A 57,671-nucleotide genomic window follows, 5' to 3' on the forward strand; every position below is an offset into this window, starting at 1 on the left:
AACGGCCCAAAAGTAGGACCGTTCGAATTTCAAAAACTCGGTACACCATTAAGTCAAAACATGCTTAACTGAATGGTGTTAACATTTAGCTAGGTTGTTAGGAAACTGAGAGATTGATATTCTCTCAGTTTTTTATATATATTTTATTTTTGTCATCTGCTGTATTATCAGATTCAAACTAGGTACAAAACCAATTTTATAAGTTTAGATGCTTTTAACTACAACTATTGTCCCAAAACTTAGTGTGCTTAATTTCTACTTGGTCAAAAAGGTTTATTTGATTATCGTTATCATCAAAAGATCTAATAAATGCAGAAAACCCATCTGTTTCAGCAGATTTTGTTTCAGGAGTTATCCAAGCTCTATATTTGATTGAACCACTGCCATCTTTAAGTTCACTCAATGGTAAACCCCTTAAGCCTTTCCCACCTTCTGAGCTAATCCAAAAAGAATAATCAATAGTACCATCTTCTTTTTTTGCATAACCACTATTCACATCTTTATGACTAATCCCAAGTTCGCTTACTTCTTTGGGGCTATTTTTTACATTTTCATAAAAAACGTCATAAATAATCTCATTACAAGATTCATCATAAATAGCAATTTTACTGATATATGCTGTTTCTTTCGCTTTATCTGCTGTTTTTTCCCAAATTGTTACTGACTTTTCGCCAGAATCAAAATATTGAAAACTAAAAATAGATATACCAATTATTAACAAGACAATAATTGTTACTAGATTTTTATTATTTTTATTATTTATTTTTGACTTCATAATATTATCTATCACATTTGTTATATTTAAAATTTAACGAAAAAGCTTTTGAAACAAATATAGTGCGTTTTACGAGATAATCATACTTTATATAGATAAAATAACGTGTTGAAAAAATAGATTGAAATTATCCTTTGATATTATACTAGTTTAAAATTTCGCTGGTTTTTTATTCTATACTTTAACATTCAATTGGATGTAACAAGTGGTGCTGATGAATCGCGCTGTATTAAAGTGGGTTCAAAAAACCGATTTATAACGAGGTTTTTATTTTGATATACGTCTTTAAGCACTAATTTAGCTGCCATTTCGCCCATTTTCCCGACAGGATTATCTATGGTGGTGAGTGTAGGGTACAGGTAGTTTGCAAAAATAACGTTATCAAATCCAACAATCGATAAATCGTTTGGTAAATTATAACCGTGCTCTCTTGCATACTTCATAGCACCGGAGGCCATTTCGTCATTGGCGCATACCAGTGCGGTAAAGCTAAGTTTTTCATCAATAAAATGTTTTAAGCCTTTACTACCACCGGTTTCGTTAAAGTCGCCAATATAATAAAGCGCAGGGTCAAATTTAATACCAGCTTCTGCAAGTGCTTGTTTATGGCCTTCAAGTCTATTAAATGCATCGGCTTTAAACTGCGGACCTGCAATGTACGCTATTTGTGTATGCCCTTGATTTAATATCGATTTAGTGGCCAGGTAGCCACCTAGTTGGTTATCTAGGCTGATACAGTTGTCTTTTAATTGCTCTACGTAACGGCTCATTAAATAAACGGGTGTAGAGCCTTGGCTTAGTTTTATTAGGTAGTCATCTGATACGGCTTCTACGTGCAAAATAATGGCATCGCAGCGCCTGCTAATTAAAAATTCAATGCCTTCTTGTTCTTTGTCTTCTTCACTGTGTCCGGTGGTAATAATTACGTGTTTACCTGCTGTACGCAGTTCTGACTCAATACCTGCCATCATTTGGGCAAAGAAAGGACCATGTAACTCAGACACTAAAATACCGACACTGTTAGTGCAGTTAGAGGCTAAAGATTGCGCTATTGAATTAGGCTTGTAGCCAAGCTGCTCCATGGCATCAAGCACTTTTTGTTTAGTTTTATCGCTTACGCGGGTATTTTTGTTCATCACGCGAGAAACGGTGGCTAACGATACGCCCGCAAGCTCTGAGACTTGATAAATTGTTGCCATGTTATTTGTTCACTCGCTTATCCTTAACTATTTCGGCTAAATAATACCTTAGAGTGGATATCTTAACTAGCTGTTAGTTTAGATTGAATATTTTCAACAACTTGATTAGTTAGTGTATATTTTTTCATTATGTAGGCAACAAATAATGAGCCAAAAGCAGGTAGTACAGTAAATGAAAGTAAAATACCGTGTTGGGTGTCGAGGGTTTGTACTGCATCGGCCTGATAGCTGTAAAAAGATAATAACCAGCCTGCAATTGCACCGCCTACAGCCACACCCATTTTAATAAAAAATATGACGCCAGAATAAACCAAACCCGTAATGCGTACACCTGTTTTTTCATGCCCGTAATCTATGGTGTCGGCCATTTTTGCCCACAACAACGGGGTTGCCATATCTAAAAAGAATTTCCATAAAATAAAGGCAGTAAATGCCAATACTAAAGAGTCTTTACTAATAAAGTAACTAAAACCACAAATAGCGGCGGCAATAACTTGTAAGCTTATATAGGCCTTTATCTTACAAAAGCGCTTTGCAAGTGGTTGAGCTAAAGCACAACCTACCATGCTGGCTGCAACGCCTAGGGTCATAAATAAGGTGATTAAATCGTCGCGGCCTAAATAATATTTTACGTAGTAAACAGCAAGCGTAAGCCTTAATACTTGCCCGGTAAGTAAAAAAAATGCAGCTAAGCAAAGTGTTCGCCACTGATCGTTTTTAATTAAGGCTTTAACACTTTTGGCTGTTGTATACGCTCTTTTGTGCCTAAAAAACAAAGTAAAAACAGTACAAAACCTAAAATGCTCATTGCAGTCATTGTGTATTGATAGCCTTTGGCAGCATCGCCTTGGCCAAAATACTCAACCATTGGCATAGTACAACCCGCTACTATTACGCCGCCTAGCATACCAAATACAAACCGGTAAGACTGAATAGTAACGCGTTCTTTTACGTCTGCAGTAAGTACGCCGCCCAATGCACAATAAGGGATATTAATAGCGGTGTAGACAACCATAAGAAGTGTGTAAGTAGTAAAGGCATAAATTATTTTATCGGTGCCTTCTAAATCGGGCGTAGTGAACGCTAAAATACTTATAATAGCAAAAGGAAGTGCAAGCCAAAGTAAGTAGGGGCGAAAGTGCCCCCAGCGCGTATGTGTTTTGTCAGCAAGGTTACCCATTAATGGGTCGGTTACGGCATCAAAAACACGCACTGCTAAAAACATAGTACCTACAACAGCAGGCGATAAACCCACTACGTCTGTGTAGTACAGCATTAAAAACATCATAACTGTTTGAAAAATAATATTACTAGCGGTGTCGCCTAAGCCATACGCTATTTTTTCTTTTACACTGACCATGATTGTTTATCCCGCTTTATACTTGTTTTTAGTTATGGGTATACTTTTATCTTTTAGAGATGAGTTCTTTATAAGCTAAGCCACTATTTTTAATAGTGCGCTGCTGCGTTTTATAGTCAACATACACAATACCAAAACGTTTTAAGTAGCCTTCTGCCCATTCAAAATTATCCATTAAGCTCCAAGCAAAATAGCCATGAATAATAACACCTTGTTCAACTGCATCATGAACCGCGTTTAAGTGAGTATTATAATAACTTAAACGGTCTAAGTCGTTAACTTCACCATTATTATATGTATCGGGCATGGCTGCGCCATTTTCGGTTATATAAATAGGCGGTAGGGTGTATGTTTTATTAAGCGATACGAGCAAATCGGTGAACGATTGCGGATAAATTTCCCATCCCATATCAGTCAACGGACCTGTAGGTGCAATGGGTTCATAAATGTCAGTAGGGTGCGCCTTATAAATTTGGCGGGTATAAAAGTTAATGCCTAAGTAATCAATTGGCTGAGAAATTAATTCCATATCACCTGGATGTATGTCTGGTAAATGATCGCTTGGTAGTTGGTTAATTATATCCGGGTATTTACCATCCATTATTGGTTTCATGTACCACTGATTTAAGTAGTCATCAGCGTATTTGGCACTGTCTATGTCTTGTTGATTATCGGTAAGTGGATATGCGGGTGTAAAGTTAAGCACAATGCCGTTTTGAGTATTAGGCGATGTTTTATTTAGCACGTTCATGGCCAGACCATGAGCGAGTAATAAGTGATGAGCTGCTTTTTTACCATACTGCTTGCCGACTAAGCCCGGGGCATGTATGCCAATTTCGTAACCCAAAAACGCGCTGCAAAAGGGTTCGTTTAATGTAGCGTAAGAATACACTCGTGTTCCAAATGTGTTAGTAATTAGTTCTACGTATTTCTCAAATGCGTAAGCAGTTTTTCTGTTGAGCCAGCCGCCTTCATCTTCAAGGTGTTGCGGTAAATCCCAGTGGTACAAAGTAACAAAGGCTTTTATATTTTTTCGTTTTAGTTCATCTAAAATATCAGTATAAAACTTAACGCCTACGGGATTTAACTTTCCGTCTTGAGTCATCACGCGAGGCCATGAAATAGAAAGCCTGTAAGCATCAACACCTAGAGACTCTATTAAATCTATGTCTTGTTGCCAATTGTTGTAATGATCGCAGGCAATATGACCATGTGAATTGTCAGCAATTTTACCTGCAGTACTACAAAAGGTATCCCAAATACACGGTAAGCGATGCTCATATCCGCCCTCTATCTGAAATGATGCTGTAGCTACACCATAAACAAAGTCTTTTGTTAATAGAGGTGAATTAAATGGTAATGATATTTTTGTCATTGGTTACAAACCTTTTTGAGAACTTAATTGCACGCTTAGCGCTTATTTTTACTGACTTTCAGCGGGTACAAAACATTATTAAAAATAAAAGTTGTTGAAATATGTAACATGTTCGTATTTAATTAGCCGTGAAAGCGCTTACATTTTTAGATTAATGTTAATTAATCTTCAGGTCAACTCTTAAATACTGCGCCTTAGCGGGGTTTGTATTAATTACTTACTGAAGATCAATTTATAATAATAAATTGCGGAGAGCACATGGCTAGTTCAGCACCACTGACATCACACACAGTCGCAAAACCACCAAGATAAAAACTATGGTTTTGCACTTACATCTTTAACTTCACTATTTTTTATGTGGGGTTTTATTACCTGCTTAAATGATATTTTGATTCCGCATTTAAAAGCGGTTTTCGATTTAACGTATGTACAAGCAATGCTTGTGCAGTTTTGCTTTTTTGGCGCTTACTTTTTAATGTCACTCCCTAGTGGACACATTGTTAAAAAGCTTGGTTATAAAAAAGGAATCGTGGTTGGGCTTTTAATTGCGGCAGTAGGGTGTGTCTTATTTTACCCAGCAGCGTCTTTACATAGTTATCCTGTATTTTTATTCGCTTTATTTGTACTCGCCAGTGGCATAACGTTATTACAAGTATCTGCAAATCCTTATGTAAGTTTGTTGGGTTCAGCAAAAACAGCGTCGTCTCGTTTAACGCTTACTCAAGCTTTTAACGCGTTAGGTACTACGGTTGCGCCATCATTTGGTGCTCTGTTAATTCTGGACTCAGCGTCAGAAGCCTTTTTAACACCTGCACAAAATGCAGAGTCAGTTCAACTTCCTTACCTCCTTTTAGCTGCAATGCTTATTTTACTAGCCGGTATTTTTGCATGGCTTAAATTACCAGACATTATGAGCGAGCAAAAAGCAGAAGCCGAAAAATCAGAGGCAATTGAAGGCAGTGCTTGGCAGTATCGCCATCTTGTATTAGGTGCTGTGGGTATATTTATGTACGTTGGCGCAGAAGTGGCAATTGGTAGCTTTTTAGTAAGCTTTTTAGCACAAGAAAATATAGCAGGGCTAAAAGAGCATGCTGCAGCTCATTACATCACTTATTATTTTGGTGGTGCTATGGTTGGGCGTTTTATTGGTGCTGCTGTAATGCAAAAATTACCTGCTGGTAAAGTACTTGGCTTTAACGCAACCATGGCTATTATTTTAGTCGTTATTGCCATGAGCACGTCGGGTCAATTAGCAATGTGGTCAATACTATTGGTTGGTTTATTTAATTCTATTATGTTCCCCACTATTTTTAGTTTAGCGTTAAATGGGCTTGGTAAGCATACAGCTCAAGGCTCTGGTATTTTGTGTTTGGCGATTGTGGGTGGTGCAATAGTGCCACTTTTACAAGGTACACTTGCTGATAGTGTGGGTGTTCAACTTTCGTATGTTTTACCTATTTTATGTTACATATTTATCGTGTTCTATGGTTTAAGCGGTAGCAAACCAGTTCAAGCGCAGGAGACTCTATAATGAAAACCCCTTTTACACTTAATAAAATAGCCTTAGCAACATTAATTGCATCAGTAGGTACTTTATCGGCTTGTTCAAACGACGCAGTGGCATCGGTTGAAACTAATGAAACGTTATCTAAAACAGCGCAAATTTGGCCAAAACTTAATATTGCCGTTAAAAAAGATGCCGATATTGAAGCTAAAATAGTTAACTATTTAAAAGCCATGACACTTGAGCAAAAGGTTGCTCAAATGATTCAGCCAGAAATTCGTGATATTACCGTTGAAGACATGCGTAAATATGGCTTCGGTTCATACCTTAATGGCGGTGGAGCATTCCCTAATGGCGACAAACATGCAACACCAATGGACTGGGTAGCCTTAGCTGAGAGCTTTTATCAAGCTTCTGTCGATGACTCACTTGATGGTAGTAGTATCCCAACTATGTGGGGCACCGATGCAGTACATGGTCATAATAACGTAATTGGCGCGACGCTTTTTCCACATAATATTGGTTTAGGCGCGGCTAATAACCCAGATTTAATAGAGAAAATAGCGTCTATTACCGCAGTAGAAGTAATGGCTACGGGGATAGATTGGGTATTTGCACCCACTGTAGCAGTAGTACGAGACGACCGATGGGGCAGAACGTACGAAGGCTACTCAGAAGATCCAAAGATTGTTCACGATTACTCAGCAGCCATAGTAAATGGCTTACAAGGTAAAGCCGATGGCGACTTTTTAAGTGACAAGCGTGTAATTAGTACCGTTAAACACTTTATTGGCGACGGTGGCACGGTTGATGGGGATGATCAGGGAAATAATATAGATAGCGAACAGTCGCTATTTGATATTCATGCCCAAGGTTATGTAGGTGGCTTGTCTGCAGGTAGCCAATCGGTTATGGCATCTTTTAATAGCTGGAATGGCGTTAAAAATCACGGCAATAAATATTTACTTACTGATGTATTAAAAACACGAATGGGTTTTGATGGATTCGTAGTAGGCGATTGGAACGGTCATGGGCAAATTAAAGGCTGTACTAACGAAAGCTGCCCAGAAGCTGTAAACGCTGGTCTTGATATTTTTATGGTGCCAACAGGCGCGTGGAAGCCATTATATGAAAATACAATTGCACAAGTAAATGCAGGTAAAATAAGTATGAGCCGCATTGATGATGCGGTTGCACGTATTTTACGCGTAAAGTTACGCGCTGGGTTATTTGATAAACCAAGTCCGGCTAAGCGTCTTTACTCTGGAAAAACAGAGCTAATTGGTGCCCAAGAGCACCGCGAAGTCGCACGCCAAGCTGTGCGCGAATCGCTTGTATTACTTAAAAATAAAAATAACCTATTACCTATCGCAGCTAATCAACGCGTACTTGTTGCAGGTGATGGTGCTGATAATATAGGTAAACAGTCGGGTGGTTGGAGTATTACGTGGCAGGGGACTAATAATAAAAATGCTGATTTCCCTGGTGCTACTTCTATATATAAAGGGCTTGAAGAACAAATATCTGCAGCAGGTGGAAGTGTTACTTTAAGTGCTGATGGTACGTTTGATCAACGTCCTGATGTTGCCATTGTTGTATTTGGTGAAGAACCTTACGCAGAAGGGCACGGCGATAAAGATAACCTTGAGTTTGAGCGCGGAAATAAAAAGTCATTAGCACTTTTAAGCTCGCTAAAAGAGCAAGGTATCCCTGTTGTATCGGTGTTTATATCAGGTCGACCTATGTGGGTTAACAGCGAACTTAACGCATCTGACGCGTTTGTAGCTGCATGGTTGCCAGGTACAGAAGGCGCAGGTATTGCTGATGTTTTATTAAAAGCGGCAGACGGCACCATTCAAAATAACTTTAAAGGTAAATTATCGTTTTCTTGGCCTAAATCAGCGGTACAAACTGCAGTTAATAAAGGCGATGAAAATTACGACCCATTACTCCCTTATGGTTTTGGTTTAACGTACGGCGATAAAAACGTATTAGCTGACGACCTTGATGAAGACTCTAAACTTGATAACTCAGGGCTTACGAGTATGGATATACTTGTTGGTGCACCTGTAGCACCATGGCGCTTATTGTTAAAATCGGGCAATGAGCTTTTAGATGTATCGAGTAGTACTCATGAATTTGGTGCAATTAAATACCGAACTGAGGACAAAATAGTACAAGAAGACGCTCGCCAATTTAGCTTTAGCGGTGCAGAAAAAGCCAGTGCTGAAATAGTAACAAGCTTTGCAGAAGATACCATTGCCTACGTTGAAGCCGATAGTGTGATTAGCTTTGATATTAAATTAAACGAAGCACTAACGAGCGATATAGCACTTGCTATGACTTGCTCGGGTGAATGTGGTGCAAGCATTGATTTAGCAAACGTAGTGGATAAAACCATTGAGAATAAATGGCAGTCAGTATCAATCGATTTAGGTTGTTTTGCTGATAAGGGTGTTAATTTTGCAAACCTAACAAGCCCATTTAGCTTACGCAGCAATGGTAAAGCATCAATTTCTGTGGCTAATATTCAGTTTGTGCCAAATAAAGCAGGCGAAGCTACACTGTCTTGTAAGTAGTTTATTAACTCTATTGTGTGTATACCAAAGCCCTTCGAATGAAGGGCTTTTTTTATGTAGAGGATTAATACTAACCTGCATAAATACTTGAGCTAATTGATATAACTAAATAGGAGCAAGTCGCTATAAATACAAAGAGTTACCACGTTTTTATAGGAGGAACCTTTTTTATAATAGCTTGTAAAATAATTAGCACTGCATTAAGAGGTTTTTTTCGTCAAAGCTAACTACTTTATCTCTGCCGGTTTCTTTAGCAAGATAAAGGCGTTTATCAGCCAACGACAGTAAGTCTTTTACACTCATTTTACCATTTACAGAGTGACTCACTCCCGCGCTCACAGATAGTTTTATATGCGCGTTTTGATAATAAAACGGATGCTTAGAAATATTTTCACGTAAGTGCTCTGCATATTCTTTAGCTGCTCGTAGGGAATAGTCTGGTAGTAATATTGCAAATTCTTCACCGCCTATTCTGGCGCAAATACCCTCATCAATAAATTGCTCTTTTATGTGCTGCGCAATCCATTTAATTGCTTGATCGCCCGTGTCGTGGCCGTACTTATCGTTTACATGCTTAAAAAAGTCAATATCTAGAATAATTATAGATACATTTATATCATTGTTATTAGGTTGTTTAAGGACTGCTTTGGCGTTATTAAAGAAACCTCTGCGATTAAATAACTGTGTAAGAGAGTCGGTATTGGCAAGGTTCGATAGCGTATATTCACTATTAGAAAATAACAAAAATGGCAGTATAAGAGCACTCAGTGTGGCTAATAGTAAATGACTAATAAGCACAATTTGCAAAGGGGTTGCTACATCTTGAATACTCGAACTAAGTACCGGTATTGATAGAAATATAGCATTTAAAAACATAACTCCACTGTGCACTAAAAAGCAGGTAATTAACGCCTTTTTCTGGGCTTTAGCAACAAAGCTCATGCTTTTGATTAAATACGCTGTGTAAATAAATAATCCGGAAATTACTAAACTCGTTAGCATTTTTGCTGCACCGAAAGGATAAATTGCCAATAACAATAAGCTAGAAAAACCAAATATGCAGTAAAGAGGCATTAAGCTAATATTTTGTACGTTTTTGTATTTATATAGTCCAACAATAATTAAAAGTGGGCTAGTAATCATTGAAACACTAGCTAAATAGTGGGTTATTAAAGGAAAGTCTATGAATAAGCGCAAACATGCCAGTATTTCGGCTAATGCAAATGTGGCACAGGCTAAACCAAATAATAAAAAAGATGTTTGTTTTTTATATTTATAAATTGAGAGAAAAAATAAGCTTATGAACAAGTTAAGGATAAAAGAGAAGAAGATCACAGTAGGCAAATGAAACATGATTTATTCTCTTTATTATAAAATGATGAAATATATATTTAACTAACTGTTGTAATTATTATGTATTAATAAGAAAAGGTCAATTCAGTTAAAAGGATTGCTTTTTCAATTTTTATATTTTACCTCAAGAATTATTAACGCCCGCTAAACCAAACTCTCTAAAGCTGATTTAATATCAGGATGATGAAAACGATAATTATGAACGAGTGCCTTTTTAGGGACTACAAATTGTCCCGTTGTTAGTAAGTCTGACATTTCACCCATTAATAGTTTAAGTACTGCAGTGGGCATAGTGATAAATGCAGGTCGCGATAACGCCTCGCCTAAGCTTTTACCAAATTGAGCATTGCTTACAGGATTTGGCGCAGTTGCGTTAACAGGGCCAGATATTTCTGGATGCTTAATAATGAAGAGTATTAGCTGAATCATATCGTCGATGTGTATCCACGACATTCCTTGCTCGCCATTACCAATTGGGCCGCCTAAACACAATTTAAAGGCAGGGAGCATTTTACTTAATGCTCCACCTTTTTTAGCTAAAACAATACCCGTGCGCAAAAGGCACACTCTGGTGTGTTCTGATTGCGCGAGTAGCGCTGCATTTTCCCAGTCTTTACAAAGCTGGTGGCTAAATTCGTCGTGTGGGTTTTCAAAAGTTTCATCAATAGGGTTACTATTTTGTCGACCATAAAACCCAACGGCGCTTCCAGATATATAGGTATGCGGGGCAGTGCTACAAGCTTTAATAGCTTCACTAATTTGTTGTGTAACACCAATACGGCTGTCGCGTATTATTTGCTTTTGTTTGTCGCTCCAGCGTTTATTTACAATAGGTTCGCCAGCTAAATTAATAACAATATTAACAGTGTTAAAATCTACTGCATTGACATTGCTTACGGCTTTAACTTTATGGCCCAATAATACGTTTGCTTTAGTCGGATTTCGGCTAAGCACAGTAACAGTATTATGATGAAGTAAAAAAGGGCATAAGTGCTTACCAATTAATCCCGTCGCGCCAGTAACAAATACATGCATTATTAATCCTTACAATAAAATAGTAGCAAGTGATTAAAAAACATACTCGCTAGCAAACAGCTTTGCAAATTTATACGTAAAACAGGCTTTTATGATCACTTCGTAATTATTTCATTTAATTACCTTTTGCCTTACACTAAAGCCATATCATTAATAAAAGGATTAATAAATTGGCAAGTTTAACTGGAGTAAATAAAAGCTTAATAGTTTTTGCTTCCTTAGTGGTCGTACTCGCGGGGATAAAAGCGGCAAGTGTAATTATTATTCCGTTTATTTTGGCGGCGTTTATTGCCATTATTTGTAATCCGCTTATCAAGTTTTTTGCGCGCTACCGAATTCCTAAAGGCATTGCTGTTATGTTGGTAGTGCTTATTATAGTTGGCTTAGGTGTAAGCCTTGGCGGGCTTGTAGGGCAATCAATAAACGATTTTTCGCAGCAACTTCCTGAGTATAAAACACAACTCAAAGAAGAATTTGTATGGCTTGTAGATTTAGCATCTCAATACAACATACTGATTAATAAAGAACAGTTAATCAATATGTTCGACCCAGGTAAAATGGTTGATGTAGCCACTAATATGCTCACCGGTTTAGGTGGCGTAATGGCAAACATGTTTTTAATTATTTTAACCGTTGTTTTTATGTTGTTTGAAGGGCCAATGCTAAGCAAAAAAATACACATGGCACTTGAAGATCCCGATAGCAAAATGAAGCAAATTGACCGCTTTTTAGAGTCTATTAATTCATATCTGGCAATTAAAACACTAGTAAGTTTAGGTACGGGTATTATTGCTGCGTTTTACTTATGGATTTTAGACGTTGACTACTTTGTGCTGTGGGGGGTATTGGCATTTATGTTCAATTACATTCCTAATATTGGGTCAATTATTGCGGCTGTACCGGCTGTATTACTTGCGCTTATTACTCAAGGTCCGTTAATTGCGGGATTGGTTGCTGCAGGTTATTTAACAATAAATACGGTAATGGGCAATATTGTAGAGCCTAAGTTTTTGGGCAAAGGGCTGGGTCTTTCAACGCTAGTGGTATTTTTATCATTAATATTTTGGGGCTGGTTATTAGGTACTGTGGGTATGCTTTTATCTGTGCCATTAACGATGATTGTAAAAATAGGTTTAGAAGCCAGTGCTGAAGGTAAGTGGGTTGCCACTCTACTAGGCAGTGGCGAAGACGTTGCTAAAAATAACTAACATTTATAACCATCAAGGGCTGTAAAATTAAAGCCCTTGATGGTTAAGTTATCAGTAAATACAGGGCTATTAATTAACAAAAAATTTAATAGCGTCATCCACCGCGTTTATTGCGCCTTCTAAATATCCTGCTTCTTGTTTTGCAAACTCACTCGCTACAAAATGAATGTTCAAGTTATTTAATTGCTCATCTAAGCTTGAAAAATCAAATTCTGGGTGCTGCGAAGGTTGAGTTTGATCGTCTCTATTAGCTACAAACTTATCGTCTGCCCAGTCTTTAATAAAGTATCCCGTTGCATTTTCAGCATCCTTACCATAAAAATAGCTAAGCTGCTGGGCACAGGCTTGAATTAATTGCTCTTTAGTTACTTGGTTTCTTGATAAGTAGGGCACACCTATAAAGCCAAATAATGCGGCGTAATTGCCATCTTCAGCACTGGCATCGTGAATTTCGACCATTGGGCCTACGCGACTAAAGCATTGTCCTGATAAGTTTTTATCACGCCAAAATGCATGTTCAAAAGTAGCTATAAATTTGGCTTGTCCTGCCATCCATGTAGGTACACTACTAAGGCAGTTTATGAGCGTTGGAGTAGCCCATAGTTCAGGTGTTAAGTGTGTTGTAACCATACGAGCAGGAATAGCTGAAATTAGTTTTTCAGTAGTAAGGTGCTTTATATTACCTAAGTGATTAACCGTAATTTGCCAGTTATTATCACCTTTTTTAAGCTCAGTGACATTGTGTTCCAATAACACTGAATCAGGATTAAGTTGCTCGTATAAGGCAGTTATTAAGGTATTCATGCCGTGTTTGAGTCTAAATAGTTGCATATCTCCAGCACCTGCAATTTGTTGAGGCTGCTTGGCGTTAGGTGCTTGATATAACACATCACCTTTGTTGTATTGCTCAAATATACTTAAGTGGAGTGACTTTACTAAAGCTTGGATTTTTGGTTGGTGAGGAAATATCCACGTAGGACCCAAATCAAAACTAACATCGTTATTTATTGGTGATTGCGCAGCAAAAATTCGGCCGCCTAATTGCGATTTAGCTTCCAGTAATAAGTACTCAATATTAAGCAGTTGTAATTTATACGCACTGTATAAGCCGGCCAGTCCGCCACCTATAATTATTACTGGTTTAGTCATTTGTTTACCTATTAGCTATTTAGCAATCTACTAGTAGGTAGTTTGTTTTGATATGAATAAATTGTCAAGTAGGCTAAAGGGAGTGAGTAAAGAAACGTAACTAGTTTAGTGTGCTTAAGTTACGTTAAAATGGGTGTTTTAGTGATTCTGTAAATTGATTTATAAGCTCTATTTCACAGAGTTTATAGCTAATGGCTGCTGTTGTCGCATTAGGAAGTTTTATTAAGTAACGCCATTGGCAGGCACTCTCAAGGTACTTTTCGTTATTTTTAATGCTGCGCATAAACAACGGCAATACTTGCGTATTGCCTGTGCTTTCTTGTGATTTAGTTAGCTCATATTTGCGCTTTTGTATCCAACTGCCTTGTGCTTGCTTTGCTTTATCAATCTGGCTATCTAGGCATTGAATATACCGCTTAGCTTCATCGGTTGTTGCTTTAGCGGCTAAAGTACATGCTTCATCTGCAAAGCTGTACTGGCTTGTAGTTAATAGCACAATGGCAGTTAGTTTTAATAAATAGTTACTTTTTGTCATTGTAATTAAACTCTAAGATAAATTGAGCGCCGGCTAAGTTATCAGCATCGGTAATGGTAAGCGTCCCGTTATACGACTTAACTAAATCAGATACAATCGCCATGCCTACGCCGTGTCCGCTTTCGTATGTATCGAGGCGAGTACCACGTGTAAGTAAAGATTCACGTTTATCCTCTGGCACACCAGGGCCATCATCGCTAATTCCAATACACAGAGTTTTACTTTGGATTACTTGTATTTCTACTTGCGAGCGACACGCTTTACAGGCGTTATCAATCAAGTTACCGAGTAATTCCATTAAATCTGTTTGGTCACCTAAAAAGTAATCTTTTTCGGTTACGGTGCAGGTAAAAATAATATCTTTATCACGGTATACTTTTGCCATAGCACTGAGTATTGAATCGAGTACTGGTTTAATAGGCGTTTGTTTTTTCCACGTGTCTGATGCACCTGTTGCAGCACGTTTTAATTGGTGCTCGATCATCACATTAATGCGGTCGAGTTGTTCTTGTGCATCGGCATCGTTTGCCAATGGACTTGATTTTAATACCGCAAGCGGTGTTTTAAGTGCATGAGCAAGGTCGCTTAATGAGGCTCTGTAGCGTTCCTTTTGGCGCTGTTGCGACTCTAACAATAAGTTTAGATCTGCTTTTATTGTTTGCAGCTCTACAGGGTAGAGGCCTTTAATTTCTTGAATATCACCCGATTCAATCGCTTTTATTTCTTTATCGAGTCGTTGGAGTGGGCGAGCGCTCCAAATGAAACCAATCGCCATCAGGCCTGCAATTGCAATCCCCATGATAAACATCCAATCTACAAGGGTTTGCTTAAAGCCATCCATTAAACGAAGTAGCGCGTCGTTACGTTTAACTAATATGAAGCGGGCTTGTTCTGATTGATCTATGTTGTTTAAAATTACAGTCAGGCTAAGTTGCCAGTACGCGGTATTATTATACTCTACGCGCCTGAAGTCGGCGGCACCTGCCTTGGCTTCTATTTGCTGTGGTACATAGTTTAAATTTACAGCCGACTCTGAATTCCAAATAGGATCGTCGTCACGATAAATCATTGCGTAGGTATCTGAATTTAATCTGTTTAACTCAGGCGCTAAGATAGTGCTGGGCATAATAATACCATGCTCAGTAAAGTCGACTTCAGATATTAGCGAGTAAAGCTGTGCTTCGAGGGTTTTTTCTGTCGCATCAACAAGTGAAGCGTAATACGCTTTGCCAATTGAATAAAATAAGATAGGGAGTGCGACTAATAAAACAAAGACAAGGATAAATCCTTGCCTTATTTTTAACGATATTTGCGGTATTACCACTGGCTTTTAAGCCTGTAACCACGCCCACGTAGTGTTTCTACTGGGTTTAGTACGCCTTCAGGGTCAAGCTTTTTACGCAAGCGCAGTACAAATACTTCAATTACGTTTGAATCAAGGTCGAAATCTTGGTCGTAAATATGCTCAGTAAGTTCTGATTTAGAAATTACTTTTTGAGGATTTACCATTAAGTATTCAAGTACTTTATATTCGTAAGCTGTAAGGCTAAGTTCTTTATCATCAACCCATACTTGCTGTGAACGTGTATGAATTTTAATTGGACCCGCAGTCATTTCAGGATTTGCTTTACCCGCACTGCGACGAATTAATGCATTACAACGTGCAATGAGTTCTTCAACATGAAATGGTTTTGTAAGGTAGTCATCTGCACCTGCATCTAAACCTTCTACTTTATCCTGCCAGCGATCGCGCGCTGTTAAGATTAAAATAGGGATAGTAATGCCTTGTGCACGTGCTTTATTAATTAGCTCAATACCGTCTATTTTAGGTAAACCTAAATCAACTACGGCCATATCAAGCGGGTATTCTGTAATGTGGAAAAGACCTGCTTCACCGTCGTGGCATAAGTCCACGCTGTAACGTTCTTTTTCTAAAGCATTACGTAGGTTGTCTGCTAAATGTAAATCGTCTTCAATAACTAAAATTCGCATTTTTAATCCTTTTTCACTTCGCCGGTTTTTTTATTTATATGTAAATCAACGACGTGGCCGTCAGATTTAAGTATTCGTACGGTATAAAAATCTGTTTTTTCGGTGATTTTTAAGGTCTTACCACCAATTGTTTTCTTTGCGAGTATTACGGCTTTCTTTTTGTCCACCTGAGCATGAGATGCTTGGGTGGCGGTTGCTGCTTGAGCAAAGTTAGCTAAGCTAACACAAGCAATAAAACCGAGGCTTAATAATACGCGCATAATGGAAAACTCCTAGACCAGACTCACTTAGTTTAATTAACTAAGTTACTAAAATTCAAGTAAAAACGCTAAATTCGCTTTTATCTCAGTAATTTTAATTAAAATCTTGTGAACAAACCCTGAATTACAGTGCAACACACGCTCTTAGGGTTTAATACACTTTTAAGCAGGGAACACCTTTTTAAAAGGTTTAACAACTGTATTTTCATATACGCCAGCGGCAACATATGGATCTGCTGCTGCCCATTCTCGAGCTGCTTCAATTGATTCAAACTCAGCAACAACTAATGAACCGGTAAAACCTGCTTCCTGAGGGTCTTCACTATCAACTGCCGGAAACGGACCTGCGGTAAGTAAACGGTTTTGTGAATCAAGCTCACTAAGGCGTGCTAAATGTGCCGGGCGTGCTGCTTTTCTAAACTCTAAGCTGTTTTCAACGTCTGTTGAGTGAATCATGTACAACATAAGGAATCTCATAAAAATTGTTAAATTTGATTAACGCAATACTATCACAGCGTTGAAAATTGGTGAATTAAAAGCGTATTTACACAGGTTTACACTTCGATTTTATTTTTAAGCTGTAATTGCTTGAAAATCTCTGTGTAACACTGGTAGAGTCGCTGAAATATACAAAATAATAAAAAGGTTTTACGCATGAGCGATAATAGAGAACGATTTAGTTCCCGTCTCGGATTCATAATGGCAGCGGCAGGTTCGGCTGTTGGCATTGGTAATTTAGTTGGTTTTCCGGTTTCTGCTACCAAAAATGGTGGTGGCGCATTTTTATTAATTTACGCTTTATTTGTCGTGTTCATTTGTTTGCCAGTCATGATGGCTGAAATGGCAATGGGTCGTAACGCTCAAAAAGATCCACTTGGTTCGTACAAACTATTATCTCATAACGATAAAAAATGGAAGCTAGCAGGTTTTTTAGCGGTGCTTACACCATTTATGATTGCTGTGTTTTATATGGTAATTACGGTTTGGATTTTTGGTTACTTAACGCAAACAGGCCTCGGTAATTTAGATTTACTTGCAGATCCTGGCCACTTTGGTGTTTTTATTAATAGTTACACTGTGTTTGGCTATATGGCCGTTGTGGTTATTATTGTTAACTTAATTTTGTTAGGTGGTGTTAAACAAGGCATAGAAAAAGCCGCTAAATTTTTAATGCCAGCCTTACTTTTCATGCTACTTGCCTTAGTTACTTATGTATTAACGCTTGATAACGCAATGGCCGGTGTTAAATACTACATTATTCCTGATTTTTCTAAGATGAGTGCAAGTGTACTTAATGGCGCATTAAGCCAAGCGTTTTTCTCGCTATCGCTGGGTATGGGTATATTAATGACTTACGCGTCATACATTTCTAAAAAAGATGACATTGTAAGTAGCGCTAAAATGGTCGCTATTACAGACTCACTCGTTGCGTTTGTAGCGGGCCTAATGGTGTTGCCCGCTATATTTAGCTTTGATCCAAACACAGACCCATCAGCACTTTCTGACTCGTCTGTATCAATGATTTTTGTATACCTACCTAAAATATTATTAGCACTGCAAAATGATATTGGTTATGTAGGTGCGTCTATTGTTGCGTTCTCATTCTTTTTATTAGTATTTTTTGCAGCGATTACTTCACTTGTTTCAATAGTAGAAGTCCCGACAGCAACACTAAGTGACCGTAAAGGTATTAGCCGTAAAAAAGCATTGGGCATCCTTACACTTTCAACCGGTGTGCTTACTATTTTATGTACGATGTCGTTTGGTATGATCGACAGCCTTACATCTTTCACCAGTTATGGTGGCGCGAATAAGAGCTTTTTTGATATTATTGTTGATGTATTTTACGACACAATTTTACCGCTTAATGGCTTAATGGTGTGTTTGTTTGTAATGTACCGCTGGAAAAAAGCACGCTTAACGCAGGAGCTAAGCTTAGGTTCGCCTAATTATGCGGGAAGCTTGATGGAAAAGTACGTTAACTTTTCACTTTCAACGTTTATTCCTGTCATTCTAGCTGTGATATTTATAAATACAGTGGCGACTAAGTTTTTTGATTTAAAAATATTTGGTTTTTAAATAGACCTCTTTAAAAGCTTATTGAATAATATAATGCCGCTCAGCTAAGCTTAGCGGCATTTTTTATAGGCGTTTTTTACAGGTATCTTGTCTAACTATTATACCAACCTGCATAAATCTTTGATCAATTTAACGAATTAAATTTCACTATAACGTCGTTAAAAATTTTTTATTTAGAACAACTAGATACAAAAATTTTTGCCTAGTTCTAGCGTAATTTTCTTAACGTTAAATAGACCTCATATATAAGCAGATTGGTATTAAAGAGATTTAAAATGAATAAAATTATTATTGGGTTTGCTTTTGCTATTTCATCATTTGGCGCATTTGCACAAAGCGCTGATGGTTGGCCAGAAGGCGGTGCAATGCACACTGGGAATATTTATAATTTAGAGGGTAATAGATACAAAACTAAAATCAGTAAAATGATGGATGAAATTTACGCGCAACTAACTGATGATTACCAAGTTGATGCAGTTAAAGCGCAAATATCAGCATGGGAGCAGTATATAGATGCTACATGTAATGTTGTTGGAGTAGCAACAGGTGCTGGTGGCTCTTGGCCCTCAACGTATAGTGTTAAATGCGAAAGAAGCCTAAGTTATGATAGATACTTTGCGACTAAAAATGCGCTAAAGTGTGTTAATAAATTGAGCAAAGAAGAGTTTGTAGGGCGTAGCGAAAAGTTAAATTGTTTAATTCAAACATTAAATATAAAAATATTTTAAGGTTTGCAGCAGTGCTACAGCTAAATTATACAGTTAGCTGTAGCATTTTAGGCTTATAGCAACTCAATACTTACTGTTGCGCCTTTTTCGATATTGCCGCTTTGTGCTGGCACTACAATTAAACAATTAGCTTTACTAAGCGACGAAAGTACACCCGAGCCCTGTTTATTAAACGGGGCAACCATCAAGTCACCTTGCTCGTTAATTGTTGCAGTACCTCGCTGAAAGTCGGCTCTGCCAGGGCGCTTTTTAATAACGGATGTAGTAACCGCGTTAAATCGCATTTTAGGGTTTACTTCACCAAGCCCCGACAACTTTTGCAGTGCAGGCTCTACTAACTGATTAAACGTAACAGCAGCCGACACAGGGTTACCTGGCAAGCCAAAAAAGTAACTGTTACTTAGTTTACCAAAGGCAAAAGGTTTGCCTGGTTTCATGGCTATTTTCCAAAAGTGAATTTCGCCAATTTCGTTGAGCACTTCTTTAGTAAAGTCGGCTTCACCAACCGATACACCGCCTGAGCTTATTACAGCATCGGCAAGTTCATTCGCTTTTAAAAATGCATTAGTGATGAGTTCTTTGTCATCAGGGATAATTCCTAAATCAAGCACGTCTATATTTTTTTGTTGCAGCGCACTAATAATAACAGCGCGGTTACTTTCAAAAATAGCGCCTTGCTTAAGAGGCTGACCAGGTTCTATTAGCTCATCGCCTGTAGAAAGCACGGCTATTTTTAGGGTTCTTACCACGTCTATATTGGCAATTCCTAAAGATGCAAGTAGCCCCACATCAACGGCTTTTAATTTATCGCCTGCTTTTAAAATAACATCGTCAATTGCAATATCTTCACCAGCAAAACGCACGTTTTCATTTAGTTCAGGTTGCGCAGTAAATGTAATTTTGTCGCCATCAACCGAGGCGTTTTCTTGCATTACAACGCCATTAGCGCCAGGTGCAATGGCGGCGCCGGTCATTATTCTTACGCATTGCCCTGGGGTAAGCGTTTCTTCAAAAACTTGCCCTGCAAACACGCTACCTACTTGTGTATAGGTTAAGCTTTTATCTGAAATACATAGCGCATAGCCATCCATTGCGGAGTTGTTATGAGCTGGTACGTTTATAGTTGATTTAACATCGCTTGCTAAAACGCGATCAACGCTTTGCATTATAGTGATGGTTTCAACGTCTTTAACAGGCGTTATTGAGCCAAGTATATTTTGTATTGCAGTTTCAATTGGCAATAAACCGGGTGCATTGCAAACATCGTTCATATATATTGCTTACTTAAATCATTTTATTTTGAAACAATACTTATAATGTCAAAGCTTTACAATACATGGTTGGGTTATTTTTTGCTTATAGCATGCATGCTTTCGTGCGGCGTAAACGCAAAAGAAACGCTGCAAGTAGCCGTAGCGAGTAATTTTAAAACTGTATTGCAAACCCTACTAAAAAAATCCCCATTACCTAATGTTGACGTGAAAATATCAGCCGCTTCTAGCGGTGTTTTATATTCGCAAATAGTGCATGGTGCGCCATTTGATGTGTTTTTATCGGCTGACGATTTTCGACCGCAATCACTTATTAAAGAAGGCTATGCCGAGCAAAGTAGCTTAATCACTTACGCGTTAGGCGAACTTGCTTTGTGGCAACCCAAAGCTGAAAAAGTAAATGATAAAGTAGCCATTGCTAATCCGCGTTTTTCACCATACGGGCGTGCCTCAGAGCACTACGCGAATAACCATTTTAAAAAGCCAGTAAATTATGTGTACGGTAATAATATTACGCATGCATTTCAGTTTGTGCAAAGTGGTAATGTAGGAATAGGGCTGGTGGCTGTTTCATCACTAAAGGCAGCTTACAGTAACACGCAAGATCAAAAATATTTAGATTACACCGTGCTGCCTACCAATCAATATCCCGATATAATTCAACAAGGTGTTATTATTAAGTCGACTAAAAAACTCGCTAGCGCTAAACAACTCATGCAATTTTTAATGACGCAGGCTACGCAGCAACAGTTAATTGAATTAGGTTACAGAATAAAGGACAACAATGCTTCAAAGTGATTTAACCGCGCTGTGGTTAACTATAAAACTTGCCTTTATAACCGCAGTGCTCCTTCTTGTTTTTTGTATTCCACTGGCTTACAAGCTCGCTGGTTATAACGGTAAATTTAAACCATTTTTAGAGGCATTAATTGCAATGCCTTTAGTGCTGCCGCCTACGTTATTAGGGTTTTACTTACTTGTTTTATTTTCGCCTGATCACGCTGTTGGGCAGTTTTGGTTTTGGCTAACGGGTACACAGCTTGCGTTTAGTTTTCAGGGTGTGGTTATTGGGTCGCTTTTTTATTCGCTGCCTTTTGTTATGCAGCCTCTTGTGGCTGGGTTTAAGCATATTAATCAAACCTATAACGAAGCTGCCATTGCGCTTGGATTAAGCACGTTTAAACGCTTTGTACATTTAATTATTCCGCTTTTAAAACCCAGTATTGGTAGCGCATTTGCTTTAGGCTTTGCGCACACATTGGGTGAGTTTGGTTTGGTATTAATGATTGGCGGTAATATTCAGGGGCAAACACAGGTGGTGTCTATTGCGCTTTATGACCATGTTGAATCGTTAAATTATACGGCGGCGCATCAGCTTTCACTTATTTTACTAGCTATTTCGTTTGCCTGTTTAGTGCTGTTATTTAAGTTTAATAAAAGCATTGTAGGGGTTAAGCAATAACATGATTAAGTTAAGCCTTTTTAAAGCACTCAATAATTTTGATTTAGATATAAACCTTGAGCTTGAGTCGTTTAATGTATTGGGTGTTTACGGACCTTCCGGTTCGGGTAAGTCAACATTACTGCGTTGTATTAGCGGTTTAGAGCCTGCAAAAAGTGTTTATGTAAACAATCAGCCAGTGCATGAGTTGCCAAGCGATAAACGCGGTATTACGCTTCAGTTGCAATCTTGCCCGTTGTTTCCTCATTTAGATGTGGCAGGTAATTTAGCGTTTACACAAAAACACTGCGGTAATAAACAAACCAGCTTAACGCTACAATACGTTGTTAAAACACTTGAATTACAAGACTTACTAAATCGTGACGTACAAAGCTTATCGGGCGGCGAGCGCCAACGTGTAGTATTTGCGCGCACGTTGCTTGCCGGTCAAAAATTTATAATGCTTGATGAGCCTTTTAGTGCGCTTGATTGGTCATTGCGTTTTAAAACACTCACTAAACTCAATGATATTGCCGTTAAGTTTAATATTAAATTTATAATTGTAAGTCACTCATTAAAAGAGCTGCTATTTTGCTGCGATACCCTTATTCAGCTTGATAAAGGGAAAGTGATAAACCAAGGTGCAAGTGCACACGTTGCAAAAGCTATTTATGCAAATGATAGGCAAACACCGCTGAGCTTAATTAATTACGACGTGGTTAAATTTGATGAAGACTACGGGCTATATCAACTACAATTACAGCAAAGTGAGCAGCCGCTTTTTGTGCTTCCTGCACTTGTAGATAGCAGTAGTAAGCTAATTATAGAAAGTGAGCAAATGTCGTTTAGTGCGTTAAAGCCTGAGCAAACAACGCATAGCAATGTTTTAAAGTCGGTATTAATTCAGGCTGAGCTTATTAATAATAAGTGGCAGTTAACGCTAAATGTAGATGGGCAAATATTGTATTGCTTGGTTTCAAGACGAGTGTGGGACAAAAACGACTTTAAAGTGGGCGATGTGCTTTATACAACAATCAGTAATCTAGAATAACTAAATGCTGCACACCGCACATTGACTGTTTTTAGCTATTTTAAAACGATTAAACTCCATGCTTAAACCATCCACCAGCAATAAGTGTTTGTCTAAGCCACTTGGCAAACCAGCAAGTATTTTTAGCGCTTCAGTAGCCTGAATACTGCCTATTAGCCCCACAATAGGGGAGAGCACGCCAGATTCAGAGCAGCTTTGTGTTTGTTCACTAAAAAATTGCGACAAACAACCATAACAATGGCTGTTTTCATCCATAGTAAAACAGGCGACTTGTCCTTCCATACGTATTGCAGAGCCTGACACTAGCGGAACTTTAGCTTTAAAACAGGCGCTATTAAGTGCATTGCGCGTTGCTAGGTTATCTGAGCAATCAATTACTATATCAATGTTATTAAATAGAGGATTGATAGACGTATTTTCACCAAAAAATGCCTCAATGGTGTTTATGTCTATTTCACTATTAAGCGCGTTAAGCTGTTTTTTAGCAGCACAGCATTTTGAGCTACCGATATCGCTTTCTTTATACAGTATTTGCCTTTGCAGGTTGGTAACGTCTATTTCATCGTTATCAGCTAAGGTAAGCGTGCCAACGCCAGATGCTGCTAAGTATTGACCTACCGCGCACCCAAGCCCTCCGACACCAATAATTAAAGCATGCGATTGCCATATTTTCTCTTGTCCGTTTATATCAAGCTGCGGGAGCATAATGTGCCGAGAGTAGCGCAGTTGCTGCTGGTAAGTTAACGGTGATTTTTGCATTTTTTAGCTTCTCATACTTTTTATAAACAATACCAATTTGTTAAATCCAAGAGCAAGTGGTAACGCTTTTTATTTGCACTCTAACAACCCAGAGCCTTTCACTCATATAGTGCAACTATAACGTATCAAAACAGTAAATACCTATAACCAACTGAAAATAATCGCTTTTAATTAGTGGCTCAGTAATTGCTAAGTTGAGTTAACTAAAATTTAACAAGTATTGGGCCGCTACTCATATAAAAGGGTGGGGCATTAGTAAAACAATAATACGTTTACGAGGAAAATAAACATGCAACCGAGTTCTGGGTTTAACCTAATATCCTTTAAAGGAAAAATGAAAGTATTACATCTAAGTTGGATGGTCTTTTTTGTGTCATTTTTTGTATGGTTTAACCATGCTCCTTTGTTAGGTGCTATAGCGGGTTCGCTTGGGATCACCATGGCGCAAGTTAAAACATTACTCATTTTAAATGTCGCGTTAACTATTCCAGCGCGTGTTGTGGTGGGTATGCTAACCGATAAATTTGGTCCCCGTATTGTTTATGCGGCACTACTTATTAGCTGTAGTATTCCATGTTTTATGTTTGCTATGGCAACTACATTTGAGCAAGCCGCAATAGCGCGTTTTGCGCTAGGCTTTATTGGTGCTGGCTTTGTTGTAGGCATTCGTATGGTGAGCGAATGGTTTCCTGCTAATGAGCTGGGTATAGCTGAAGGCATTTATGGCGGTTGGGGTAATTTTGGCTCTGCAGCAGCGGCTATGCTATTGCCAATTATTGCACTTATGTTTGGTGGCGAAGATGGCTGGCGTTATGCAGTAGGTTTAACGGGTGTGTTAAGCGTTATATTTGGTGTTATTTGGTACATAAATGTAACCGACACACCAAAGGGCGGCACATACTTTAAACCTAAAAAAGTAGGCGCAATGGAAGTTACCAGTAAAGGCGACTTTGTATTACTGCTTATTATGAAAATCCCTATGTACGGCGCATTAGCATTACTTACTTGGAAGCTTTCGCCAACGGGTGCTAACTTAATTTCGGCTAATTTTGTACTTGCTGTGTATGCTTTTTTAGTTCTACTTTATATTTACGAAGTGTATAAAACCTTTGATGTAAATGGTCATATTTTTAAAGAACCGGTACCTGAATCGCATCGTTATGAGTTTAAGCAAGTAGCTGTTTTAAATATTTTATATTTTACAACATTTGGTTCTGAGCTTGCGGTTGTCTCTATGTTGCCGCTGTTTTTTATGGATGTGTTTGGTCTTGATATGGTGTACGCAGGTATTTTAGCCTCTGCTTATGCATTTATGAACTTAGCATCTCGCCCTGGTGGCGGTTGGATTTCAGATAAATTAGGTCGTCGTATAACACTTATTGTACTTACGATGGGGCTTGCAGTTGGTTACTTTGTAATGGGCTTGGTAGACGCATCGTGGCCTTTATGGCTTGCCGTTGTAGCAGCTATGGCGTGTTCGTTCTTTGTGCAAGCAGGTGAAGGCGCAGTATTTGCTGCAGTGCCGCTAATTAAACGCCGTTTAACAGGGCAAATTGCAGGTATGACTGGCGCTTACGGTAATGTTGGTGCAGTGGTTTACTTAACGGCATTGTCGCTTGTTGACTATAAAACCTTCTTTTTCATTATAGCAGGCAGTGCATTACTTGGCTTAGGCGCGCTGTTTTTTATGAAAGAACCAGACGGACATATTACCGAAGTAAATGAAGACGGCACCGTTGAACTTATTTCAGTAACTTAAGGCATTATTGATTATGTTTGATGAAACACTCCAAGCAAAAGCACTTAAAAATGAACTCAATGTTTCATTTGGCGGGCACAGCGCTAAAGGGTTAAAAGCAGAAAACCAAGATGCGTTTGCTGCTCTTAACACCAAAGCGCAAGAAAAAGAGTCTAAAGGCGTTATTGCCTGCTTAGCAGATGGGTGTTCATCAGCAAAAAATGCTAAACAAGCGTCTCAACTTTCGGTTACTCATTTTATAAATGAGTATTTAAATACTCCCGAAAGTTGGGCGGTTAAAAAGTCAGTGTCGAAGGTGTTAGCAAGTTTAAATCAGTGGCTTTATTCGCAATCGGTTAATTACAATCATCTTGGTCAGCGCCAAGCTGATTGGATGACCACTTTTACAGCGCTTATTTTAAAGTCGGCAACGGGTTATATTTTTCACTTAGGTGATACGCGTATTACCCGCCTACGCGGGACTAAAATAGAGGCGATAACACGGGATCACAAAGTAAATGATACGTTAACCCGTGCACTTGGCGCACAACTTCATCAAGAAATAGATGTATACGAAGTTGACCTAAAAACCGACGATATTTATATATTAACCTGCGACGGTGTACACGATGTACTGCCAAGCAGCGACATAGCTAAATTAATTAATGAGCACGCTAATTTAGAGCCCACTAATTTAGAAAATGCAGCTAAAGCAATTACCGAACTTGCATTAGCGCGAGGCAGTGACGACAACGTAAGTTGTTTACTGGTAAAAGTAGAAAACATTGCCGAGCAAAAGCTAGATGAGCTTTATCATTCGCTAACACGACGTAAAATTCCACCTGCGCTTAATGTGGGGCAAAAAATTGATGACTACACGGTTATTCGTAAATTGCATGCCAGTAGTCGCTCGCATATTTACTTAGTGCAACAAGCCCCCGATATACCGCCAGTGGTTTTAAAAGCACCTTCGGTTAATTTTGAAGACGATGTGCACTACCTTCAAGGCTTTATAAGAGAGGGCTGGGTAGGGCAACGCATAAACCACCTTAACGTGATGAAAGTACTAAGCACGCAATCGCAAAGTCGTTTTTTGTATCATATTTGTGAGTACATGGACGGGCAAACACTCAGTGATTGGAAACACGACGTGCCGCACCCAGAAATAACCCAAGTACGCAGTATTATTGAACAAATAGTACATGCACTAAGGGCGTTTCAGCGACTCGATATGGTACATCGCGATTTAAAACTCGATAATGTAATGATAGATGCGCACGGTAAAGTAACGCTCATTGATTACGGCACAGTAAGTGTTGCGGCTATGGACGAGTCGGTTAAGCAAATTGCGGATGATTGCCCGCAAGGTACTGCCGATTATACTGCACCCGAAACACTCATTACTATGCACGCCGATTTTAAAAGTGATTTGTTTTCACTTGGCGTTATAGCTTACGAGTTATTGTGCTCAAAATTGCCTTACAAACCACTGCCACTTAACCACGTAGCGCCAAAAGATTACAGCCATTGGCACTACACAAGTATTCGTAAATACAGAGCCGATATTCCGTTTTGGTTAGATCAAGCCCTTATGAAGGCGCTTGCACCTAAACCCGAGCTCAGATACCAAGCCTTTTCTGAGTTTATAAACGATATCAATAAACCTAACCCTTATTTAGAAAGTACCGCCAATAAAAGCTCAATACTAAAACGCGATCCAGTGATGGTCTGGAAATGTATTTCGCTGTGTTTATTTATTGCTTTGGTGTGTGTATTAATAATTAAAACTTAGAGAACCAAAATGCTTAACTATAAGAACAACTTACCTATTATTTTTATACTGGGTTGCTTCACTGCGCCTTCAATAAGCCAAGCTTCGCAAACCGATCTTGATTTTAGACTGCGTTTTGAAAGCGTCGATCAAGAAAATTTCTTAAAAGATGCAAGCGGCTTAACACTTAGAACCCGCTTAACGCATCAAACAGATGAGGTGAATGGTTTTTCAGCCCTTATTGAAGTAGAAGACACTCGCAGCCTATTTGGCGTAGATGATTACAACAACACAGTGGGTAAAAATGCCGATTACTCAGTTATTGCAGACCCCGAAACCACTGAAATTGACCAAGGCTTTGTTAAATATGCCCGCGATGGCTTATCGCTAAAAGTAGGGCGCCAAGTAATAGCCCTTGATCGGCAACGCTTTGTTGGGCACGTAGGTTGGCGTCAAGACAGGCAAACATTTGATGCAGCAACCATTAACTACGCATTTAATAACATAGATTTACAATACAGTTATTTAAATAAGCGTAACCGCATATTTGCTGACGATAAAGACATTAAATCGTCCGATCATCTAATTAATGCAAGCTTTAAAACAGACTACGGTAAAGTGGTTTTATACAGTTATTTATTAAGTGACGATGCTATACAAGACGACAGTTTAGACACTTATGGCGTTTCTTTTAACGGTAATAAAACTCTAAACGACATAAAATTTTATTACAAAGCGGAGTATGCAACGCAGTCTGCTTCAACAAGTGTGAGTGATTTTGATGCCGATTTTAATGCAGACTATTATGCACTTGAAGGCGCTGTCGATTTAAATGGGTTGGGCATTAAAACAGTAACATTAAAAGTCGGCATAGAGTCACTTGGCTCTGACAATGGCGATTACGGCTTTGCAACACCACTTGCCACGTTGCATAAATTTAATGGCTGGGCAGATACATTTTTGAGCACACCCACACAAGGCTTGGACGACACCTACATTAGCTTAAATGGTAAAGCGTTTGACGGAAAATGGTTGGTGGCTTATCACAGTTTTGATGCTAATGAGCAATCAAATGGGGTTGACGATTTAGGCAGTGAGCTAAACGTACAATACGTTAAACCGATTAATAAAACCTACACAGTGGGTGCTAAATACGCTGATTATTCAGCGGGCGATACTGCTGCAAATAAAGTCGATACTCAAAAATTATGGGTATGGATGAGCGCTAAGTTCTAATACCTTGTTGTATTTAATTTCCCTTCTTATTTTCTTCATTAATTTATAGCGATACAAGATGGTGCAACTGCACCATCTTGTGGGGATTTACACTTTCAACCTCTGCACCAATGTGGTCAACCTGATGATTTTAAACACTTATATATTTGGCTTACATATTGCTATAACAATCCTATAACAAATTATACGTTTGAAGCATTAATCAACGCAATGATAGCTTCAAACAAAATAGGTGATTTTAATGCTAAGCAAGCAGCGTGTTGTAGTGGTAGGAAACGGAATGGTGGGGCATCATTTTGTGCAGCAGCTGGTTTCTCAAAATCAAGCTGATGAGCAATTTGAGATTACGGTACTGAGCGGTGAAGACCGCCTAGCGTATGACCGAGTACAACTATCGTCTTTTTTTAAAGGTAAAACCGCAGACGACCTCGCACTTACATGCAATAAAACCTATGACGATTGGCAAGTACGCTTTCATACTCACTCTAAAGTGGTTGATATAAATCGTGATGCGCAAACAGTAACAACCGCTAAAGGAGAATTGTTTGAATATGACAAGCTGGTGCTTGCTACCGGTTCATTTCCATTTGTACCTCCTATACTGGGTAAAGATCGTGAACATTGCCTTGTTTATCGCACCATTAACGATTTACACGCAATAAAAAACTCAGCCCACGGCAGCAAAGTAGGCGTGGTAATTGGTGGCGGTTTATTGGGGCTTGAGGCTGCAAACGCATTAAAGCAACTGGGTTTACAAACTCACGTAATAGAATTTGCACCGCAACTTATGGGCGTACAAGTTGATGCGGGGGGCGGTCGGCTACTAAAAAACAAAATTACCGATTTGGGCGTTACTGTACATACATCAGTAGCAACCGAGGAAATTGTAGAAGGTGAGAGCTGCCGTTACAAAATGCGTTTTAAAGGCGGCAAAACCCTTGAAACCGACATGATTGTATTTTCTGCAGGTATTCGCCCTTATGATAATTTAGCCCGCGAGTTTAATTTAGAGTTAGGCGAGCGCGGCGGTATTGTAATTAATAACCACTGCCAAACGAGCGATAAAAACATATACGCTATTGGTGAATGCGCACTGTGGAATAACTTTATTTTTGGCTTAGTGGCACCCGGTTATGCCATGGCTAAAATTGCAGTTGGGCATATTTTACAAGATGTCCAAAAAAGTACGCAGCAAGCCATTTCTTCAAATAACAAAGCCGATGAATTTAGCGGTGCCGATATGAGCACTAAGCTTAAATTAATGGGTGTTGAAGTAGGCTCTATTGGCGATGCACATGCACGCAGCGAAGGCGCAATAAGCTATTATTTTGAAGACCAAGCCAATGGTATTTATAAAAAAGTAGTCACTAATTCACAAAGCAATAAGCTGATTGGCGCAGTACTTGTTGGCGATACCAGCGATTACGACAATTTGCTGCAATATCACTTAAACGACATTGAACTTACCACTGCGCCGGAAGCACTCATTATGCCTCTTGCAGGCGACATAGCAGAGCTAAGCGCCGACGACTTACCTGATGACGCCATTATTTGCGCTTGTCATAAAGTAACTAAACACACCATTGAACAATCAGTCGCTAAAGGTTGCATAGATCTGGCAAGTGTGCAGCAAAACACCAAAGCCAGTACAGGCTGTGGTGGTTGTGAAAAACTCGTTCAAAACGTAATAAGCAGCGCACTCGCTAAAGCAAGTAACACTATTAACGTAGTTACGCTTAATGAGCCTATAAAACAGCCCGCATAAATTAAAGCACACTAATTAAAGCACATTAAAAGAGAGCAGTATGGCAACCGCAAATACGTCACCAACTATAAATAAAACGAGTTTAAAACAAACAACATGTGCTTACTGTGGTGTAGGGTGTGGTGTTGATATTTCACTTTTTAATAATGTGCCAACCAAACTTGAAGGCATGCGAGAGCACCCCGCAAACTTTGGTCGTTTATGTGTAAAAGGCACGCATTTGCTCGACACAACAGGCAGTGATAATCGCTTAACGTCGCCCCTTATTAATAACCAAGCAGCCACGTGGGATGAAGCAACCGACCATGTTGCCAATAAATTTAACGACATAATACAAAAGCACGGACCCGATGCGGTGGCTTTTTATGTGTCTGGGCAGTTACTTACCGAAGATTACTACATCGCTAATAAATTAATGAAAGGCTACATAGGCTCAGGCAATATTGATACAAATTCGCGCCTGTGTATGTCATCTGCTGTGGCAGGTTACAAACGCGCTTTTGGTGAAGACGTAGTGCCGTGTACCTACGAGGATTTAGAGCAAACTGAGCTGCTTATTTTAATTGGCTCTAATGCAGCATGGACGCATCCGGTTTTGTACCAACGAATGGAGCGTGCAAAGCAGCTTAATCCAAATATGAAAGTAGTGGTTATTGATCCGCGTAAAACCGACACCGCTGAGCTTGCCGACACATTTTTAAATATAAAACCAGGCAGTGACGCCGCGCTTTATAACGGTTTGCTTAATTATTTAAATGAGCATAACTACCTCGATACGCAATTTATTGCTCAGCACACAAACGGCTTTGAAAGCGCACTGCAAGAGGCAATAAAATGGAGCTGTGAGGCGGTTAGCGACTTTTGCGATATAGCAATTGAGCAAGTAATTGAGTTTTACGCGCTATTTGCTAACAGCCCAAGTGCGATTAGCTTTTATTCAATGGGGATAAACCAATCAAGCTCAGGTGTAGATAAATGCAACGCCATTATTAATGCACATTTAGCCTCTGGTAAATTACTTAAACCAGGTAGCGGTCCGTTTTCGATTACGGGGCAGCCCAATGCGATGGGCGGGCGCGAAGTAGGTGGCTTGGCTAATCAGTTAGCAGCGCATTTAGATATTGAAAACGAAGCGCATCAATCACTTGTGCAACGCTTTTGGTTATCGCCAACTATCGCTAAAAAAGCAGGCAGTAATGCCATCGATATGTTTGATGAAATAGCTGCAGGTAAAATAAAAGCCGTATGGATAATGGCAACAAACCCAATGGTGAGCTTGCCTAATAACGCGGCTATTAAAAAAGCATTAGAGACTTGCGAACTGGTGGTTGTATCTGACTGTATTGCAAAAAGTGATACGTTAAAATTTGCCGATGTAGCTTTTCCATCAACCGGATGGGGCGAAAAAAACGGCACAGTAACTAACTCAGAGCGCAGAATATCAAGGCAGCGCCCGTTAGTAGTGCCTTATTCAGGAGCTAAAAACGATTGGCAAATTATGTGCAGTGTTGCTAAAAAAATGGGCTTTGAAGGTTTTGATTTTACAGACCCAAGTGGCATTTTTGAAGAATGGGCACAATTAACCGACTTTGAAAATAACGGCAGCCGATTATTAAATCTTTCTGGTTTAGTTGGGCTCACACAAAATCAGTATGATAATTTAAAACCCATTATGTGGCCTGTTGTTAAAAATCAGCCTTATAAAAATGGTCAGGTTTTTACAAATAACCAATTTAGCACCGCTGATAAAAAAGCACGCTTTATAGCCATAACGCCGCAATTACCGGTGCAAAAAACATCAAGTGATTACCCGTTTGTAATGAACTCGGGTCGTATACGCGACCAATGGCATACCATGAGCCGCACGGGAAAAAGCACTGCGCTTTCATCGCATATTACACGCCCGTACATAGAAATTAATCCGCTTGATGCCAGTAAATTAGCAATTAAACAAAACGATTTAATAAGTGCAATTGCCCAAACTGGGCAGGTTACCGCGCATGCAAAAGTAACCGATGCCGTGCGAAAAGGTGAATGCTTTATGCCTATTCATTGGAATAAGCAATTTGCGTCATCAGCAACAGTAAGTGGGTTGTATCAATCGGTAGTTGATCCGATATCTGGTCAGGCTGAGTGTAAACACGGCGCTGTTAATATAGTTAAAGCACCCTTTGTGCAATATATGCAGCTGTTTGCTAAAAACGAACTTGTTATAAACAGTGATTTTTGGCTCAAAGTTAATGCAAGCAATTGCTTTAATTACCAATTGGCGCTTAATGAGCCACAAAGTGATTTACTGTATTACTGCCAAACCTTAACTGGTTTACAAGGGCAGTGGTCGGCTATGAATACGGCAAAAGCCATGCACGTGCAATGTATTCAAAACGATCAACTAGCGTTTGTTGGTGTTATTTCTAACGAGCAAAAAGAAATATCACTTGAGTGGATAAATCATCTATTTGCAGAGCCGTTACTGACTTTTACCCAATTACAGTCACTACTTTATGCAACTCCCGATGAAGAATTTACCCAAGGTGCACAAGTGTGTAGCTGCTTTAAAGTAAGAGAGCAGCCAATTATAAACGCCATTAAAAACGGTGCAAACACAGTCGAGCAATTGGGGTCTGAACTTAAATGTGGAACGAATTGTGGTTCGTGTAAAACACAATTAAGCCAATTAATAAAACAACATTACAAAGCAGGTTCTAGCAGCATTGACGTTGCGGTTGTAATGTAAAGAAAAAAGGAAGCATATGCTTAATGATCAATTTGGTCGGCAGTTTAACTATTTGCGCCTCTCAATAACCGATGTATGTAATTTTAGTTGTAGTTATTGTTTACCAAACGGGTATCAGTGCGATACGCCGCGTAATTTTTTAAATAAAAACGAAATTAGCACGCTGGTAAATGCGTTTGCAGAGCTAGGTACTAAAAAAGTGCGCATTACAGGTGGCGAACCATGCTTACGAAAAGACGTAACCGATATTATAAAGCTCTGTAAAAATACGCCAGGCATAGAAAAAGTAGCTATTACTACCAACGGGTTTAATTTATTAAATAAAATTGATGAATTTGCAGAAGCAGGGCTTGATGCGCTTAATGTCAGCATTGATAGTTTAAATCCGAGTATGTTTAAACTCATAACAGGGCACGACAAACTTACCCTTATTTTAAAAGGGATTGAGCGCGCGGTAGAGCTGGGCATAAAAGACATAAAAATAAATGCAGTGCTTGCCAAGCAGTTTAATAAAAACCAATTGAAGGATTTTTTAGCGTGGGTAAAACACCACAAAATTACGGTTCGCTTTATAGAATTAATGGAAACAGGTGACGGCGCAACCTTTTTTGAAGAAAACCACTTAAGTGGGCAAACGGTTAAAGCCCAATTACTCGACCAAGGCTGGTTACAAGTCGTTAGGGGGAAACTAAACGGACCCGCTGAGGAATTTTGTCATCCTGATTACGATGGTCGTATTGGTTTAATAATGCCGTACAGTAAAGATTTTTGTAAAAGCTGTAATCGCTTAAGAGTGTCGGCGCTGGGTAAATTACACTTATGCTTGTTTGCCGAACAAGGTATAGATTTACGCGAACTACTAAACGAGGACGATACTGCAGCGACCGTAAAAGCAATTCAAGCTGCTATGGGCAATAAAGAAATAAGCCATGAGCTAGATAAACGCTTAACAGGTGCGACAACTCACTTAGCTATGTTAGGTGGCTAATGTGGAAGCAAAAGTTGCGCGAGATTTTACAGGTGTTGTGCTGGCTGGTGGTAAGTCATCAAGAATGGGCACAGACAAAGCCGATTTAGTTTTAAAAAATAAAACGCTATTGCAAAATGCGTGTGATTTATTAAAAGACGCAGGTGCTAAAAATATACTAATAAGCCGTAATGTTACAAATTCAGCCAAGTCATCTAGCCATTATTCACCGAGCGATTATCCCTCAGAAAAGTACGTTAAAGATATATACCCAAATAGCGGCCCCCTTGGCGGAATTTACTCCACATTAATAGCCACCGAGCACGACTTACTTATTACTGCGGTAGATATGCCACTACTTACTAGCAGTTTACTAAGCACAATAGTGCTGGCTTCTCAGACAAATAACGTACAAAGTGTGAGCAATCAATTAAATCAGTCACAAATACATGCTTGGCACTTTGAAAATGAACCACTACCGCTGTATATTCGTAATACAAGCAGTGTAAAAAATCATTTAAAACACATACTCACAAACGCAAACAGTCATAAATCAATAAAACAGTTTACCCAAAGCATTGGTGTGCAAACGCTTTTATGTAATAAAGCGCATGCATTAATAAACACCAATACACCGGCGCAATTTAAAGCTGTAAATGAGCATTTTGACCAAAGCATTAACCAATTGAGAAGAACATTATGAGCCACACAAGCGATACACAAATACCTTTAAACATTGCGGTACTTACCGTAAGCGACACGCGCGATGCGATTACCGATACTTCTGGTCATTACTTAATTAAAGTGCTCACTGAGTCGGGTCATCACTTAGCCGATAAAGAAATTGTAAAAGATGACGTTTACCAAATGCGCGCTATTGCATCGCAGTGGATAGCAGATGACACCATTCACGCTATTTTAGTAACTGGCGGTACAGGTTTTACTGAACGTGATTCAACACCTGAAGCATTTGCACCGCTGTTTGATAAAAGCGTAGATGGCTTTGGTGAGCTATTTAGACATATATCGTACGGCGAAATTGGTAACTCAACTATTCAATCGCGTGCATTGGCAGGGCTTGCTAACAATACGGTTATTTTTTGTATGCCAGGCTCTACTGGCGCATGTAAAACAGCGTGGACAGGCATTATAAAAGATCAACTTAATTCAATGCATAAACCGTGTAACTTTGTACCGCACATTACCATTGGTAAAAAGTGTGAATCGCGTGAGCAATAGTATGTTGAGCCACGTAGACGAAAACGGCCAAGCGAATATGGTTGATGTATCGCTCAAAGACGTTACCCTGCGTGATGCATCAGCTGAAGCCTTTATTAGCATGAGTAAGCTTGCTTTTGAACAAGTGATGCTTAATCAAAATAAAAAAGGCGATGTGTTAGGCGTTGCACGTATTGCAGGTATTCAAGGCGCTAAAAAGTGCGCCGATTTAATTCCGCTTTGCCATCCGCTTGCACTGAGTAAAGTAGCAGTCGATTTTGAACTTGATGAAGCTAACAGCCAAATTAAAATAACCAGCTACTGCAAACTTGCCGGTAAAACTGGGGTTGAAATGGAAGCACTAACGGCGGTCTCTGTTGCTGCACTTGCTCTGTTTGATATGTGTAAAGCAGCCGATCCACTAATGGAAATTAGTGGCATGCGGGTTACTCAAAAAGCTGGGGGCAAAAATGGCAGTTGGCAGCGCGATTAATCCAAACGATGTTTTACCTAGCGCCGGAAAAGTAGAGTTATTGTTTTTTGGGCAACTAAAAGAGCGCTTAAAGTGCAGTAAATTAAGTCTTGAGATTAGCCAACCACTTAGTATTTCAGAACTTAAATTAAAATTAGTGAGTCAATACCCACATTGGCAACCGTGGCTGGAAGAGCGAGAGCTACTTGCTGCGCTTAACCAAACTATGTCATCAAGTGATGAAATAGTAAAAGTGGGGGATGAGCTTGCCTTTTTTCCGCCAGTTACAGGTGGCTAATGAGCATACATATTCAAGTACAAACCGATGATTTTAATGTAGGTGACGAGCACAATACGCTTTGTAGTAATAACAAAAGCGATGGCGCTGTTGTCACCTTTACAGGTTTGGTAAGAGAGTTCAGCAGTGGCGATAACGTTACTGCACTTGAGCTTGAGCACTACCCTGGTATGACCGAGCAACTTCTTCAATCTATTGCAGAGCAAGCACAAACTCGCTGGCAACTGGCGAGAATATGCATTATTCATCGCGTTGGTTACTTAGCACTTGGCGAGCAAATTGTATTTGTAGGCGTGACCAGCCGCCATCGACAAGCCGGGTTCGAAGGCGCACAATTTATAATGGATTATTTAAAAAACCACGCCACGTTTTGGAAAAAAGAGCACTTTAAAGACTCATCAAACTGGGTTGAGTTTAAACAAAGTGACAAACAAGCGCTGGGCAAATGGGAAAAGTAGCCATAAATGTAATGTGTGAATAAAGATGCGTTCAAAATTTATCTCAAAAAGAGAGTCATTAGAGTCCGCTGCACTTTGGGTAGCGGCTCTATTAATTTTAGCTATTATGTTAGAGCTCATAACAGGCTGGTCGATAGGTGGAAAAAGCACTGCTGGTCACTCTATAAATATTGAGCCTGAACAGTTTTGGTTTGAAATAAAATTGCACTGCAGCTTAGTATTATGGTTTATTTTTAGATCTTTTTTTACTTTTCCATTTTTTAGGGCGCAGTACAATAGCTTGCTTAGCTTCAGAGAAAAATACAAAATCATATCAAATATTCTTTTTTATATACTTACTCCCATTTTTGTAGTGTTTCTAATTTTAACTTTATTATATATTAGCGACTTATAAAAATTGTTCAGTTTGTCATCAAGGATGAATGATGAAAATTTACACTCTCTTACTATTAGCTATTTTTTTACAACCGTTCTGTATTTACTTTGCTTTGTATGCCAAAGCAAAATATTCATCAGAAAATAAGCCAATTAATCAACTTGCGTTAGGTGTTACGCCAAGTCTTGCATATCTATCCGCAGAAGGTTTCTGGAATGCATTCGTTTTACTGTTTATTGTTACTGTAGTGTCACTTGTTTTATCGTTGTTGCTAAATTTTAGGTATGTAATAGCTAGAAAAATAAATACTAGCGCTATCCTAACGTCAATAGTTTCATTTCTTTTGATAGCAGGTTTTTTCGACTGGTTAGTTGGTCACTTTATAGTTGAAAACGGGTATGAAAAATTTTGGCCTTCACTTTATTTTCTGGGGTTGATTTTTAGTGCTTTAATTATAAAGGTCATTGAAAGAAAACGAAAAATAAAAGATGGATTGAGTAATATGCTCGTGCTGGCTTTGTGCGTTGCTGCGTCATTTATTCCTGCATTTGGGGATGCATTTATTTTATGTACACTTATTAATATATTTCTACTTATTCCTATAGGTGGCGCTATTGTAAGCAGTGACGTAGATAATACCTCAGCGGGTGGCATCGCCTTTTTTTATGGCTATGTATTTATTATGAGCTTACCTGTTAGTGTGCTGCTGTATTTAGTGTTGAGCTCTTCCTAATCGCTATAAAACGGAAGGTTTAGGTAGTAATATATTTTTAGGCTATTTAAAGTATTCATTAAAGGTTTTATATGAAAATCATCTCGACTAATATCTCTAAAATTAAAACTCTTATTCATAATGGTAAAGAGGTGAAAACGGGAATATTCAAAACCCCAACTAACGAACCTGTAGCGATTGAAAAGCTAAACATTATAGGTGACGAGCAAGCTGATTTAGTTAACCACGGCGGGGCGGATAAAGCAGTATATGCGTTTTCGCACAATCATTATGAGTATTGGCAGAAGACTCTTGAAAACGAAAATTTAAGTAGTGGCATATTTGGTGAAAACTTCACGATTACAGACCTTGATGAAGCGAATATACATATAGGCGATCATATTCGCATTGGTACTGCACTGCTTGAAGTAAGTCAGCCTCGTGTGCCGTGCTTTAAATTGGCTATTGCACTTAATAATAAACAAAGCCTAAAACTGTTTACTCAGTATTACCACACCGGTGTTTACTTTAGAGTGCTTGAACAAGGCATTGCTAAAACCGGTGATGCGGTGACTATTGAGAAAAAAGCAACGCATAACATTTCAGTAAAAATGTTGTTCCAGGCGTTTTTTGATAAACAATACCCAGGTTATGAAAGCGTATTACTAGCAGCACTTGAACTACCCGAGCTTGCGCTTGAGTGGCAAACTAAGATTAAAAAGAAGCTCGCAATATAACGCCGTGTGAGTGCTGTTAAACTTTAGCTTTCCAATTACCTTCTTTTAAAAAATGTTGCTGTAAAAGGGTCAGTAAACTTTCAGTAACTGGGCCTGTAGGTTTACTTCTTGATACCACACAGCCTAAAGGCGTTAGCCAACCACCTTGCTCATGTACTACAGGAAGAGCAACAAGGTCACCTTGTTTAAGTTGTTGTTTTATTGCCAACTCAGGCACTAACGCCCAGCCCACATTTTGTGTTACCAAATCTATAAGTGTTTGATGAGTATTGGCGTACCAAACCTTAGCGCTTATAGCATAGCTAAACCATAACTCTGATTGATTAAGGCTACGGTGAGCACATTGCCTATGTGCTTTTAAGTCACTGCTATTTACTTTATTAAGTTTAGCAAGCGCATGTTGCGGTGACGCAATCGTTAAAAATCGAGCTTGGCCTAGCAAAAAAAAGTCCATATCTATCTTTAATTCACCATCACTATATATGATGCCTATTTGCGCTTTACCTGTTTTTATAAGTTCTTCTACATCAAACGTAGTAGCTGATATTAGCTCAAAGTTTGTAATAGGGTACTGCTGTGCAAGTGGGGCTATTATTTTTAAAATTCCGTGATTACTTATACTCTCGTCAATCGCAATTACTACGTCTTGCTCGTTGTTTTTAGCAAGAGACTCAACTTTTTGATCGAAATAAGTTTGTTGCTGCAGTATTGAATAAGCCACCGGTAGCAAGGTTTTTCCACTTTTTGTTAAAGTGGGAGTGTTTTTATTGCGGTCAAACAATGTTTGATCTATTGCGATTTCAAGATTAGAAATAGCTTGGCTAATACCCGACTGCGCACGCTTTAACTTTCGCGCTGTTGCTGAAAAAGAGCCGGTTTCTACTACGCTTACAAATATTTTTAGTTGCTCTAAGCTGTACATTTTATTCTACTTTATCTAGGGCGTGTTGATCTTTGTGGATTGAAATTTGTTCAATCTAGGGGCGATTAAATCACGGCGCGAGGTTTGTAACCTAGTGGGCTAAGTAAAAGCCGAGCAACAAAGAGTTAATCGCCCCTAGAAAGAACCCAAAGGGCAGCGCATGTTTGGTCTTTATGCTGCGTTATCACCTATTTATGGGGAATAACCACACTATATAGGCTCTGCCTTGCCTAAAAACCAAACATACTGCTGCAAATTCACCCACCAATGATCAACACGTCCTAGAACTATATATTCATCTTATCACTATAGGTGATAGTTGCTAACTTTTGTAACTAAATAAATCTGTCATTATCACTACACTTAAATATTAATAGATAAAAGAGGACATTATGACAGAGAAAATGGGGGCAACAGAGCGAGTATTTCAGGCTGTTTTGTTTGAGATTTTAGCCGTGTCGTTATCAATTTTAGGTTTAGCACTATTTACAGATCATGCAATTGGGGCTTTATCGGGCACTATGATAATTGTTGCGACAATTGCTATGTGTTGGAACTTTATTTTCAATTGGTGTTTTGACAAAGTAGCTACCGGTGCAAAAGAGCAACGTTCTGTATTATTTCGTATTTTTCACGTGCTTTTATTTCAAGGCGGGTTACTTGTTTTTACTATTCCCGTGATGGCAATCATTTTAAAAGTAGGCTTATGGGAAGCATTAATAATGGATATTGGCGTAACTTTTTTTATAACCCTTTACGCTTTTACTTTTAACCTAGTGTACGACCACACACGAGCCTATATTTTTCATTCAAAAAATGCTGCATGTTAATACACTTTTTAAATATGGGATGACTTAACAAAATTTTGTATTTAGCTGCTGGTGTATTTGCCAATACACCAGCATTTTTAGAAGCATTTATACTACCTGCGTACGCTTTGTAGTGGCAAAAAAATAACAAAGAAGCTTTTATCAAAAATTGAGTAAAGCTAAATATGTACTGTTATTTAGCTTTGAATATTACAATTTTTAATGCTGTGATTAAATCCTCTAAATAAAATCAAAATTTATAGGCTACCTAGTAAAAAAAAATAAATCTGCTATACCTAAGGTTATGAATACTATATTTAATATAGTGTCATGCATAAAAATAATAATTAGTAGCTAAAAATAGGTGTCGCACATGAATATCTCCAGAAAGTTGATGCTTATTGTCATTTTAACTGCAGCAGAAGTAAGTATTACTATTTATTCAGCTTTTGAAATAGCAAAGGGGGCTAAGTTTCACCAACTTAATTTTCTTCACTTAAAATATGCTCAGCAACTTACCAAGTCAGTTAACAAAATAGAAAACGATATTCCCATAGATATAAACACTATCGAGTCAGATATATTGTTAATCAGGCAGCAACCGATTGAATGTATTAACGAAATAAACCCATTAAATCTTGCTATTATGAAAGCTATTAACACAGATCACATGCTAACAATCTGTCAAAACGATATTAAAATTGCAGATAAAGCTTTATTGTCAGTTGATCAATATAAAAAGGGTGAGTTGAGCAGAGATGATTTTTTACTAAACCTAAATGTGTCACTTAATGGCTTTAATAAAAGTTCAGAGCTGTTTGAAGAACCAATCAGAAAAACAGTATCGTTTATACTGATGACGCTAATACCCCTTGTTTTGATTATATCTTTTTTCAATATTATTTTTATAACGTATCTTTCTCGCACTATATCTAGCTCTATCCGAAATCTAACCCTGCTTTTATCTAGTAAACCCGAAAGCAATATTAATCTAGATGATGAACTTGAAATAAAAACGTCGGGTGAATTAAAAGCATTAGTGATAGCGGCGAGGCAGCGTATTAAAAATGATCTTTTAAATATTGAAAACAGCATTGAGCTCAAAGAAATTATAAACAGCCAAACGGCTTCTCTGCAGCAAGCAAATGATGAACTTGCTCAGTTTGCTTACCGGGCATCTCATGACCTGAAATCACCATTATCTGGGGCTAAGTCTCTGGCACATTTTGTTATTGAAGATATAAAAGCAGGAGATATTGAAGAGGCGAGTAAAAATGCGCTGGTTATTTATCAACAAATGGAAAAGTTAGAAACACTTGTTGTTGATATTTTACTGTTAGCGAAAGCTGAAATTGGTAATGAAGATAAAGATGTAATTGACTTTAATCAGTTAATTATTGATATGAAAGAACGACTGTCTTGGCTCATGAAAGATAATCCTTGTACGCTCGAAACAACAATTAATCTATCAGTACCTATAAGGTCGGAAAAAGCGCGTTTTGCTCAAATTATTGAAAATTTGATATCAAATGGACTTAAATATTACGACAGAGATAAAGATGCACCTTTTGTTCACTGTGATATTTTTAACGAACAGGAAAATTTTATTATTATTGTTACAGATAACGGGATTGGAATACCACAAAAGCATCAAAGTGAAGTGTTTGATATGTTCAAACGATTTCATGCAGACACAAGCACTGGCTCTGGTTTAGGGATGGCGCTGGTTAAAAAACATATTGAATATTTGAATGGTGAAATATCGCTGCAAAGTTCTGCTGAAGGTACAGCGTTTAAAATAATAATACCAATGGATAAGTTAACATGACAAAAATTAAACCCCCAATATTAATTGTCGATGACAATGAAGTTGATCGCTACATTCTTAAAAGACTAATAAAAGAAGCCGAACTAGAGCTTACAATTTTTGAAAAAAAAGATGGTCAAGAAGCATTAGAATTCCTCGAAAACTATGAAGCTAACAGAAAAGAATACCCTGATGGATTTCCTCCCATACTCATATTTTTAGATATTAATATGCCAAGAGTTAATGGGATCCAATTTTTAGAGGAATTTTCTAAACTAAGGAAGATGATAGAAATCAGCTCTTGTGTGGTTATGATGTTTAGCTCATCAGAAAGAGAAGAAGAAAAAAAGATAATAATGTCACACGATTTTGTTAAAGGTTACCTTGTAAAAGGCACCTTTCAAGCGGCAGATTTGAAAGAGAAAATATTGGCTGTCATCGGTCAGCATTTAAACGAAAACAGCTGATTTTTATGAGCTTTAAAAATTCTAAAGTTCATTTTTAAAGCTCCACTATATAGCTGATATATTACCGTTTCATATACTAACTTATTTGTTTTGTGTAGGTATTTAGTAACACATTAATTTCGTTTGCGGGTATAGGTTTTGAAAATAGAAAACCCTGCAGGTAGTCTATGTTTAGTTTTTTACATAGTTGATGCTGGGTTTGAGTTTCGACACCTTCTGCCACTACAGAAAAATCTAATTTTTTAAGCATTAAAGATAAGCTCTCGATTACTTTTAATCGCTTATTATTTTCGCCATCTAACGACTGCATGCTTTTGTCTAATTTCACTATATCTATAGGGTAGGATATTAGGTGCGATATAGATGAGTAGCCCATACCAAAGTCGTCCAAGGCAATCCTAAACCCTTTGTCAGATAAAGAAGTTAATATATCAATCACTTCTTTACTGTTTTCCATAAAAGCGGTCTCTGTTATTTCAAGAATAATGCTACTGGTTTTTAAATTGTATTTTTCGACTGTTTTTAATAAATATGTTTCTAAAGCCTCTTTTTGTAATTGTATAGGTGAAATGTTTATAGATAGGGTTAAGGGCGTTTCATAGCTTTGCTGCCACGCAGATAACTGCTCTAATGCAGTCGCAATTATCCATTTACCAAGGGGCTCTATTAAGCGACACTCTTCAGCAATAGGAATAAATTCATCAGGGGTGTAACTAACTTCTGTATTTGGCCAACGTATCAGTGCTTCAACCCCCGTCATCATTTGTGTTTTTGCACAGTAAACAGGTTGATAAAATAGCCTAAAGTTTTTTTCCTCTATATGCTCTTTTATACTATTTTGAATATCTACCCGACGACTAAATTCATATTGATATTGCTCTTTGTAAAAGCTTATTCTACTTTTACCACTTTGCTTTGAGCGATACATTGCAATATCAGCACATTTTAGCAGTTCATGAGATTCAGTAGCATCATTTGGGTATATGGCGCTTCCAATGCTAACACTGCAATTTAAAGTTCTACCTTCATGTAAAAAGGGCTTAGACACTTCAGCTAAAATTCTATTTGCTATCATACCTATTTGATTAATATTGCAAATTCCGCCTATTATAACTGCAAATTCATCGCCTCCTAATCGAGCAAAACCTTCGTTTTGTCTTAGGCAACTATTAATTCTGTGCACGGTTTGTATTAAAATTTCGTCGCCGACACTATGCCCAAGCGTATCATTTATATTTTTGAAGTTATCTAAATCTAAAGCAAGTAAAGCAACGCAGTTTTTAGCACGTTTATTATTGGCTATCATTACTTTTAGTATTTCTTCAAAATGATACCGGTTAGATAAACCCGTAAGCTGATCCCTCTCAGCCATATGCTTTACAGCAAGATAACTGTTGTGCATACGTTGTTCTGCTTCAAAACGTTTTTTGGCATATATAAGGGCTTTATTTAAACTGCTTCCTGTTATATCACCTTTAGGTAAAAAGTCTTGAGCGCCTGCTTCTATACACTCAATAGCTAAGGTTGAGTTTTCTGAGGAGCTAATCATAATAATTGCGGTATTACCGAGTTTAGGTTTTTTGCGCATTTCAATTAGCATTTCAATGCCATCTTCTTTGGGCATATTATAATCGAGTAAAATTATGTCAAAGTGGTTGTTTTCAATTGCTTCTAATCCTTCACAAACGCACGTTACTTCAGTTATATCATGATGGTGAGAGCCATCAGAAATAAGCATTTTTTTAATTAATTTGCGATCAACTAAGTCATCATCAACAATTAAGATATTCATACGTTCCTTATAAGAGCTGTATCTAGGTGATGCTCGTTTATAATTGATAATTCCATAGCTAAGCTTTAGGCCAAAAAATAGTAAATGTACTGCCAAGCTTTCCATCGGAGGCTACTTCAATTTTGCCCCCATAATTAATAATGAGCTTATTAGCAATACAGAGTCCAATGCCGCTCCCTTCAACGGCATCTCGAGATTGTAATGTCTGAAATAACTTAAATATGAGTAAAAAATATTTAGGGTCAATCCCTGGGCCATTATCTTTTATTTCAATAATGTAATAACGATCAGAGGGGATAAGTGAAATATCGATAACCGGGTGCTCTTTATTATTATGTTTTATTGCATTACTTATAAGGTGTTGAAAAACAGTTTTAAAAGGGAGTAGCGGTATATCGAGCAGTTTGTTGTTAGCATTTATATGTACAGTTACAGTGAGTGGAATTTCTAAAATTTGTTCTATATCTTGGTAAATACTTTCTAAAGATATGTTTGCACGAGTTGAATCGCAGCTATTTATTCTCGAGTAGTTTAGTAAATCCTCTAGCAGTGTTTGCATTCTATTCGCACGGCTGAGTACAAGCTGAAAGTTTTCTTGGTGCTCCTGCGTAAGTAAATCTTTGCAGTCGTCATAAACCCACTCTAATAAACGTTTAATTGCATTTAATGGTGACTTGAGATCGTGTGAAGCAATGCTGATAAATTCATCAAGTTCATCGCTCACTTTTTGTAATTTTTTAATTAGGCGATCTTTTTCAGTTTCGTCTTCTTTTTTTAGCTCACAAATTGTTGAGTGAAACTTAGCACTGTTTAATTTTTCTAATAATTCTTTTTGTTGGACTAACTGATTTACAAAGTTTTTTTGTAAACTATTTAAGATTAATTTTTCTTTTTCGGTAAGTAGTGAATTACTTGGTCGGTCAAATATAAACCACCCAAACTTAAGGTTTGAGGGAAAAACAATAGGTGACACCACTCTAAATATTTTAGGATCATGTTCGATAATCGATTCATTAAAAACGTCATCAGATAGTTGCTCTTTAGCGACTGCTATTTTTGAACCGGATTTATATAGCTCAACGGTACGTTCAGGGAGGTTAGCAACAATAGAAAATGCGGTGGCATCAAAAATAGTTAAAATTAGCTCAGCAAAGCTTTTTAAGCTTGTTTGAATGTCATTATCAAGAGAAGTCGTTAATTGCTGTTCATCAATTAATAATACATCTTCTAAATAACTCTCTACATTGGGCATTCAAACTCCTACAACAGTATTAAATAAATATGCCTCATTAAAATGAGATGCAACAAATGATTAACTTATTGTAGTTGATTATTTTGAATGTGTTGAATTATTCACTTTATAAATTAATGCCAAATTAAAGCCTTACCTTATTGTAGTCAGTAGCTTATGAATCTATTTTAAAATAAGGCGAAACTAAGTCTGGGCGTGAAATTTATAACTGAATAAATAAGTATTATGTAGGGTAGTGTTCTTACTGAAGATCAACATGCCCAAGTAAAAACAGCATATTTAATCGCTCATTTGTATAATTGTTTGCGCTACGCTAAATAAGGTTTTATGCGTATCCATTGCTTGTTTTTGTAGCTGTTTATGGGCTTGCTCTTCGGTGAGCTTTAACTGCTCAATAAGTATGTACTTGGCTTGGTGAATGACCTTTTGCTCACTAATCACTTTTTTAGCGTCAAGTAACGCTTGGTTTATTTGTTTAATATGCTGGCTTTGCTCGATAATTAAATCGTACATACTTTTATTACTATTGAGCTTATCGGCCGCTATGTTTTGGCTTACTTCTGGCTTTGGTTGCTTAATGGCTAATTGGCCTAAAGTAGGGGCTATGTGTTGCTCTGCCATATTGTTAAGTACCTGCTTATTTGTATTTAAGCTGCGTTGAGCACAGGCTATTTGCATTGCAGCGGTATCAATTAATTGATCTGCTATATTTTGTTCAATTTTGTGCATTATATCTATGCGCGTAGTGGTTACTTCGTACCATACTTCGCTCAGTTGTGAGAGCGGTTGAGCATTCTCGTCATCGAGCTTTTGCAGTAAACTTCTAAGTTGCTCTACCTGATTATTTACCTGATGCGTTGTTAGTGTGGCAAAGCATTTTAAAAGGTGTTCATCGGCGTATTCATTAAAAAATTCAAAGCTGTGGTTTTGTTCTTGTACAAAGTGCGCGAGTTGTTGTTTTTGCTCAGTGGTAAATTTACTTGCTGCAAATGCTTGTGCGCCACAGGCACGCTCTTGTCCTGCGTACTCTTTACCTTGCATAAAATTAAAAAAGGCAACTAACAAACGCGTTATTTTAGGATCGCTTGCGCCATCTGCTGCCTCTAAAATAATATTGAGTAAACTAGCAATTAACTGCGTGAACGACTGCGTAGCATGTACTGCACTAATGTTTTGTTGTGCTATTTGCTTGCGCAATACCGGTAATGCATCGAGTGCTTGTAAGCTGTAGGTAATTAAATTAAATAACCGAGTATGGCCCGTATCGGCGTTGTCGTTTATAAATGTTTGTTTAAGAGAATCATAAAATGCAGTTTGTGCGCTGTTGCTTAAAGGGATTTGTTCTTGTAATTGGGTTTTAAATCGCTCTCGATTTGAGGCCAAAAATATATTACTCATTGCGCGTTCTTTTTGTAACTGATGTACAAAATCGCCTAACTTAGTGAGCGAGGAACAACTGTTTTGTAATTGCTTTAGCGCGTGTATTTCTTGATATTTAGCCGCTAATAAAAACTGTTTTGTGAGAGGATTGTTTGTCGCCATTGATAGTATTCCACACTTTTTTGTTTTTAAAGTGCAACCACCGTTCCAATCATTAATAAATTTCATCATTGAATTTAAAATCAAGCTAATACAATTACTTAAAGTGTTATTTTTGTTTGTCACTGTGTTTCTATAATTTAACTTACCATTACTTTTAACTTATTTGGTGCATTAAAGCATGTTATTGCACACAACTTGAACCCAAATTAAAAACAAAAAAAGCGCCTACTCCTGGGGAGGTAGTAAGCGCGAAAAGTGCATTATTCATTTTGTATCATGTGTTAACATTTATACTGTTTAATAACTCAGGGCTAATTGCCATTTTATGATTTATCACTTCACCAATCATAATTAGGGTAGGGCCTTGAAGGTTGTGTTTAGCATGCTCATTTACTATCAGTTCAAGCGTACTGGTAATTACCTTTTGCTTAGTAGTAGTGGCATTTTCGATTAGTGCAATGGGTGTATTACTTGGCCAGCCCACTGATTGTAAACCGTTGCTTAGCGTTTGTAAGCGCGAAAGCCCCATATAAACCACTAAAGTGGGGTTGTTGTTTCCAGGCATAAACGCGTAATTTTTCCAATGAGGCTGCTTGTTAGGATCGGCAAACTGCGCCGTTAAAAACGTAACACTGCGCGCTACGTCTCTTGCTGTAAGCGGAATACCCGTATAAGCGGAAGTAGCACAAGCCGTTGTAACACCTGGCACAATAGCAAAATTAATATTATGCTTGGTAAGTGCATCAGCTTCTTCGTTAATACGTGCAAATATACTCGGATCGCCGCCTTTTAAACGCACTACGTTTAAGCCCTGTTGCGCGTATTTAACCAGTAGTTCGCAAATGTTAGCTTGGGTCATCGAATGCTTACCCGCACGTTTACCTACAAATACACGCTGCGCTTTTTTAGGCAGTGTTTTTAATAAATCATCGCTTACTAACCAATCGTATAAAACAACATCGGCGGTATTAATTAAACGCTGCGCTTTTACCGTAATTAGCTCTGCGTCTCCTGGGCCCGCACCAATTATATAAACGTTGCCGCTTTTAGCACTGCGACTATTTGAGCTTGTTAGTTTATTAACAAGCTTATTTAGCCACACGTTTTCAATACCCGAAAAATAAGACAGTACATTCATAATATTCCCCTAAGCCACAGTTGTTGTAACTTTTGGTTCAGAGCTTATAAATACACTGCCGTCTTCAATTTTTGCATTAAAAACCGGTAAGTGTATTGCTTCTGCTTCTAAGCATTCACCTGTTTCTAGGCAAAAGTGTTGCTTATATAAAGGCGAGGCGACAACTAATTTATTGTCGATTGAGCCAATAATGCCACGCGATAATACATTGGCTTTGCCAATAGGGTCGTAATTGCTAATAGCAAACACAGCAGTTGGATTTTGTGGAATGTAAAAAATAGCCACTTGCTGATTATTAACTAATGCGCATACGCCGCTATTAGCCACTAGGTTATCGATTGTTCCAATATTATGCCAAGACATCAGCTTGCTCCTCTTCAACTTCCATTACTGGAATACGGTTTTGTGTATTACGTTGCTCACGTTTTTCGGCTTCTGTAGCAGGGCGAATTTGGTTACGCTCTTGCACAAATAAAATGTTGTCGTCGGTTTCGGGGCTATTAACAAACTGGCGGAATCGTTTAGCTGCATCTGGGCTTTCAATCGCTTTTTTCCACTCACAGGCGTAGGTTTGTGTAATTAACTCCATTTGCGCTTCTAGTTCGTCGCAAATGCCTAAGCTGTCGTCAATAACTACGCTTTTAAGGTAATCTAAACCGCCTTCAAGGTTTTCCATCCATACCGAGGTGCGTTGTAATTTGTCAGCCGTTTTAATGTAAAACATAATTACGCGGTCAATGTATTTAATCAGTGTTGGTGTGTCTAAATCGGTCGCAAATAAATCAGCATGGCGAGGACGCATACCGCCATTACCACACACGTATAAGTTCCAGCCGTTTTCGGTGGCTATAATGCCAATATCTTTACTTTGTGCTTCGGCGCACTCTCGGGTACAACCCGATACCGCCATTTTAAATTTATGCGGCGCACGTAAACCTTTGTAGCGGTTTTCAATTTCTATTGCATGACCAACGCTGTCTTGCACACCATAACGACACCACGTACTACCCACACACGATTTAACGGTTCTGAGAGACTTACCATAAGCATGACCGGTCTCAAATCCGGCTTCGATCAGTCGCTCCCAAATAACAGGAAGTTCTTCTAAGCGCGCACCAAATAAATCAATACGCTGACCGCCAGTGACTTTGCAGTACAGGTTAAAGTCTTTGGCTACTTGTCCTATTACAATGAGTTTGTCGGGCGTTATTTCGCCACCAGCAATACGCGGTACTACAGAGTACGAACCATCTTTTTGCATATTTGCTAGGTATGTGTCGTTAGTATCTTGCAAGCCAACATGGGCGGGTTCTAAAATGAAGTCGTTCCATGTTGAGGCTAAAATAGAGCCAATGGCAGGTTTACATATTTCACAGCCATGACCGCTGCCGTGTTTAGTTAGTAAGTCATCAAAGCTTTTAATGCTTTCTACTTTTACCATGTGCAGTAGTTCTTGGCGTGAATACGCAAAGTGCTCACATACATGGTTGTTTACTTCAACTCCACGACTTGCTAATTCGTTATCAACAACTGATTTTAATAATGCCGCACAACCGCCACAGCCGCTTGCTGCTTTAGTGCATGACTTTACCGAGGCTAAATCGCATGAGCCGCCATCAATTGCACCTACAATGTCGCCTTTACTCACATTGTGACACGAACAAATAGTGGCTGTGTCGGGTAGGGCGCTGCCCGATAGCGACGGTGCGCCACCACTGTCTGGCAAAATTAAGCACTCAGGGTTTTCGGGTAAGTCCATGTCGTTAAGCATGTACTGTAGTAATGTATCGTAATCGCTGGTGTCGCCAACAAGTACAGCGCCCAGTAATTTATCGCCTTTTTCACTTAGTATGATTTTTTTATAACAACCGCGAATAGCGTCTTGGTATATAAGTTCTTTACAGTCTGGCGTTTTTGCGTGAGCGTCGCCAATTGAGCCTACTTCTACGCCTAATAACTTAAGTTTTGTGCTCATATCAGCACCTAAAAACTCAAGCTCGCCACCACTTAATTGGCTCGCTGCAACGCGTGCCATGTTGTAACCCGGTGCAACTAAGCCAAATAGTTTTTTGTCCCACAGGGCACATTCGCCAATGGCTAAAATATCAGGATCAGATGTTTGGCATTGGTTATTAATAATAATACCGCCGCGCTCACCCAGTTCTAAGTCGGCAATTTTACCGAGTTGGTCGTACGGGCGAATACCGGCAGAGAATAAAATTAGGTCTGTTTCTAAAAATGTTTCGTCTGAAAAATTTAATCTAAAGCGGCTCGTTTCACCTTTTACTATTTCGCTGGTCGCTTTTGATGTATGTACCGTAACGCCAAGTTTTTCTATTTTATTTTTTAGTAGCGTACCGCCTTGTCCATCAAGCTGGACAGCCATAAGCTGCGGCGCAAATTCAACTACGTGGGTATCAAGCCCTAGTTGCTTAATCGCGTTTGCGGCTTCAAGCCCCAACAAACCACCACCAATAACAACACCGCTTTTACTTACTGCAGCACTGGCTTTTATTTGTTCTAAATCCTCTAATGTGCGATACACCAAGCAATGGGGTTGGTCGTTACCTTTTATAGGCGGCACAAACGGAAACGAACCGGTTGCAAGTATAAGTTTGTCGTACGGGTATTGTTCACCCGTTAGCGTGGTAACTACCTTTGCAGTTCTATCAATGCCTTCAACCCACTGGCTTGTATGCACATTAATATTGAGTGTTTTGTAGTTGTCGTGGGTGGTAAGTGCTAAATCGGCAGCTGTTTTGCCATCAAATACACTTGATAAGTACACGCGATCGTATGCAAGATTTGCTTCTCCGCAAAGTACAGTAATGTCTGCGTTGGCATCGCTTTGGCGCATTTGCTCAACAAAGTGGTGTCCGACCATACCATTACCAATAATGAGTATTTTTTGCGAGGTTTGCATAGGGCATTCCTTAAAGTGACGGTTTAAATACAATTAACAAAAAAGCCCGCCACAAATACGCATTATGCATAACTGTGTGCGGGCTTCTTTGCCGATGGTTGCTAATAGCTAGTGTGCTCACAACCTAAATTTTTGCCGTAAGTAAAACGGGCTTGTTAATAGAATGTTTGCAAAAACACAGCCAGTTTTATAACTTATTGTTTAAAAGGCATTTAATGTGTTTTTAGAGTGAGGATAAAACCAGTTTTGTTATATGTTGGTGCGCGCCTGGCACTAATAGGGTGCAAGTATTGTCATTGTTTTGTGCATTATCAGTCAATAAAACACCCATTATCATTTATTGTGTATTGAGTTAAATTTAACCCATAAAATACGCACACAAATTACGAGCGAAATGACTAACACAAACTCAATAGATGCTTCACCTTTTCATGAAGGCGAGCTGGCAATACAAGACAAACTCGGTAAACGAGAAATAATGGCAACATTTGGCAAACGTGCTGTGCGCTCGTTTATGCCAGAGCAGCATCAAGCATTTTTTGAGCAGTTACCGTTTGTGGTTGCAGGCAGTGTTGATGAAAACGCCGATGTGTGGGTATCTATTGTTTCGGGGCAGTCAGGCTTTTTAAGCGCCCCAACTCCTACGTCGTTATTAATGACCCATGCGGTTGATAAAAACGACCCTCTACATAACACATTAAAGGTTACAGGCTCGCCAATTGGTTTATTAGGCATTGAACTAAGTACGCGTAGGCGTAACCGTTTAAATGTGCGCGTAGGTGAGGTAATTAGTAATAATAAAGTGAGTTTTAATGTTGATCAATCTTTTGGAAATTGCCCGCAGTATATTCAAACACGCGACTTAACGTTTAATAGAGATCCTTTACTTAAAAGTAATGCAGTGCAAAAAGTTGAATTTAATACGCTTGATAACGCAGCAGTTGCGTTAATTGACACCACCGATACATTTTTTGTTTCAAGCTTTATAACGGCAAAAAACAATCCAAAAATTGAAGGTGTTGATGTTTCTCACCGTGGGGGAATGCCAGGTTTTGTAAAGCGAGAAAGCAACACATTAACGATACCTGATTACGCAGGGAATAATTTTTTTAATACCTTGGGTAACTTTTTATTAAACCCAAAAGCAGGTTTGTTATTTCCTGATTTTGACACGGGTAATGTATTAATGCTTACCGGCAGCGTTGAAATTTTATGGGACGGGCACCCAGAGTTTAAAGGTTTTATTGGTGCAGACCGAGGCTGGAAATTTACCGTTACTAAAGGAATGTGGCTTAAAAACTTACTCCCTTTTACTGCCAAATTTGATGCTTACTCACCTAACACTAAAATGACGGGCACGTGGCTTGAGGCTGATAAAAACAAACAAGCCGAAAAACTAAAACATGCTTGGCAGCCTTTAAAAGTAACTAAAATAATTAAAGAGAGTGATGTAATTACCTCCTTTTATTTAGAAGGGCACAACAATACAACCTTGTTACCGTTTAAAGCTGGGCAGCACTTAACCGTACAAATACCAAGTAAAAATAGCGACAATAACAATAACAATAACAATAACAATAGTAATAGCAAACCTGTTACTAGAACCTACACCGTTTCATCAAGCCCGCATGAACTCTTTTATCGGTTATCGATTAAAAAAGAGCTCAGAGGCGAGGTATCACACTACTTTCATAATAACGTAAAAGTAGGGGATGTTATTTTAGCTAAATACCCACAAGGACAGTTTTTTATTGACCCAACCAGTACCAAACCTGCGGTACTCATTGGTGGTGGAATAGGTATTACACCTATGATCTCAATGGCTAAACACATTGCCAATGAAGGGCTAAGAACCCGCCATACACGCCCTTTGCATATTTTCCACAGTGCTAAAAACACCCAACAGCGCGCATTTTATAACGAGCTAAAAACACTAGCAGATACGAGTGGCGGGGCAATTGATTACTACTCACTTTTATCTCAGCCTGAGCTTGATGAAAAACAAGGCGATGGCTTTAACGTAAAAGATAAGAGCTTTAATTTAAAAGACGAAAGCTTTGATTTAAAAGGGCGCATAAATGCTGATGTGTTTAGGTATTATTTACCACTTGATGATTACGAGTTCTTTTTATGCGGACCGCAAGCGTTTATGCAGCACGTATATAATGAGCTATTAATGCTCGGTGTACAGGATAAAAACATATTTGCTGAAGCATTTGGACCCTCCGCTATTAACCGCAAAGTGCTTATCACAAGCGAAGTGCCTAACAAAAGCAAAGAGATTAGCGCTGAAGAAGCAGATAACACCGTAATTAAATTTAGTAAATCGGGCTTTGAGCAGCGCTGGAACAAAGGCGACAACACGATCCTTAATGTAGCCGAAACTCATGGCTTAGAGCCTGAGTTTGGCTGTCGAAACGGCAGTTGTGGCAGTTGCGCTGTAAAAATTAATACAGGAAGTGTGGTTTATCGAAATAACGTAAGTTACCCAATAGAAACAGGGCAGGCGCTAATTTGCTGCGCCGTACCCGCCAAAGGTGTTGAGGAACTTGATATAGAGCTGTAGTGCTAATTATGGGTGGTTAGTCGTTAGGACGTCAGAAATCAGAACTTGGCCCTGTAGATTTTGGTTTAGCGCCAAGTTTCAACATTAGTTCCGAAAAAGATGGATTCTCAGTAATAAGTTTTTCTAAATCTGCATTCCGAGCATATCGTCGAGCCATTTTCCCATTCCGGTCACTGAGAGCAAAAGCTGCGTTATGGTATTCCACGGAAACGTAGTTATCAAGCCAGAGTTCGATATCTTGCTTTAAGACGATTAACTCTGCCCCGATTTCATTGATTCTTTTAATTTGTTCTTGCTGAATATCTGGATCCGATATAGGTGTAATTATCGCAGCAACATTTGTCTTATTATTATTTATTAAATGCTCTGCAAGTTGAGCAACTGCTAGTTGTCCGCCTGCTGGCACAACATTAAATTGGGCACTAATATCGAAGCGTCCTAATAATACTTGAATAGTGCGGACATCATCCTCGCCTTCAACTAATATACTCCACTTTTGTCTCTGAGTTTGAGTTTTAATATCCAGATTTGCTAGTTTAGTCTCTGAAAAATAAGTCTCTAAAGGATAGAATGGTTGACCGTAGCTCGCGGCATAACGTCGCTTCACACGCATAGCCTCACGGAAGGTGATCTTCCCATCTTCAATAAGCAGAAGATCGTTATGACCAAACAGGATAAGATTTAATTCTTTTCCATTCAATAAGGCGTCTACAGCATCTGTACTGTAATCAGACATGGAAAAGAACACACCTATAGTACCTATCAGCTTTCCATCAACCTTTCCTTTAAATGAGTATAATGCAGATGCAGGGATTGGGGATGCATGCCACTTTGCCTCAAGTAGATAGAAATTATCACCGATTGCAAAGGAACCATCAATCTCTTCTCCTGAGGGGCGCATGCTCGTCCGTGCTTCCATTTCCTCTTTCGAAAGCATGCTGTTAAGAATTCCCTCAAATACTCTGCCTCTTTTTTGAAACCAGTGTGAACCACGTTGTTCTGGCGGCTCTAACCAATCTCTCAATCCTGTATTTTCCAATTCAAGCCCTCTATAAATATATGTTCATCGCAAAAATAAATTTGTTTAAATTTTTAGCCCCAAAACTAGAAAGATTAACACTATAGGTGTTGTTGGCTCAAAGCCGAATTTCTTTTAATGTCTTAACAATTTAATTGTACGTAAATAGAACATATATCTTCTGATGTCATGTTCATTTTCTATTTTATGTAGTTTTAGCAAATTCTCTTAGAGATTACTATTATTAAGCTTTTTATAAACTCATAACAAAACAGACTTAAGAAAAGAGTGTTTTCTGAATATATGTGCAACATCGGATGGATCGTAAGGTTAATTGCTATAAAGGTTTTTACCAGAGCCAATTTATCTATTACTAGCTATTCGGATTACAAACCGATGTCCAAATTTCAGATTTCACTTAAACAAGCACAAAAAAAGAGGCTTAATAGCCTCTTATAAAACACTCTTAAATACTTGAACGACTAAGCTAACAAACCCGCTTTTGTTTCAGGCATTGCTATAAAGCCATCAAGTTTACGAACGTTGCTTAGCCATCTTAAAATATTTGGGTATTCACTAAGTGATACGCCGCCCTCTGGTGCGTGTGCTATGTACGAAAAGTTGGCAATGTCGGCAATAGTTGGCTGAGTGCCAACTAAGTATTCGCGGTTTTGTAAGTACGCATCCATGGTTTTAAATAATGTGTGGGCGATGTTTATCGCGTTTTGATGATCAAGCTGCGCGCCAAACACAGTAACTAAACGCGCTGCAGCAGGGCCTGAAGCCACAAGCCCCGCAGCAACACTCAACCAGCGCTGAATGTGTGCTTGAACCGTAACATCTTCAGGGTACCAGGTTCTGTTAGCATCAAATTTTTGTGCTAAGTACACTAAAATAGCGTTTGAATCGTTAATAACGTCGTCGTTATTTTTAAGTACCGGTACTTGTCCAAAAATATTCATTTCTAGAAACTCAGCTTGCTTTTGTGCGCCGTTTTGTAGTGCAACATCAACCATATTTACATCAAGATTTAAAAGTGACGTAAATAGCTCTGCACGGTGTGAATGACCAGATAAAGTAAAACGGTATAGTGTTAGGTTGCTCATGGGTTGTCCTGTTTTTAATTTTGAATAGTGATTTTTAGTAACGCTATTCTTTCATCATTATGGGTTTTGAAAAACCGAGCTAGTAAGGAATAAATGTCAATGCTATATTGACAATCATGGATACTATTATTGGCATTAAAACAATCATCGCGGTTGTTGAAACAGGCTCTTTTACAGCCGCAGGCGACAGACTAGGGCTTTCAAAGGCGCTGGTCAGTAAATACGTGGGCATTGTAGAGCAAGACTTAGGGGTTAGATTATTTAACCGCTCCACGCGCAGAATTTCGATTACCGAAGCGGGGCAAAGTTATTACGCAAGCGTAGTGCCCGTTATTGAAAGCTACAGCGAAATGCTCGATAACTTATCGGGTCAAACAGCGCTTGCCAGCGGAAAGCTTAGGGTGAGTGCGCCGGTGTCGTTTGGTGAATCAAACCTTGCGCCGTTAATGCCTGAGTTACTGAGCCGATACCCTGATTTAAGTATTGATTTAGTGCTTTCTGACAAAACAATTGATTTGCTAGAAGAGGGGGTTGATTTAGCAATTAGAATTGGCAGTGTGTCTGACTCTAATTTAATTGCGAGGCAAATTACCAGTTACCCTTTAATTTTATGTGCTTCGGCAGATTATATAAACCGCTTTGGTGCTCCTACGAGCGTTGAAGAGCTTGAACAACACGCCACAGTGATTGATAGCAACTTTAAAATAGGTCGCCATTGGCCTCTAGTTTCACCAAGTGGTGAGGCATTAACGGCAAGCGTAAACTCGCGTGTTTCGGTTAATAATCCACAAGCTGTAAAAGAGGTGGTTGTAGCGGGTGGCGGTATTGGCTTAATCCCTGAAATAGTGGTGAGAGACGATATTGCATCGGGTAAGCTTGTGCAGGTTATGCGGGATTATAAAACATTTGAGTTTGGTTTATTTGCTATTTATCCGCATAGAAAATTTGTGGCTCAAAAGGTGACGTCGTTTATTCAGTTTTTATTCGAAAAGTTTGAAGCTAAGCCAAAAACAAAAAAGCCTAAAATCAGTTAAGTGATTTTAGGCTTTTTGGTGTGGGCTATTAAATTTATTTTTAAATAACTACTTATTTTAAAATAACCACTTACTTAAAAGTGACCTTTACTTCAAAATAACCACAGGCACATCGCTGTTTTCGAGCATTTTAATGGTGTTGCTGCCTACAAAAAACTGCCTTAGCTTAGAGTGGCCAAACGCACCCATTACAATTAGTTCTACATTATTTTGCTCTTTGTATTGCATTAACGAGTCAAAAATATTGCCCTCTAAAAAGCTTGCTGACACTTTAAAACCCATACTGGTGAGTTTGTATTGCGCGTTAATAAACTTTTCTTCAAGGTCTTCTTCGTTGTTTTTAATACTCACTAAATGACAATGCAAGCCGTGTAATAAACCGCCATCAATCACTTGTTGTAGCGCTTTGTCGGCTGTTTCGCGGCCATCGTACGCAATCATAAATGATTTAGGCTGCTTAAACTTTTTAGAAATAAGCAATATTGGTTGCGAGGCGCTACGCACGAGCGTTTCGATGTGTGAACCAAGTGCATTTAAATCAACACGATGATCAACACCATTTCGACCTATAACGATTAAGCGAGTATCATCTTTAAAATCAATAATAGCGTCGATTACATCACCGTGACGTTTAATTAATTCATAGTTTTGAATATGAGCAATTTTTGCTTGTACAGCAACCGAGTCGAGTAATTCATCTGCTAGTTTTAAAGAAACTTTACTACGGTGTTCATCGAGTTTTGTCATTTCTTCAAGCAAAGCCGATTGGGCACCTAAACCAATCGTACCGGTGTAGTTACCTACATTAGTTTGTTGTATTTTTTCAAGCATATGTATAAAGCTAATTGATTTATCTAGCTTTTTTGAAGCCCAAATAGCAGCTTCGGTTACAGCGTGTGTAATGACAGAGCCATCGATACAGGTAATTATTTTTTCCATTACATTCTCCTTAATGACCGCCAAGTAGTTTTTCGACTTCTTCAGGGTTATTGTGCACACCAAACTTATCAACAACGGTTTCGGTTGCGCTATTCATACCAATAACATCAACTGTTGCGCCTTCACGCCTAAATTTAATAACCACCTTATCGAGAGACGATACACCGGTTATATCCCAAAAATGTGCATGGGTTAAATCTATTACTACATTAGCAACT

At 38.6% G+C, this 57,671-nt stretch carries 50 protein-coding genes and 2 pseudogenes (1 of these 52 running past the window's edge); 27 read left to right on the top strand and 25 right to left on the bottom strand.

Translation table 11 applies throughout. The annotated features are described in order from the left end of the window. Positions 1-214: 214 nt before the first annotated feature. The 4 genes and pseudogenes from GQR55_RS11530 to GQR55_RS11545 form a co-directional block, all read right to left on the bottom strand. Complete coding sequence (locus GQR55_RS11530; RefSeq protein WP_166420713.1) at positions 215-775, bottom strand: hypothetical protein; 561 nt, start codon at positions 773-775, stop codon at positions 215-217. A 188-nt stretch (positions 776-963) separates the two neighbouring features. After that, on the bottom strand, positions 964-1,974 hold the full coding sequence (locus tag GQR55_RS11535) for a LacI family DNA-binding transcriptional regulator (RefSeq protein WP_166420714.1): 1,011 nt from the start codon (positions 1,972-1,974) through the stop codon (positions 964-966). Positions 1,975-2,036: 62 nt separating this feature from the next. Continuing rightward, a pseudogene (locus tag GQR55_RS11540) lies at positions 2,037-3,334 on the bottom strand (MFS transporter). 46 nt (positions 3,335-3,380) lie between these two features. Beyond that, positions 3,381-4,709 (bottom strand): GH1 family beta-glucosidase, encoded by a 1,329-nt coding sequence (locus GQR55_RS11545; RefSeq protein ID WP_166420715.1) that lies wholly within the window; start codon positions 4,707-4,709, stop codon positions 3,381-3,383. 258 nt (positions 4,710-4,967) lie between these two features. On the opposite strand from GQR55_RS11545, the pseudogene GQR55_RS11550 reads away from it, so the two are divergent. Both GQR55_RS11550 and GQR55_RS11555 read left to right on the top strand, forming a co-directional pair. Then, positions 4,968-6,240, top strand: a pseudogene (locus tag GQR55_RS11550) (sugar MFS transporter). Then, positions 6,240-8,792 carry a glycoside hydrolase family 3 N-terminal domain-containing protein gene (locus tag GQR55_RS11555; protein WP_166420716.1) on the top strand — a complete coding sequence of 851 codons (2,553 nt, stop codon included), beginning with the start codon at positions 6,240-6,242 and terminating at the stop codon, positions 8,790-8,792. The pseudogene GQR55_RS11550 and the gene GQR55_RS11555 overlap by 1 nt, the downstream one beginning before the upstream one ends. A 189-nt stretch (positions 8,793-8,981) precedes the next feature. Here the strand turns inward: GQR55_RS11555 and GQR55_RS11560 are convergent, their stop codons facing one another. Both GQR55_RS11560 and GQR55_RS11565 read right to left on the bottom strand, forming a co-directional pair. Beyond that, a complete protein-coding gene (locus tag GQR55_RS11560; protein ID WP_197118788.1) occupies positions 8,982-9,935 on the bottom strand; it encodes a GGDEF domain-containing protein in 954 nt (317 codons plus the stop codon). 354 nt (positions 9,936-10,289) lie between these two features. Continuing rightward, positions 10,290-11,180, bottom strand: coding sequence for a TIGR01777 family oxidoreductase (locus GQR55_RS11565; protein WP_166420717.1), 891 nt, complete (start codon positions 11,178-11,180; stop codon positions 10,290-10,292). A gap of 170 nt (positions 11,181-11,350) precedes the next feature. Here GQR55_RS11565 and GQR55_RS11570 point away from each other — a divergent pair, with 170 nt between their 5' ends. Further along, positions 11,351-12,388: an AI-2E family transporter gene (locus GQR55_RS11570; protein WP_007585280.1), complete on the top strand. Its 1,038-nt coding sequence runs from the start codon at positions 11,351-11,353 to the stop codon at positions 12,386-12,388. Between the two features lie 69 nt (positions 12,389-12,457). Here the strand turns inward: GQR55_RS11570 and GQR55_RS11575 are convergent, their stop codons facing one another. The 6 genes from GQR55_RS11575 to GQR55_RS11600 form a co-directional block, all read right to left on the bottom strand. Then, entirely contained in the window at positions 12,458-13,537 is a 1,080-nt protein-coding gene (locus GQR55_RS11575) for an FAD-dependent oxidoreductase (RefSeq protein WP_166420718.1), read from the bottom strand. A 124-nt stretch (positions 13,538-13,661) separates the two neighbouring features. Further along, complete coding sequence (locus tag GQR55_RS11580) at positions 13,662-14,072, bottom strand: hypothetical protein (protein WP_007585278.1); 411 nt, start codon at positions 14,070-14,072, stop codon at positions 13,662-13,664. Beyond that, positions 14,059-15,396 (bottom strand): ATP-binding protein, encoded by a 1,338-nt coding sequence (locus GQR55_RS11585; protein WP_166420719.1) that lies wholly within the window; start codon positions 15,394-15,396, stop codon positions 14,059-14,061. Before GQR55_RS11585 ends, GQR55_RS11580 begins: the two co-directional genes overlap by 14 nt. Next, on the bottom strand, positions 15,390-16,064 hold the full coding sequence (locus GQR55_RS11590) for a response regulator transcription factor (protein ID WP_007375447.1): 675 nt from the start codon (positions 16,062-16,064) through the stop codon (positions 15,390-15,392). The genes GQR55_RS11585 and GQR55_RS11590 overlap by 7 nt, the downstream gene beginning before the upstream one ends. Before the next feature lie 2 nt (positions 16,065-16,066). After that, entirely contained in the window at positions 16,067-16,324 is a 258-nt protein-coding gene (locus GQR55_RS11595; protein ID WP_166420720.1) for a PepSY domain-containing protein, read from the bottom strand. Positions 16,325-16,486: 162 nt separating this feature from the next. Continuing rightward, positions 16,487-16,789 (bottom strand): YciI family protein, encoded by a 303-nt coding sequence (locus GQR55_RS11600; protein WP_197181348.1) that lies wholly within the window; start codon positions 16,787-16,789, stop codon positions 16,487-16,489. A 189-nt stretch (positions 16,790-16,978) separates the two neighbouring features. On the opposite strand from GQR55_RS11600, the gene GQR55_RS11605 reads away from it, so the two are divergent. Together GQR55_RS11605 and GQR55_RS11610 are read left to right on the top strand one after the other, a co-directional pair. Further along, complete coding sequence (locus GQR55_RS11605) at positions 16,979-18,403, top strand: sodium-dependent transporter (RefSeq protein ID WP_166420721.1); 1,425 nt, start codon at positions 16,979-16,981, stop codon at positions 18,401-18,403. A 275-nt stretch (positions 18,404-18,678) separates the two neighbouring features. Further along, positions 18,679-19,131, top strand: coding sequence for a DUF1311 domain-containing protein (locus GQR55_RS11610; protein WP_166420722.1), 453 nt, complete (start codon positions 18,679-18,681; stop codon positions 19,129-19,131). Positions 19,132-19,184: 53 nt separating this feature from the next. On the opposite strand, the gene glp is transcribed toward GQR55_RS11610, so the two are convergent. Further along, complete coding sequence (gene glp, locus GQR55_RS11615; protein WP_166420723.1) at positions 19,185-20,402, bottom strand: gephyrin-like molybdotransferase Glp; 1,218 nt, start codon at positions 20,400-20,402, stop codon at positions 19,185-19,187. Between the two features lie 45 nt (positions 20,403-20,447). Between glp and modA the strand changes: the two genes are divergently transcribed. The 3 genes from modA to GQR55_RS11630 are packed head-to-tail and all read left to right on the top strand — an operon-like array spanning position 20,448 to position 22,894. Continuing rightward, complete coding sequence (modA, locus tag GQR55_RS11620) at positions 20,448-21,200, top strand: molybdate ABC transporter substrate-binding protein (protein WP_206012080.1); 753 nt, start codon at positions 20,448-20,450, stop codon at positions 21,198-21,200. Beyond that, on the top strand, positions 21,187-21,864 hold the full coding sequence (gene modB / locus GQR55_RS11625) for a molybdate ABC transporter permease subunit (protein WP_166420724.1): 678 nt from the start codon (positions 21,187-21,189) through the stop codon (positions 21,862-21,864). Before modA ends, modB begins: the two co-directional genes overlap by 14 nt. A gap of 1 nt (position 21,865) precedes the next feature. Then, complete coding sequence (locus GQR55_RS11630; protein ID WP_166420725.1) at positions 21,866-22,894, top strand: ATP-binding cassette domain-containing protein; 1,029 nt, start codon at positions 21,866-21,868, stop codon at positions 22,892-22,894. On the opposite strand, the gene moeB is transcribed toward GQR55_RS11630, so the two are convergent. After that, complete coding sequence (gene moeB / locus GQR55_RS11635; protein ID WP_166420726.1) at positions 22,895-23,653, bottom strand: molybdopterin-synthase adenylyltransferase MoeB; 759 nt, start codon at positions 23,651-23,653, stop codon at positions 22,895-22,897. It abuts the gene before it with no gap. 289 nt (positions 23,654-23,942) lie between these two features. Between moeB and GQR55_RS11640 the strand changes: the two genes are divergently transcribed. The 14 genes from GQR55_RS11640 to GQR55_RS11705 all read left to right on the top strand — a co-directional run bounded on the left by GQR55_RS11640 (position 23,943) and on the right by GQR55_RS11705 (position 38,138). Further along, positions 23,943-25,412 (top strand): NarK family nitrate/nitrite MFS transporter, encoded by a 1,470-nt coding sequence (locus GQR55_RS11640; protein WP_166420727.1) that lies wholly within the window; start codon positions 23,943-23,945, stop codon positions 25,410-25,412. A gap of 13 nt (positions 25,413-25,425) precedes the next feature. After that, positions 25,426-27,183 carry a bifunctional protein-serine/threonine kinase/phosphatase gene (locus tag GQR55_RS11645; RefSeq protein ID WP_166420728.1) on the top strand — a complete coding sequence of 586 codons (1,758 nt, stop codon included), beginning with the start codon at positions 25,426-25,428 and terminating at the stop codon, positions 27,181-27,183. A gap of 9 nt (positions 27,184-27,192) precedes the next feature. After that, positions 27,193-28,398 (top strand): alginate export family protein, encoded by a 1,206-nt coding sequence (locus tag GQR55_RS11650; protein WP_166420729.1) that lies wholly within the window; start codon positions 27,193-27,195, stop codon positions 28,396-28,398. 241 nt (positions 28,399-28,639) lie between these two features. Beyond that, positions 28,640-30,163, top strand: coding sequence for an FAD-dependent oxidoreductase (locus GQR55_RS11655; RefSeq protein ID WP_166420730.1), 1,524 nt, complete (start codon positions 28,640-28,642; stop codon positions 30,161-30,163). Positions 30,164-30,203: 40 nt separating this feature from the next. After that, positions 30,204-32,900: a nitrate reductase gene (locus tag GQR55_RS11660; RefSeq protein ID WP_166420731.1), complete on the top strand. Its 2,697-nt coding sequence runs from the start codon at positions 30,204-30,206 to the stop codon at positions 32,898-32,900. Between the two features lie 16 nt (positions 32,901-32,916). Continuing rightward, the gene (gene moaA / locus GQR55_RS11665; RefSeq protein WP_166420732.1) at positions 32,917-33,888 is read left to right on the top strand and encodes a GTP 3',8-cyclase MoaA; all 972 of its coding nucleotides are present in this window, start codon (positions 32,917-32,919) and stop codon (positions 33,886-33,888) included. A 1-nt stretch (position 33,889) separates the two neighbouring features. Then, positions 33,890-34,570 (top strand): molybdenum cofactor guanylyltransferase, encoded by a 681-nt coding sequence (locus tag GQR55_RS11670; protein WP_166420733.1) that lies wholly within the window; start codon positions 33,890-33,892, stop codon positions 34,568-34,570. Then, on the top strand, positions 34,567-35,106 hold the full coding sequence (gene moaB, locus GQR55_RS11675; protein WP_166420734.1) for a molybdenum cofactor biosynthesis protein B: 540 nt from the start codon (positions 34,567-34,569) through the stop codon (positions 35,104-35,106). The genes GQR55_RS11670 and moaB overlap by 4 nt, the downstream gene beginning before the upstream one ends. 1 nt (position 35,107) lies before the next feature. Continuing rightward, the gene (moaC, locus tag GQR55_RS11680; RefSeq protein WP_166420758.1) at positions 35,108-35,578 is read left to right on the top strand and encodes a cyclic pyranopterin monophosphate synthase MoaC; all 471 of its coding nucleotides are present in this window, start codon (positions 35,108-35,110) and stop codon (positions 35,576-35,578) included. Further along, on the top strand, positions 35,556-35,855 hold the full coding sequence (locus GQR55_RS11685; RefSeq protein ID WP_166420735.1) for a MoaD/ThiS family protein: 300 nt from the start codon (positions 35,556-35,558) through the stop codon (positions 35,853-35,855). The genes moaC and GQR55_RS11685 overlap by 23 nt, the downstream gene beginning before the upstream one ends. Then, positions 35,855-36,313: a molybdopterin synthase catalytic subunit MoaE gene (moaE, locus tag GQR55_RS11690; protein ID WP_166420736.1), complete on the top strand. Its 459-nt coding sequence runs from the start codon at positions 35,855-35,857 to the stop codon at positions 36,311-36,313. Before GQR55_RS11685 ends, moaE begins: the two co-directional genes overlap by 1 nt. 25 nt (positions 36,314-36,338) lie before the next feature. Then, positions 36,339-36,707: a hypothetical protein gene (locus GQR55_RS11695; RefSeq protein WP_166420737.1), complete on the top strand. Its 369-nt coding sequence runs from the start codon at positions 36,339-36,341 to the stop codon at positions 36,705-36,707. A 28-nt stretch (positions 36,708-36,735) separates the two neighbouring features. Beyond that, complete coding sequence (locus GQR55_RS11700; protein WP_166420738.1) at positions 36,736-37,422, top strand: hypothetical protein; 687 nt, start codon at positions 36,736-36,738, stop codon at positions 37,420-37,422. Between the two features lie 71 nt (positions 37,423-37,493). Continuing rightward, positions 37,494-38,138 (top strand): MOSC domain-containing protein, encoded by a 645-nt coding sequence (locus GQR55_RS11705; protein WP_166420739.1) that lies wholly within the window; start codon positions 37,494-37,496, stop codon positions 38,136-38,138. A gap of 16 nt (positions 38,139-38,154) precedes the next feature. Here GQR55_RS11705 and GQR55_RS11710 read toward each other — a convergent pair whose 3' ends face one another. After that, the gene (locus GQR55_RS11710; protein WP_166420740.1) at positions 38,155-39,060 is read right to left on the bottom strand and encodes a LysR family transcriptional regulator; all 906 of its coding nucleotides are present in this window, start codon (positions 39,058-39,060) and stop codon (positions 38,155-38,157) included. A 392-nt stretch (positions 39,061-39,452) separates the two neighbouring features. On the opposite strand from GQR55_RS11710, the gene GQR55_RS11715 reads away from it, so the two are divergent. The 3 genes from GQR55_RS11715 (at position 39,453) to GQR55_RS11725 (ending at position 42,143) form a co-directional block, all read left to right on the top strand. Further along, positions 39,453-39,890 carry a PACE efflux transporter gene (locus GQR55_RS11715; protein WP_206012081.1) on the top strand — a complete coding sequence of 146 codons (438 nt, stop codon included), beginning with the start codon at positions 39,453-39,455 and terminating at the stop codon, positions 39,888-39,890. A 352-nt stretch (positions 39,891-40,242) separates the two neighbouring features. Continuing rightward, positions 40,243-41,697: a HAMP domain-containing sensor histidine kinase gene (locus tag GQR55_RS11720; RefSeq protein ID WP_166420741.1), complete on the top strand. Its 1,455-nt coding sequence runs from the start codon at positions 40,243-40,245 to the stop codon at positions 41,695-41,697. Then, positions 41,694-42,143 (top strand): response regulator, encoded by a 450-nt coding sequence (locus GQR55_RS11725; protein ID WP_166420742.1) that lies wholly within the window; start codon positions 41,694-41,696, stop codon positions 42,141-42,143. The genes GQR55_RS11720 and GQR55_RS11725 overlap by 4 nt, the downstream gene beginning before the upstream one ends. 76 nt (positions 42,144-42,219) lie before the next feature. On the opposite strand, the gene GQR55_RS11730 is transcribed toward GQR55_RS11725, so the two are convergent. The 6 genes from GQR55_RS11730 to nirB form a co-directional block, all read right to left on the bottom strand. Further along, complete coding sequence (locus GQR55_RS11730; RefSeq protein ID WP_166420743.1) at positions 42,220-43,935, bottom strand: GGDEF domain-containing response regulator; 1,716 nt, start codon at positions 43,933-43,935, stop codon at positions 42,220-42,222. 58 nt (positions 43,936-43,993) lie between these two features. After that, positions 43,994-45,187 (bottom strand): HAMP domain-containing sensor histidine kinase, encoded by a 1,194-nt coding sequence (locus GQR55_RS11735; protein WP_166420744.1) that lies wholly within the window; start codon positions 45,185-45,187, stop codon positions 43,994-43,996. A 279-nt stretch (positions 45,188-45,466) separates the two neighbouring features. Next, a complete protein-coding gene (locus tag GQR55_RS11740) occupies positions 45,467-46,729 on the bottom strand; it encodes a nitrate regulatory protein (RefSeq protein ID WP_166420745.1) in 1,263 nt (420 codons plus the stop codon). 274 nt (positions 46,730-47,003) lie between these two features. Next, entirely contained in the window at positions 47,004-47,867 is an 864-nt protein-coding gene (gene cobA / locus GQR55_RS11745; RefSeq protein ID WP_166420746.1) for a uroporphyrinogen-III C-methyltransferase, read from the bottom strand. A 9-nt stretch (positions 47,868-47,876) separates the two neighbouring features. Continuing rightward, positions 47,877-48,230 (bottom strand): nitrite reductase small subunit NirD, encoded by a 354-nt coding sequence (nirD, locus tag GQR55_RS11750; RefSeq protein ID WP_166420747.1) that lies wholly within the window; start codon positions 48,228-48,230, stop codon positions 47,877-47,879. Beyond that, positions 48,217-50,790: a nitrite reductase large subunit NirB gene (nirB, locus tag GQR55_RS11755; protein ID WP_166420748.1), complete on the bottom strand. Its 2,574-nt coding sequence runs from the start codon at positions 50,788-50,790 to the stop codon at positions 48,217-48,219. The genes nirD and nirB overlap by 14 nt, the downstream gene beginning before the upstream one ends. A gap of 394 nt (positions 50,791-51,184) precedes the next feature. Between nirB and GQR55_RS11760 the strand changes: the two genes are divergently transcribed. Further along, positions 51,185-53,356 (top strand): pyridoxamine 5'-phosphate oxidase family protein, encoded by a 2,172-nt coding sequence (locus tag GQR55_RS11760; RefSeq protein ID WP_166420749.1) that lies wholly within the window; start codon positions 51,185-51,187, stop codon positions 53,354-53,356. A 31-nt stretch (positions 53,357-53,387) separates the two neighbouring features. On the opposite strand, the gene GQR55_RS11765 is transcribed toward GQR55_RS11760, so the two are convergent. Both GQR55_RS11765 and GQR55_RS11770 read right to left on the bottom strand, forming a co-directional pair. Then, complete coding sequence (locus GQR55_RS11765; RefSeq protein WP_206012082.1) at positions 53,388-54,395, bottom strand: hypothetical protein; 1,008 nt, start codon at positions 54,393-54,395, stop codon at positions 53,388-53,390. A gap of 461 nt (positions 54,396-54,856) precedes the next feature. Further along, the gene (locus GQR55_RS11770; protein ID WP_166420750.1) at positions 54,857-55,480 is read right to left on the bottom strand and encodes a glutathione S-transferase; all 624 of its coding nucleotides are present in this window, start codon (positions 55,478-55,480) and stop codon (positions 54,857-54,859) included. A 116-nt stretch (positions 55,481-55,596) separates the two neighbouring features. On the opposite strand from GQR55_RS11770, the gene GQR55_RS11775 reads away from it, so the two are divergent. Further along, entirely contained in the window at positions 55,597-56,514 is a 918-nt protein-coding gene (locus GQR55_RS11775; RefSeq protein WP_166420751.1) for a LysR family transcriptional regulator, read from the top strand. Positions 56,515-56,601: 87 nt separating this feature from the next. Here the strand turns inward: GQR55_RS11775 and GQR55_RS11780 are convergent, their stop codons facing one another. Next, entirely contained in the window at positions 56,602-57,453 is an 852-nt protein-coding gene (locus tag GQR55_RS11780) for a universal stress protein (RefSeq protein ID WP_166420752.1), read from the bottom strand. A 10-nt stretch (positions 57,454-57,463) separates the two neighbouring features. Next, on the bottom strand, positions 57,464-57,671 hold the 3' end of the coding sequence (locus tag GQR55_RS11785; protein WP_166420753.1) for a SulP family inorganic anion transporter. It continues 1,283 nt past the right edge of the window; the window shows 208 of its 1,491 coding nt (coding positions 1,284-1,491); its start codon lies off the right edge, out of view — the gene reads right to left on this strand; its stop codon occupies positions 57,464-57,466.

Origin of the sequence: Pseudoalteromonas sp. Z1A8 (genome assembly GCF_011378855.1) — a bacterium.
Classification (GTDB): domain Bacteria; phylum Pseudomonadota; class Gammaproteobacteria; order Enterobacterales; family Alteromonadaceae; genus Pseudoalteromonas.

What these genes read in the sequence shown, in the direction of transcription:
- GQR55_RS11530 (WP_166420713.1), bottom strand. Translation starts at nt 775, where the DNA reads ATGAAGTCAAAAATAAATAATAAAAATAATAAAAATCTAGTAACAATT.
- GQR55_RS11535 (WP_166420714.1), bottom strand. Translation starts at nt 1,974, where the DNA reads ATGGCAACAATTTATCAAGTCTCAGAGCTTGCGGGCGTATCGTTAGCC.
- GQR55_RS11545 (WP_166420715.1), bottom strand. Translation starts at nt 4,709, where the DNA reads ATGACAAAAATATCATTACCATTTAATTCACCTCTATTAACAAAAGAC.
- GQR55_RS11555 (WP_166420716.1), top strand. Translation starts at nt 6,240, where the DNA reads ATGAAAACCCCTTTTACACTTAATAAAATAGCCTTAGCAACATTAATT.
- GQR55_RS11560 (WP_197118788.1), bottom strand. Translation starts at nt 9,935, where the DNA reads ATGATTACTAGCCCACTTTTAATTATTGTTGGACTATATAAATACAAA.
- GQR55_RS11565 (WP_166420717.1), bottom strand. Translation starts at nt 11,180, where the DNA reads ATGCATGTATTTGTTACTGGCGCGACGGGATTAATTGGTAAGCACTTA.
- GQR55_RS11575 (WP_166420718.1), bottom strand. Translation starts at nt 13,537, where the DNA reads ATGACTAAACCAGTAATAATTATAGGTGGCGGACTGGCCGGCTTATAC.
- GQR55_RS11580 (WP_007585278.1), bottom strand. Translation starts at nt 14,072, where the DNA reads ATGACAAAAAGTAACTATTTATTAAAACTAACTGCCATTGTGCTATTA.
- GQR55_RS11590 (WP_007375447.1), bottom strand. Translation starts at nt 16,064, where the DNA reads ATGCGAATTTTAGTTATTGAAGACGATTTACATTTAGCAGACAACCTA.
- GQR55_RS11595 (WP_166420720.1), bottom strand. Translation starts at nt 16,324, where the DNA reads ATGCGCGTATTATTAAGCCTCGGTTTTATTGCTTGTGTTAGCTTAGCT.
- GQR55_RS11600 (WP_197181348.1), bottom strand. Translation starts at nt 16,789, where the DNA reads ATGTTGTACATGATTCACTCAACAGACGTTGAAAACAGCTTAGAGTTT.
- GQR55_RS11605 (WP_166420721.1), top strand. Translation starts at nt 16,979, where the DNA reads ATGAGCGATAATAGAGAACGATTTAGTTCCCGTCTCGGATTCATAATG.
- GQR55_RS11610 (WP_166420722.1), top strand. Translation starts at nt 18,679, where the DNA reads ATGAATAAAATTATTATTGGGTTTGCTTTTGCTATTTCATCATTTGGC.
- glp (WP_166420723.1), bottom strand. Translation starts at nt 20,402, where the DNA reads ATGAACGATGTTTGCAATGCACCCGGTTTATTGCCAATTGAAACTGCA.
- modA (WP_206012080.1), top strand. Translation starts at nt 20,448, where the DNA reads ATGTCAAAGCTTTACAATACATGGTTGGGTTATTTTTTGCTTATAGCA.
- modB (WP_166420724.1), top strand. Translation starts at nt 21,187, where the DNA reads ATGCTTCAAAGTGATTTAACCGCGCTGTGGTTAACTATAAAACTTGCC.
- GQR55_RS11630 (WP_166420725.1), top strand. Translation starts at nt 21,866, where the DNA reads ATGATTAAGTTAAGCCTTTTTAAAGCACTCAATAATTTTGATTTAGAT.
- moeB (WP_166420726.1), bottom strand. Translation starts at nt 23,653, where the DNA reads ATGCAAAAATCACCGTTAACTTACCAGCAGCAACTGCGCTACTCTCGG.
- GQR55_RS11640 (WP_166420727.1), top strand. Translation starts at nt 23,943, where the DNA reads ATGCAACCGAGTTCTGGGTTTAACCTAATATCCTTTAAAGGAAAAATG.
- GQR55_RS11645 (WP_166420728.1), top strand. Translation starts at nt 25,426, where the DNA reads ATGTTTGATGAAACACTCCAAGCAAAAGCACTTAAAAATGAACTCAAT.
- GQR55_RS11650 (WP_166420729.1), top strand. Translation starts at nt 27,193, where the DNA reads ATGCTTAACTATAAGAACAACTTACCTATTATTTTTATACTGGGTTGC.
- GQR55_RS11655 (WP_166420730.1), top strand. Translation starts at nt 28,640, where the DNA reads ATGCTAAGCAAGCAGCGTGTTGTAGTGGTAGGAAACGGAATGGTGGGG.
- GQR55_RS11660 (WP_166420731.1), top strand. Translation starts at nt 30,204, where the DNA reads ATGGCAACCGCAAATACGTCACCAACTATAAATAAAACGAGTTTAAAA.
- moaA (WP_166420732.1), top strand. Translation starts at nt 32,917, where the DNA reads ATGCTTAATGATCAATTTGGTCGGCAGTTTAACTATTTGCGCCTCTCA.
- moaB (WP_166420734.1), top strand. Translation starts at nt 34,567, where the DNA reads ATGAGCCACACAAGCGATACACAAATACCTTTAAACATTGCGGTACTT.
- moaC (WP_166420758.1), top strand. Translation starts at nt 35,108, where the DNA reads ATGTTGAGCCACGTAGACGAAAACGGCCAAGCGAATATGGTTGATGTA.
- GQR55_RS11685 (WP_166420735.1), top strand. Translation starts at nt 35,556, where the DNA reads ATGGCAGTTGGCAGCGCGATTAATCCAAACGATGTTTTACCTAGCGCC.
- moaE (WP_166420736.1), top strand. Translation starts at nt 35,855, where the DNA reads ATGAGCATACATATTCAAGTACAAACCGATGATTTTAATGTAGGTGAC.
- GQR55_RS11695 (WP_166420737.1), top strand. Translation starts at nt 36,339, where the DNA reads ATGCGTTCAAAATTTATCTCAAAAAGAGAGTCATTAGAGTCCGCTGCA.
- GQR55_RS11700 (WP_166420738.1), top strand. Translation starts at nt 36,736, where the DNA reads ATGATGAAAATTTACACTCTCTTACTATTAGCTATTTTTTTACAACCG.
- GQR55_RS11705 (WP_166420739.1), top strand. Translation starts at nt 37,494, where the DNA reads ATGAAAATCATCTCGACTAATATCTCTAAAATTAAAACTCTTATTCAT.
- GQR55_RS11710 (WP_166420740.1), bottom strand. Translation starts at nt 39,060, where the DNA reads ATGTACAGCTTAGAGCAACTAAAAATATTTGTAAGCGTAGTAGAAACC.
- GQR55_RS11715 (WP_206012081.1), top strand. Translation starts at nt 39,453, where the DNA reads ATGACAGAGAAAATGGGGGCAACAGAGCGAGTATTTCAGGCTGTTTTG.
- GQR55_RS11720 (WP_166420741.1), top strand. Translation starts at nt 40,243, where the DNA reads ATGAATATCTCCAGAAAGTTGATGCTTATTGTCATTTTAACTGCAGCA.
- GQR55_RS11725 (WP_166420742.1), top strand. Translation starts at nt 41,694, where the DNA reads ATGACAAAAATTAAACCCCCAATATTAATTGTCGATGACAATGAAGTT.
- GQR55_RS11730 (WP_166420743.1), bottom strand. Translation starts at nt 43,935, where the DNA reads ATGAATATCTTAATTGTTGATGATGACTTAGTTGATCGCAAATTAATT.
- GQR55_RS11735 (WP_166420744.1), bottom strand. Translation starts at nt 45,187, where the DNA reads ATGCCCAATGTAGAGAGTTATTTAGAAGATGTATTATTAATTGATGAA.
- GQR55_RS11740 (WP_166420745.1), bottom strand. Translation starts at nt 46,729, where the DNA reads ATGGCGACAAACAATCCTCTCACAAAACAGTTTTTATTAGCGGCTAAA.
- cobA (WP_166420746.1), bottom strand. Translation starts at nt 47,867, where the DNA reads ATGAATGTACTGTCTTATTTTTCGGGTATTGAAAACGTGTGGCTAAAT.
- nirD (WP_166420747.1), bottom strand. Translation starts at nt 48,230, where the DNA reads ATGTCTTGGCATAATATTGGAACAATCGATAACCTAGTGGCTAATAGC.
- nirB (WP_166420748.1), bottom strand. Translation starts at nt 50,790, where the DNA reads ATGCAAACCTCGCAAAAAATACTCATTATTGGTAATGGTATGGTCGGA.
- GQR55_RS11760 (WP_166420749.1), top strand. Translation starts at nt 51,185, where the DNA reads ATGACTAACACAAACTCAATAGATGCTTCACCTTTTCATGAAGGCGAG.
- GQR55_RS11770 (WP_166420750.1), bottom strand. Translation starts at nt 55,480, where the DNA reads ATGAGCAACCTAACACTATACCGTTTTACTTTATCTGGTCATTCACAC.
- GQR55_RS11775 (WP_166420751.1), top strand. Translation starts at nt 55,597, where the DNA reads ATGGATACTATTATTGGCATTAAAACAATCATCGCGGTTGTTGAAACA.
- GQR55_RS11780 (WP_166420752.1), bottom strand. Translation starts at nt 57,453, where the DNA reads ATGGAAAAAATAATTACCTGTATCGATGGCTCTGTCATTACACACGCT.